49 protein-coding genes, 1 tRNA gene and 1 riboswitch are annotated in these 57136 nt (G+C 59.0%); of the genes, 19 read left to right on the plus strand and 31 right to left on the minus strand.

Features of this window, described 5'->3' with window-relative positions; genetic code table 11:
- Positions 1-184: 184 nt before the first annotated feature.
- Positions 185-1702 (plus strand): HD domain-containing phosphohydrolase, encoded by a 1518-nt coding sequence (locus AB5Y90_RS19430; RefSeq protein WP_201951353.1) that lies wholly within the window; start codon positions 185-187, stop codon positions 1700-1702.
- A gap of 102 nt (positions 1703-1804) precedes the next feature.
- Here the strand turns inward: AB5Y90_RS19430 and AB5Y90_RS19435 are convergent, their stop codons facing one another.
- Together AB5Y90_RS19435 and dnaQ are read right to left on the minus strand one after the other, a co-directional pair.
- Positions 1805-3070, minus strand: a complete 1266-nt coding sequence (locus AB5Y90_RS19435; protein ID WP_307896832.1) for a TIGR03503 family protein — start codon at positions 3068-3070, stop codon at positions 1805-1807.
- Positions 3067-3801, minus strand: coding sequence for a DNA polymerase III subunit epsilon (gene dnaQ, locus AB5Y90_RS19440; protein ID WP_307896476.1), 735 nt, complete (start codon positions 3799-3801; stop codon positions 3067-3069). Before dnaQ ends, AB5Y90_RS19435 begins: the two co-directional genes overlap by 4 nt.
- A gap of 79 nt (positions 3802-3880) precedes the next feature.
- On the opposite strand from dnaQ, the gene rnhA reads away from it, so the two are divergent.
- Positions 3881-4345: a ribonuclease HI gene (gene rnhA / locus AB5Y90_RS19445; RefSeq protein WP_005353268.1), complete on the plus strand. Its 465-nt coding sequence runs from the start codon at positions 3881-3883 to the stop codon at positions 4343-4345.
- On the opposite strand, the gene AB5Y90_RS19450 is transcribed toward rnhA, so the two are convergent.
- Positions 4333-5055: a methyltransferase domain-containing protein gene (locus tag AB5Y90_RS19450; protein ID WP_307896475.1), complete on the minus strand. Its 723-nt coding sequence runs from the start codon at positions 5053-5055 to the stop codon at positions 4333-4335. The genes rnhA and AB5Y90_RS19450 overlap by 13 nt on opposite strands.
- 72 nt (positions 5056-5127) lie before the next feature.
- Here AB5Y90_RS19450 and gloB point away from each other — a divergent pair, with 72 nt between their 5' ends.
- Together gloB and AB5Y90_RS19460 are read left to right on the plus strand one after the other, a co-directional pair.
- Entirely contained in the window at positions 5128-5892 is a 765-nt protein-coding gene (gene gloB / locus AB5Y90_RS19455) for a hydroxyacylglutathione hydrolase (protein WP_307896474.1), read from the plus strand.
- Between the two features lie 70 nt (positions 5893-5962).
- Positions 5963-7516: a LysM peptidoglycan-binding domain-containing protein gene (locus tag AB5Y90_RS19460; RefSeq protein ID WP_058055865.1), complete on the plus strand. Its 1554-nt coding sequence runs from the start codon at positions 5963-5965 to the stop codon at positions 7514-7516.
- Positions 7517-7676: 160 nt separating this feature from the next.
- On the opposite strand, the gene astE is transcribed toward AB5Y90_RS19460, so the two are convergent.
- Together astE and AB5Y90_RS19470 are read right to left on the minus strand one after the other, a co-directional pair.
- A complete protein-coding gene (gene astE / locus AB5Y90_RS19465; RefSeq protein WP_307896473.1) occupies positions 7677-8702 on the minus strand; it encodes a succinylglutamate desuccinylase in 1026 nt (341 codons plus the stop codon).
- Between the two features lie 295 nt (positions 8703-8997).
- The gene (locus AB5Y90_RS19470; RefSeq protein WP_005337823.1) at positions 8998-9207 is read right to left on the minus strand and encodes a DUF1127 domain-containing protein; all 210 of its coding nucleotides are present in this window, start codon (positions 9205-9207) and stop codon (positions 8998-9000) included.
- 523 nt (positions 9208-9730) lie between these two features.
- On the opposite strand from AB5Y90_RS19470, the gene AB5Y90_RS19475 reads away from it, so the two are divergent.
- Complete coding sequence (locus tag AB5Y90_RS19475; protein WP_307896472.1) at positions 9731-10624, plus strand: DNA replication terminus site-binding protein; 894 nt, start codon at positions 9731-9733, stop codon at positions 10622-10624.
- A 156-nt stretch (positions 10625-10780) separates the two neighbouring features.
- Here the strand turns inward: AB5Y90_RS19475 and AB5Y90_RS19480 are convergent, their stop codons facing one another.
- Both AB5Y90_RS19480 and AB5Y90_RS19485 read right to left on the minus strand, forming a co-directional pair.
- Complete coding sequence (locus tag AB5Y90_RS19480; RefSeq protein WP_368167580.1) at positions 10781-14656, minus strand: SNF2-related protein; 3876 nt, start codon at positions 14654-14656, stop codon at positions 10781-10783.
- Between the two features lie 517 nt (positions 14657-15173).
- Positions 15174-15263, minus strand: a tRNA-Ser gene (locus tag AB5Y90_RS19485).
- 529 nt (positions 15264-15792) lie between these two features.
- On the opposite strand from AB5Y90_RS19485, the gene AB5Y90_RS19490 reads away from it, so the two are divergent.
- The gene (locus AB5Y90_RS19490; protein WP_307896459.1) at positions 15793-16734 is read left to right on the plus strand and encodes a L,D-transpeptidase family protein; all 942 of its coding nucleotides are present in this window, start codon (positions 15793-15795) and stop codon (positions 16732-16734) included.
- A gap of 39 nt (positions 16735-16773) precedes the next feature.
- Positions 16774-17760 (plus strand): DUF481 domain-containing protein, encoded by a 987-nt coding sequence (locus AB5Y90_RS19495; RefSeq protein WP_307896458.1) that lies wholly within the window; start codon positions 16774-16776, stop codon positions 17758-17760.
- Between the two features lie 116 nt (positions 17761-17876).
- Here AB5Y90_RS19495 and AB5Y90_RS19500 read toward each other — a convergent pair whose 3' ends face one another.
- From AB5Y90_RS19500 to AB5Y90_RS19515, 4 genes are all read right to left on the minus strand, one after another.
- The gene (locus AB5Y90_RS19500) at positions 17877-19292 is read right to left on the minus strand and encodes a DASS family sodium-coupled anion symporter (RefSeq protein WP_234601710.1); all 1416 of its coding nucleotides are present in this window, start codon (positions 19290-19292) and stop codon (positions 17877-17879) included.
- A gap of 245 nt (positions 19293-19537) precedes the next feature.
- The gene (locus tag AB5Y90_RS19505) at positions 19538-20263 is read right to left on the minus strand and encodes a MaoC family dehydratase (protein ID WP_139708886.1); all 726 of its coding nucleotides are present in this window, start codon (positions 20261-20263) and stop codon (positions 19538-19540) included.
- Positions 20264-20509: 246 nt separating this feature from the next.
- On the minus strand, positions 20510-21481 hold the full coding sequence (gene rlmF, locus AB5Y90_RS19510; RefSeq protein ID WP_307896457.1) for a 23S rRNA (adenine(1618)-N(6))-methyltransferase RlmF: 972 nt from the start codon (positions 21479-21481) through the stop codon (positions 20510-20512).
- Positions 21482-21629: 148 nt separating this feature from the next.
- On the minus strand, positions 21630-22118 hold the full coding sequence (locus AB5Y90_RS19515) for a C40 family peptidase (protein WP_042057977.1): 489 nt from the start codon (positions 22116-22118) through the stop codon (positions 21630-21632).
- 275 nt (positions 22119-22393) lie between these two features.
- Between AB5Y90_RS19515 and AB5Y90_RS19520 the strand changes: the two genes are divergently transcribed.
- Complete coding sequence (locus tag AB5Y90_RS19520) at positions 22394-23116, plus strand: 4'-phosphopantetheinyl transferase superfamily protein (RefSeq protein WP_307896456.1); 723 nt, start codon at positions 22394-22396, stop codon at positions 23114-23116.
- Complete coding sequence (locus AB5Y90_RS19525) at positions 23113-23961, plus strand: tetratricopeptide repeat protein (protein WP_307896455.1); 849 nt, start codon at positions 23113-23115, stop codon at positions 23959-23961. The genes AB5Y90_RS19520 and AB5Y90_RS19525 overlap by 4 nt, the downstream gene beginning before the upstream one ends.
- Before the next feature lie 156 nt (positions 23962-24117).
- Here AB5Y90_RS19525 and AB5Y90_RS19530 read toward each other — a convergent pair whose 3' ends face one another.
- Together AB5Y90_RS19530 and ribB are read right to left on the minus strand one after the other, a co-directional pair.
- Positions 24118-24360: an Lpp/OprI family alanine-zipper lipoprotein gene (locus AB5Y90_RS19530; protein WP_005334342.1), complete on the minus strand. Its 243-nt coding sequence runs from the start codon at positions 24358-24360 to the stop codon at positions 24118-24120.
- Between the two features lie 225 nt (positions 24361-24585).
- Entirely contained in the window at positions 24586-25239 is a 654-nt protein-coding gene (gene ribB / locus AB5Y90_RS19535) for a 3,4-dihydroxy-2-butanone-4-phosphate synthase (RefSeq protein ID WP_307896454.1), read from the minus strand.
- A gap of 104 nt (positions 25240-25343) precedes the next feature.
- Positions 25344-25500: riboswitch (FMN riboswitch) on the minus strand.
- Between the two features lie 257 nt (positions 25501-25757).
- Between ribB and purU the strand changes: the two genes are divergently transcribed.
- Positions 25758-26594 (plus strand): formyltetrahydrofolate deformylase, encoded by an 837-nt coding sequence (gene purU / locus AB5Y90_RS19540; protein ID WP_042655976.1) that lies wholly within the window; start codon positions 25758-25760, stop codon positions 26592-26594.
- 79 nt (positions 26595-26673) lie between these two features.
- Here the strand turns inward: purU and AB5Y90_RS19545 are convergent, their stop codons facing one another.
- A complete protein-coding gene (locus AB5Y90_RS19545) occupies positions 26674-27936 on the minus strand; it encodes a DUF945 family protein (protein ID WP_307896453.1) in 1263 nt (420 codons plus the stop codon).
- Between the two features lie 106 nt (positions 27937-28042).
- Positions 28043-29524, minus strand: coding sequence for a cardiolipin synthase (gene cls, locus AB5Y90_RS19550; protein WP_042057989.1), 1482 nt, complete (start codon positions 29522-29524; stop codon positions 28043-28045).
- A gap of 97 nt (positions 29525-29621) precedes the next feature.
- Here cls and AB5Y90_RS19555 point away from each other — a divergent pair, with 97 nt between their 5' ends.
- The gene (locus tag AB5Y90_RS19555) at positions 29622-30164 is read left to right on the plus strand and encodes a DUF1439 domain-containing protein (RefSeq protein WP_307896452.1); all 543 of its coding nucleotides are present in this window, start codon (positions 29622-29624) and stop codon (positions 30162-30164) included.
- A 5-nt stretch (positions 30165-30169) separates the two neighbouring features.
- Here AB5Y90_RS19555 and AB5Y90_RS19560 read toward each other — a convergent pair whose 3' ends face one another.
- Positions 30170-30610, minus strand: a complete 441-nt coding sequence (locus AB5Y90_RS19560; protein ID WP_182939771.1) for a GNAT family N-acetyltransferase — start codon at positions 30608-30610, stop codon at positions 30170-30172.
- Between the two features lie 340 nt (positions 30611-30950).
- On the opposite strand from AB5Y90_RS19560, the gene AB5Y90_RS19565 reads away from it, so the two are divergent.
- Positions 30951-31688, plus strand: coding sequence for a lytic transglycosylase domain-containing protein (locus tag AB5Y90_RS19565; protein WP_307896830.1), 738 nt, complete (start codon positions 30951-30953; stop codon positions 31686-31688).
- Positions 31689-31779: 91 nt separating this feature from the next.
- Here the strand turns inward: AB5Y90_RS19565 and aqpZ are convergent, their stop codons facing one another.
- Together aqpZ and AB5Y90_RS19575 are read right to left on the minus strand one after the other, a co-directional pair.
- Entirely contained in the window at positions 31780-32469 is a 690-nt protein-coding gene (gene aqpZ / locus AB5Y90_RS19570; RefSeq protein ID WP_042656004.1) for an aquaporin Z, read from the minus strand.
- Between the two features lie 269 nt (positions 32470-32738).
- On the minus strand, positions 32739-32951 hold the full coding sequence (locus AB5Y90_RS19575) for a DUF1653 domain-containing protein (RefSeq protein ID WP_234601702.1): 213 nt from the start codon (positions 32949-32951) through the stop codon (positions 32739-32741).
- 381 nt (positions 32952-33332) lie between these two features.
- Here AB5Y90_RS19575 and AB5Y90_RS19580 point away from each other — a divergent pair, with 381 nt between their 5' ends.
- On the plus strand, positions 33333-34547 hold the full coding sequence (locus AB5Y90_RS19580) for a pyridoxal phosphate-dependent aminotransferase (RefSeq protein WP_182937855.1): 1215 nt from the start codon (positions 33333-33335) through the stop codon (positions 34545-34547).
- 63 nt (positions 34548-34610) lie between these two features.
- On the opposite strand, the gene AB5Y90_RS19585 is transcribed toward AB5Y90_RS19580, so the two are convergent.
- Entirely contained in the window at positions 34611-36086 is a 1476-nt protein-coding gene (locus tag AB5Y90_RS19585) for a YfcC family protein (RefSeq protein ID WP_307896451.1), read from the minus strand.
- Between the two features lie 222 nt (positions 36087-36308).
- On the opposite strand from AB5Y90_RS19585, the gene AB5Y90_RS19590 reads away from it, so the two are divergent.
- Positions 36309-37637: an IS4 family transposase gene (locus tag AB5Y90_RS19590; protein ID WP_307896450.1), complete on the plus strand. Its 1329-nt coding sequence runs from the start codon at positions 36309-36311 to the stop codon at positions 37635-37637.
- 49 nt (positions 37638-37686) lie between these two features.
- Here AB5Y90_RS19590 and fabV read toward each other — a convergent pair whose 3' ends face one another.
- The 5 genes from fabV to ytfQ form a co-directional block, all read right to left on the minus strand.
- Entirely contained in the window at positions 37687-38880 is a 1194-nt protein-coding gene (gene fabV, locus AB5Y90_RS19595; RefSeq protein WP_005344170.1) for an enoyl-ACP reductase FabV, read from the minus strand.
- Between the two features lie 568 nt (positions 38881-39448).
- The gene (gene yjfF / locus AB5Y90_RS19600) at positions 39449-40459 is read right to left on the minus strand and encodes a galactofuranose ABC transporter, permease protein YjfF (RefSeq protein WP_307896449.1); all 1011 of its coding nucleotides are present in this window, start codon (positions 40457-40459) and stop codon (positions 39449-39451) included.
- Positions 40452-41474, minus strand: coding sequence for a galactofuranose ABC transporter, ATP-binding protein YtfT (gene ytfT, locus AB5Y90_RS19605; RefSeq protein WP_307896448.1), 1023 nt, complete (start codon positions 41472-41474; stop codon positions 40452-40454). The genes yjfF and ytfT overlap by 8 nt, the downstream gene beginning before the upstream one ends.
- A gap of 1 nt (position 41475) precedes the next feature.
- Entirely contained in the window at positions 41476-42984 is a 1509-nt protein-coding gene (locus AB5Y90_RS19610) for a sugar ABC transporter ATP-binding protein (RefSeq protein ID WP_307896447.1), read from the minus strand.
- A gap of 89 nt (positions 42985-43073) precedes the next feature.
- Positions 43074-44033, minus strand: coding sequence for a galactofuranose ABC transporter, galactofuranose-binding protein YtfQ (gene ytfQ, locus AB5Y90_RS19615; protein WP_042655967.1), 960 nt, complete (start codon positions 44031-44033; stop codon positions 43074-43076).
- 312 nt (positions 44034-44345) lie between these two features.
- On the opposite strand from ytfQ, the gene AB5Y90_RS19620 reads away from it, so the two are divergent.
- Complete coding sequence (locus AB5Y90_RS19620) at positions 44346-45488, plus strand: IS4 family transposase (protein WP_270664355.1); 1143 nt, start codon at positions 44346-44348, stop codon at positions 45486-45488.
- A gap of 69 nt (positions 45489-45557) precedes the next feature.
- Here AB5Y90_RS19620 and AB5Y90_RS19625 read toward each other — a convergent pair whose 3' ends face one another.
- Positions 45558-45725, minus strand: coding sequence for a hypothetical protein (locus AB5Y90_RS19625; protein WP_307896446.1), 168 nt, complete (start codon positions 45723-45725; stop codon positions 45558-45560).
- An 84-nt stretch (positions 45726-45809) separates the two neighbouring features.
- Between AB5Y90_RS19625 and AB5Y90_RS19630 the strand changes: the two genes are divergently transcribed.
- The gene (locus AB5Y90_RS19630) at positions 45810-46223 is read left to right on the plus strand and encodes a hypothetical protein (RefSeq protein WP_307896445.1); all 414 of its coding nucleotides are present in this window, start codon (positions 45810-45812) and stop codon (positions 46221-46223) included.
- Between the two features lie 52 nt (positions 46224-46275).
- Here AB5Y90_RS19630 and AB5Y90_RS19635 read toward each other — a convergent pair whose 3' ends face one another.
- From AB5Y90_RS19635 to AB5Y90_RS19650, 4 genes are all read right to left on the minus strand, one after another.
- Entirely contained in the window at positions 46276-46863 is a 588-nt protein-coding gene (locus tag AB5Y90_RS19635) for a histidine phosphatase family protein (RefSeq protein WP_307896444.1), read from the minus strand.
- A gap of 153 nt (positions 46864-47016) precedes the next feature.
- Complete coding sequence (locus AB5Y90_RS19640) at positions 47017-47670, minus strand: transcriptional regulator (protein ID WP_005334376.1); 654 nt, start codon at positions 47668-47670, stop codon at positions 47017-47019.
- A gap of 64 nt (positions 47671-47734) precedes the next feature.
- The gene (locus tag AB5Y90_RS19645; protein WP_307896443.1) at positions 47735-49024 is read right to left on the minus strand and encodes a serine dehydratase subunit alpha family protein; all 1290 of its coding nucleotides are present in this window, start codon (positions 49022-49024) and stop codon (positions 47735-47737) included.
- Between the two features lie 22 nt (positions 49025-49046).
- Positions 49047-49430: a Rid family detoxifying hydrolase gene (locus AB5Y90_RS19650; RefSeq protein WP_307896442.1), complete on the minus strand. Its 384-nt coding sequence runs from the start codon at positions 49428-49430 to the stop codon at positions 49047-49049.
- A gap of 251 nt (positions 49431-49681) precedes the next feature.
- Between AB5Y90_RS19650 and AB5Y90_RS19655 the strand changes: the two genes are divergently transcribed.
- From AB5Y90_RS19655 to AB5Y90_RS19665, 3 genes are all read left to right on the plus strand, one after another.
- Entirely contained in the window at positions 49682-50977 is a 1296-nt protein-coding gene (locus AB5Y90_RS19655) for an amino acid permease (protein ID WP_005334398.1), read from the plus strand.
- A 197-nt stretch (positions 50978-51174) separates the two neighbouring features.
- Complete coding sequence (locus AB5Y90_RS19660) at positions 51175-53181, plus strand: methyl-accepting chemotaxis protein (protein ID WP_307896441.1); 2007 nt, start codon at positions 51175-51177, stop codon at positions 53179-53181.
- 268 nt (positions 53182-53449) lie between these two features.
- Positions 53450-53743 (plus strand): hypothetical protein, encoded by a 294-nt coding sequence (locus tag AB5Y90_RS19665; RefSeq protein ID WP_307896440.1) that lies wholly within the window; start codon positions 53450-53452, stop codon positions 53741-53743.
- A gap of 74 nt (positions 53744-53817) precedes the next feature.
- Here AB5Y90_RS19665 and AB5Y90_RS19670 read toward each other — a convergent pair whose 3' ends face one another.
- Both AB5Y90_RS19670 and speA read right to left on the minus strand, forming a co-directional pair.
- Positions 53818-54006: a hypothetical protein gene (locus AB5Y90_RS19670; RefSeq protein ID WP_042655959.1), complete on the minus strand. Its 189-nt coding sequence runs from the start codon at positions 54004-54006 to the stop codon at positions 53818-53820.
- A gap of 281 nt (positions 54007-54287) precedes the next feature.
- A complete protein-coding gene (speA, locus tag AB5Y90_RS19675; RefSeq protein ID WP_202001433.1) occupies positions 54288-56189 on the minus strand; it encodes a biosynthetic arginine decarboxylase in 1902 nt (633 codons plus the stop codon).
- Positions 56190-57136 lie beyond the last annotated feature (947 nt).

The following is a 57136-nucleotide window of genomic DNA, read 5'->3' on the forward strand; positions in this document are numbered from 1 at the left end:
TGATTCAAGGCATTTACGGGAGAAAAAATCGGCTCAAACATGAAGAAATGAAATGACTGCGTCAGCCGAGAAGAATTTCCCCGCTTATTCGCACCCTCCCTAGATCAAATTTTATTTCTCAATAAGTTTCCTATCCTTAGTGAAGCAGTTAATGTAAGCACAGGATGCCAAACAGGATTGTATGATGGATGACCAGATCCTGATTATTGATGATGACGAGCTCTCCCTCCCCGACGCGCAGCAAGCAGGCTGGAGGGTGATGATTGTTGACGATGAACCGGAAGTGCATCGCATTACCAAGATCACTTTAAACAAATTCGAGTTTGACAATCGTCCCATCGAGTTTCTGCATGCCTATTCGGCTGCAGAGGCAAAAAAATTGCTGGCCACCACCCCGGATGTTGCACTGCTGCTGCTGGACGTGGTGATGGAGGTCGATCACGCCGGTCTTGATGTTGTCAAATATGTCCGTGAAGAGCTGCAAAACAAGATGGTACGCATCGTGCTGCGTACCGGCCAACCCGGCCAGGCGCCGGAAGATGACGTGGTGACCAACTACGACATCAACGACTACAAGGATAAAACCGAGCTCACCTCCCAGAAGCTGCGCACCCTGCTGCGTGCCAGCCTGCGCTCTTATCGGGATATCCGCACCCTGGAAAGCAACCGGCAAGGGCTGGAAAAAGTCATCGAAGCCTCCAAGGGGATCTTTGAGAAACGGGCGCTGTGTCAGTTTGTCGAAGGCGCCCAGGAGCAGCTGAGCGCCCTGCTCCATCTGGGGGAAACCCAGATATACGACGTCAAGCAATACGCCTATGAGGTGAAGGATCAAGTATTGGAGCCCCTGCTCCCCGGCCATCCAGCCATGCTCCTCACGGACGCGCCGGAGATCCTGCGCCAGGCCATGAGCAAGCGCAGCAACGTCTATAACGCCACCCAGACGGTGCTCTACTGTCAGAATCCGCGCCACCACCTGCTGTTCCACATCGAGACCACCCGCCAGCTCAGCCAGATCGATACCAGTCTGCTGACGCTGTTTACCGAAAACATCATAGTGGCGCTGGAGAATATCCGGCTCAATGAGGTGATCGCCGACAACCAGCGGGAGATCATCTATCGCATCGGCGAACTGGTCGAAACCCGTTCAAAAGAGTCAGGACTGCACGTCAAACGGGTCGCGCTTTATACCGAACAGTTCTGCCACCTGATGGGCATGAGCGAAGAGCAGAGCGAGCTGGTGAAACGTGCCTCGCCGCTCCATGATATTGGCAAGGTGGGAATTCCCGATGCCATCTTGCACAAGCCGGGCAAGCTGACAGCGGAGGAGTGGGAGATCATGAAAACCCACGCCCAGCTTGGGCAGGATATGCTCTCCGGCAGCGATCTGGCGCTGTTCCAGATTGGTGCCACCATCGCTGGCAATCACCATGAGAAGTGGAATGGCAGTGGCTATCCCCGCGGTCTGAAAGGGACGGATATTCCGCTGGAGGGGCGGATTGTGGCGCTGGCTGATGTGTTCGATGCCCTGGGTTCTGATCGCTGCTACAAGAAGGCGTGGCCGCTGGACAAGGTGCTGGCCCTGATTGAAGAGGAGAAGGGGCAGCATTTCGACCCCCAGCTGGTCGAGCTGATGATGGCCAATCTGGACAAGTTCCTCGAGATCCGCGAGCAGAACAAGGATGTCTATATCGGCGAACACTGATAGCCAGCTTGTTCTGTTTATGAACTCAAAAAAACCGCCCTGCTTATCAGGGCGGTTTTCTATATCCGGCATCACGCCACTTCAGAGCGAGAAGTACGAGGGTTACTGCTCTGGCAGATTGAGATCCAGCTTGGCAGCAGGTTGTCCAGCTTGCTGATTCTCGGCCTGCGCAGCGGCCAGAGCACGCTTCAGGGCACGCCGTTTTTGTATCACCACAAACCCGACCCCACACAAGACCGCCAGCAGCACACCACCACCTGCCAATGCCCAGATCAGCCAGCCCATTTCCTCCTCTGCCGGAGCTTCATGGGTCGCCTCGGCACTGGAGGCCGGTGCGGCGGCCGACACCACCTCTACAGGAGGCGGTGGTGGCGGGAAGACATTGAAGGTTTTCACCGGCAACTCGATTTTCAGCTCACGGCCGAGGCGAGTGGTGCCATAGAGGGTTGCTTTCACCTCATGCTGACCGACCTCCTTGATGTTGGAGAGATCGATATCAAGCTTGGGGTCGCTGGCGGTCTCGCTGAACTCGTAGAGGCCGCCCACATTGCTGGTCACACTCCCCTTGACCACCACGGAAGCAGGATCCAGCTCATCACGGTCGATTAGCAGTGAGAGCTTGGCACCCAGCTCATCCGAAGGCGGCGCCAGGTTATAACTGAACGGATAGGGGTAAAGCAGCACATCCTGATAACGGGCACGGACAAACACCTGATTGCCCGTGCTGAACATGGCGCGGTACTTGCCACCGGGAATATCCTGCAGCGTCACTTCCGCCGTCATGATGCCATCGCCCGGCACTTCGTCGAGCCCCTTGCCATCATCGCGATAGTGGCCAAGTACTTGATCCAGCACGACCTCTTTCTTATCGGCATCGCTGAACGATTGCAGCTTGACGGTCATGCCAAGATCAGAGAGATAGTATTTATCTTTCGGTGGCTGACCATTGATCAGCAACCACGCCTTGAGCTTGACCACCTCCCCCTGATAGAGCTGCATCGGCAGGGCGGCGATATCGAGCCGGATATCGGAGAGAATGCGCACCCGGTTGTCGGGATCCACCTCACCAATCGCCTGCCAGGGGCCCGGCATGGGATTGCGCAGGGTAATGAGATCATGCTCCGGCAGCGCCAGCCAACCCACATCGGCAGGTTTGACCTTGCCCACGTAAAGCTTGCTGCCATCGGGGCGAACCAGGATCACGGATGGGGTGCCCGGCTTGCGCTTGATGATGAAGGTGATCTCCTTCACGCCGTAATCTATGCGAAAGCGGTTATCCAGCAGCGGAATATCGGAAGGGGCAAATACCTCGGTCGCTGTCGCCCCTAGCGAGAGCAACAACAGCAGACCGGCACACCACTTGCTCATTGCCGCCACAGACAACTTCCTCCTTTCTTCTGTACCAGATCCAGTCTCGCCTCGTGCAGGGCCTGAACCTCGGTGCTGGCACGCACCACCTTGAGGGCGGGTCGGTTGCTCTCCAACCGGCGAATACTGGTGTCCTGATTGCTTTCGTTTTCGTTGCTTTCGGTGGCCAGATTGAGTTTGGTCTGGCCGCCGGTCATCAGCAGGTAGACATCCGCCAGGATCTCCGCATCGAGCAAAGCCCCGTGCAGGGTACGATGGGAGTTGTCGATACCGTAACGATCGCACAGCACATCCAGGTTGTTGCGCTTGCCGGGGAAGAGATCCCGCGCCATCGCCAGGGTATCTGTGATGGTGCAGATATCCGCCGTCTTGAAGTTGAGTCCGAGCTTGCTGAACTCGTAGTCCATGAAGCTCACGTCAAACGGCGCGTTGTGGGCAATCAGTTCGGCGCCGCGGATGAAGTCGAGGAATTCGTCGGCGATCTGGCTGAACGACGGTTTGTCACGCAGAAACTCGTCGGTGATACCGTGCACCTGGATCGCTTCCGTGTCAACCAGACGATCAGGCTTGATATAGACGTGATAGTGGTTACCGGTCAGCTTGCGGTTGATCACCTCCACACAGCCGATTTCGATAATGCGGTGCCCCAGATAGACAGGGCCACCCGCCGTATTCATACCTGTGGTTTCAGTATCCAGAATGATCTGGCGATTCAGTTGGGGTGTGTTCATGATCCAATCTATGTCAAACTTCGGCTTTACTTACTCGCTAGTTTACCCCAAGCCTCATGTTAAAACAGATTGATTGCTCATGTTAAAACAGATTGATGTCTATACCGACGGCTCCTGCCTCGGCAATCCGGGCCCGGGTGGTTACGGGGCCGTGATGGTCTACGGCAAGCACCGCAAAGAGATTTCCGCCGGATTCAAGTTGACCACCAATAACCGGATGGAGCTGATGGCCGCCATCATGGGGCTGCGCACCCTCAACGAACCGTGCAAGGTGCGCCTCACCACCGACAGCCAGTATGTCCGCCAGGGGATCACCCAGTGGATCATCGGCTGGAAGAAGAAAGGGTGGATGACCGCCAACCGGCAACCGGTCAAAAACGTCGATCTCTGGAAGGAGCTGGATGCGGAAGTGGGTCGCCACCAGATTGAGTGGCTCTGGGTGAAGGGTCACTCCGGCCACCCGGAGAACGAACGGTGCGACGAGCTGGCCAGAGAGGCCGCCTGCGGCAAGGATCTGGCCGAGGATACCGGCTACCAGCCCTGACGGGCCATTCCCGGTGTGGCGAGGGATTTTGGCAGTTGCCAGCGCCGCCGCACCGGGATCAGTGGAAAGCGCCGTTTACGGGCCGCAATCACGTATACCGATGCAAATGCCCTGCAATAATCCCGCCCGATACTCTCCCGCCACCAACTGTGCCAGCTCTGTTTACCCATAAACGAGTAACCAAAGCGCTCGTCGAACATCACCTCGCATCCTAACAGATGCAACCAGTCCGTCACCCGCCCCGGGGTGAACATCCGTGCCGACCAGGGCACCTTCCGCCGCAAAAAAGGGATGCAATGGCCGATGCCCACCAGACTCATGGGGTTATAACCACTAATGATCAGCCAGCCATCGTCGGTCAGCACTCTTTCGGCTTCGCGCAACACTTGGTGGGGATCGGCGGAGAAATCAAGGCAGTGAGCCAGCAGGCAGGCATCGACGCTGCCGGTCCGCACCGGCAGATCGAGGGGATCGCCATACATGTCGAGCAACCGCCCGCCGGGGGCGACCCCGATCTGGTGACGAATGGAGGAGCGTTTGCAGGAGAGTTCAGCGCTCAGAGCGCCAATTTTCAGCAGATGATACCCAAACAGATTGGGACACCAGTTGTCGAGCCGATCCTGGATCTCGGCCGCCACCCAGTCCCCCATAGGCAACGCGGACCAGCTGGTCGGGATCTCGATTTGTTGTTCGGTACGTGCCACCTGCATAATAGGGCTCAACTCGCGGTTTCGAACGCCATCCTGTTATATAAGATACCCTCCCTAAAGAGAAGCAGACTCATGTATCCAGTGATCACAGTTCCTGCCTTTAATGACAACTACATCTGGTTGATTAGACACGAAAATCACTGTCTGGTTGTCGACCCGGGCGAAGCGGCCCCCGTGCTGGAGCGGCTCGCGGCGCTGGGGCTGGTGCTCGATGCCATCCTCCTGACCCACCATCATCACGACCATGTGGGCGGGGTTGGCGAACTGCTCGAACAGTTCCCCCATGCCCGGCTATATGGCCCCAAACTTGACCCCATGCCAGCCCACCATGGCCAGTGGCTGGAGGATGGCGATCAGATCAACTGGCACGGTCTTGCTCTCGAGGTGATCCATGTGCCCGGCCATACCCGCGGCCATATCGCCTACCATGGCAGCGGCATGCTCTTTTGCGGTGACACCCTCTTCTCGGCCGGTTGTGGTCGCCTCTTTGAAGGGACACCGGAGCAGATGTATCACTCGCTGCAACGGCTCGCCGCACTGCCCGATGACACCCTCATCTATTGTGCCCACGAATACACTCTGTCAAACCTGCGCTTCGCCTACGCAGTCGAGCCGGACAACCCGGCGATCCGTGATCAGATCGGGCTGATCAGCAAACTGCGGCAACAGGGGCTGCCAAGCCTGCCCAGCCGACTGGGGGATGAGCGCAGGTTTAATGTTTTTCTGCGCTGCGAACAGGATTCAGTGAAATTTTCTGCTGAAAAGCATGGGCTAAAATGCGTGGAAAATCCGGTAGATACCTTCACCATCCTGCGTCAGTGGAAGGACGTTTTTTGAACAAACCTTGATCAGGGGGCCATTGCCCCTTATGATGCGAGCTGTTTTTCCTAAAAATGACCGGAACGAGATGAAGGTACGAACGGCCTTATTGGCAGCGCTGTTGCTCAGCGGCTGCCAAAACCTGAGCCATCAGGATGACCGGGCGCTAACGGCAATCGAGCCGATCAAGTCCCCCCAGGTCAAGAAAAAAGCGCATAAAAAACACTCTTCCCATTTCCTGTTTGGCGATGAACAGCTGGACGAAATGGAAGATACGGACAATCTGTGGGTGCGTATCAGCGATGATATGCAACTGGAAACTCCGGACAACCCGCGCATCCGCCAGCAACGTGAGTGGCTGTTGCGCAATGATAAGCATCTGGCGACCATTGCCAGCCGGGCTGAACCCTACCTCTATCTGATGGTAGAGGAGATTGAACGGCGTGAGCTACCAATGGAGCTTATTACTGTCCCGATGATCGAGAGCATGTTTGATCCTCATGCCCGATCCCGCAGCAATGCCGTCGGACTCTGGCAGTTTGTGCCAGCGACAGGCAGAAACTTCGGCCTGCGCCACGACAACTGGTATGACGGACGGCGCGATGTGCTGGCCTCCACCAATGCGGCGCTCGACTATCTGGAGTACCTGAACCGCTTCTTCGACGGTGACTGGCTGCAGACGCTGGCCGCCTACAATGCCGGGGAAGGACGGGTTCGCAACGCCATCCAGCGTAACCAGCGCGCAGGCAAACCGACCGACTACTGGTCGCTCGATCTGCCCCGCGAAACCCGGATGTATGTGCCCAAGATCCTCGCCATGGCTGACATGATCAGCAATGCGGACAAGTACAATATCCAGTTGCCGGTGCTCGCCAACGAGCCGAAGCTGCGAGTGGTGGAGACCGGCAGCCAGATCGATCTGAATGTGGCCGCCCAACTGGCAGGTCTGCGCACCTCACAGCTCAAGGAGGTCAATCCGGCCCTGAGCCGTGGTGTGATGTCGCCCCGTGGCCCTTACCGCCTGCTGGTACCGGTAGAATATGCCGATACCCTGGAGCTGGCACTGGCCGATCTGCCCAAGAGCGAGCGTATTCGTACCCGCTCCTATCAGGTCACCAGTGGCGATACCCTGTCGCGCATCGCCCAGAATCATGGCGTCAGCGTGAGTGAGCTGAAGCTGGCCAACAATCTGCGCAGCAACAACCTGCGTCGCGGTCAGCAACTGGTGATCCCGACCCACGGTCAGGTCAGCAGCAAGGCCAGCTCCGCCAGCAAACCGCAACAGCTGGCAAGCCGTGGCAGCAGCCAGAAGGCCAAAGTCAGTTACAAGGTGCGCTCGGGTGACAACCTGTGGAGCATCAGCCAGGCACACGGCGTCTCCCACGAAGAGCTCGCCAAGTGGAATGGTCTGAATGCCAAGTCGGCGCTCAAGCCAGGCATGAAGCTAGTGGTCTATCCCAAGCAAGGGAAGAAGAGCGACAAATCGATGGTGTATCAGGTTCGCCGTGGCGACTCCATCTCCTCCATCGCGGCTCGCTTCCAGGTGGCCATCAACGATGTGATGCGCTGGAATCAGCTGGATAAAGGGGATTACCTCAAGCCCGGTCAGGAGCTGACCCTGTTTGTGAAGAACAACAGCTAAACCTCACCGCTTGAACCCGATAAAAAACGGGGCCAGTCATCTGACTGGCCCCGTTTTTTATTACTGCGGCTAACCGCTGCTGTGTCTGAGCCACCGACTAAAACAATGGCTTGGCGCCGCCTGCGGATGCATCACCGCTCTGCAGGCAAAACTATCACCGCTATTCCCAGAGCCTTGTCGGCACCACCATCAGCACGGTGCGCTGACCGATCGCCACATTGGCATTGGGGAAGACCAACGCCTCACGCGGCTTCTCGACTGTGTAACGCAGCTCACCATCCTCGGCCAGCACGAACCCTTGGGGGAATTCGGTGAAGTTGTCCACATCGCTGGCGAACAGGAAGCGAAAGTCCGCCGATTTCTTGGTGATCACCCGATCGATGGCAAACAGGGTGAAATCATCCGCCCGCCACGGCTCCAGCGCCACCTCATCCTGAGTGATCAGCTCCTGCAGCGCTTGGCGGGTTTCGATAAAGCGGGTCATATCGTTCTCGCCAAACGGGCGCACCTTGCCCAACTCCACCGTAAAGGCGTGGGCACCATGCTGGCGGGAGCTGTAGTAGCTGAAGGTCGTGGTCGGGCTGGCGGAGAGCAGTATGGTACGCACCCCGCAGGCGCCGAGGAACTGCACCTGCTCGCGGCAGTGAGGCCGCTCGTGGGGGAAGGGGTAGACGGCAAACTTCTCGTGGCGCGAACCGCGAATGGCGGTGTGCAGGTCGTAGTGGTAACGGGGACGAGCCGGATCGGCAAAGAAGCGGCTCACATACTGCTCAAGGCGCATGGCGCGGATCCGCTCCCGATTGCACAGCCCCTCCCCCTTGCTGTGTGCACCGGAGAAGAGCCGGTTCATGTTCTCCTCCACCTCCCGCAGCCCCAGATTCATCGCCGCCGGATTGCCAAACAGGAACAGCACCCGATGGCGGGCGCTCAGCTCGCCTGAGAGCAGACGACTCAGCAGCTGGTTGCAGATCTCGATGGGAGCGGTCTCGTTGCCGTGGATGCCGCAGGAGAGGACGATATCCTTGCGTCCTCCCGGCTGGTCGTCCGTGCCACTGGCAGGCTCCAGACAGAGCACGCCCGTATCCCAGACGCTGACCCGCGCACCATCGGGCAGGGCAAATTCAAAGGGCTCAAGCTGCCACTCATGGCTGCGGGTCAAGGCCAAAAAATCGTGCTGGGGAATCATCGTCTCACCCTCTCGCTCTGGAATACTATGGCCGGATTATACGCAAGGCATCGCGGCTTAAAATCGTTTTTTAAACAAATTCAAACATTAACGATACAAGTGTGATAACACTCGGACGATGACAGCAATGACAGTAGCGATGTGGAATAAAAAGAGGAGAGGAAAAAGGATCAACAAATAACAGGGGGAAAACGGGGGGAGATAAAACAGACAATGACAGACCTGGCGGCTGGTCCCCACAGGGGCAGAACAGCAAACGACTCAGCAGAAAAACAAGGCATCCATGCCCGGCAGATCAACCACGCCAGAAAGGCTTGGTGGTCTCTTGATAACGGTCAGCTTCGTTCAGGCCGATGTCTTTAAGCAGGTACTCGGGCAGCTCGGAGAGCTGGCGACGGCTGCGGCTGCGCTCCAGCCAGGTCAGAACGGTCATTTTAACGCGAGCAACCAGATTCAATTGGCTGGAATGCTGGTAACCGGTTTCGGTATAAGTCATGTTGGCCATGATGTGGCTCCTCTGAATATTTGTTTACGCACTGGGCTTTATTTGATGCGCAAAGCTTAGTCAGGGAGCAGGGCCGACTCAATTGACGAATTTTGATACGTTACATTAGGAAAACTAATAGTAAAAAACTGACTGATACAATTTTAATACTTTGATTTATAAAGAATAATTAAGTCACTATTCGACCATCAACGGCCCGCAGCATATTGTGCTGCATGGCACCACCTTACATATGCAATTTACCGCATTGCCTATGCACTCGCCAATGGATGCGCCATTGGTGGCAACCCCGTCATTACATTCGATTGTTAATTTGTCGATCTATTTGCGATCTTAAATTAACGCAATGAAACATAAAACAAACTTACTTTTCCTCCCGCGCAGCTCCCTCAATGACGACCCAAAAACGCCCCTCTTGGCGCGCAACCGGCATACTGGTATGGTTATTTATACAGTAGTTTATTCCCCTGCCCTGACGCCATCGTTTATGCCGTCAGCGGCGGATGAAACCACAGGATCATCGATGGATACCTTTACCCCGACCGCCGCCCTGCGTCAACAGATGGCCGCCATTGAAGCCGCTCTCAACCAGCTGGCCGATCTGCTTTGCCAGCTCGAGCTGCAGGAGGCCCATGTCTATCCTCTCCCCCCGGTGCCACAGGGGGAAGAACACGACCCGATCGAGCAAATTGAGGTGGACTATCTCAACGGTGAAGCCGCGCTGGCGGACACCCTCGCCGCTTATCGGGACCACAGCGCCCGTCCCGGCTGCTCCACCAAGGCGACTCATCGGCTGCCCGGCTGGTTGCGCTTTCCTGCTGCCGCAGCCCCCTTGCTACAACCGCTGATCGACCAAATCAACCAGCACAAGCTCGATTTCAAGGCGCTGGTGCAGCAGGCGGGGGGACGGGACGAGAAGTTCGAGCTGGTACATACCGCCCTGCCCGGCGTGATCACCTTGCAGGTCTACCGCAAACTGACCCTGTTGGCGGGGGAGCTGCAATCCCTCGGCTTTACTTGGGCCGACAAGCAGACCATCAATCGCCTCAGTCGCGAACAGGTACTGGAGATGCTGGAGCGCAGCCGCCGCTACATACCGGCCCTCTCCAACAACGAGGAGTGGAGCAAGATGGTGGATCAGGAGGTGTATGACATTCGCCGTCTGCCGGCCGATGCCGAGCTGCGGATCCGCCGCCCGGTCAAGACCCACCCGATGATCAACCTGCTCTGGCTGGAGCGCACCCCGCGCAAGCAGCAGATCAAGGCGAGCCTGCCTCTGCTGCTCTGCTCCGATACCCCGCCCGCGGTCACCCATCTGGGCAACTATCCCCCCAAGAGCCGGCAGGCGCGGCGAGATCGCAAGATTGGCGGTGAGCCCATCATCGAGCGGCTGCACCTCTATCTCTATCAGGGGTGACTGGATCAGGGATAGCTGGTTCAGGGATAACCGGGCCGCCTTGCCGCGATAAACGAAGTATCCCGCATCTGCATCCCAAACGAGAAAGGGGAGAACATCTCTGAACGTTCTCCCCTTTTCTGTCTCGATAGACGGTATGTAAGGCGGCGTCGCCAATCAGCTCATCAGCAGGGCCCGCAGGCTCTCCACATCCAGCCCGCGCACCTCGGACTGGCCGCTCAGCAACCCATCGGCCAGCGCCCGCTTCTCGTCGTGCAGGGCGACAATCTTCTCCTCCACCGTCTGCTCGCACACCAGCCGGTACACGGTCACCGGCTGGGTCTGGCCCATCCGGTGCGCCCGATCGCTCGCCTGATCTTCCACCGCCGGGTTCCACCAGGGATCGAGGTGCAGCACGGTATCGGCCTGGGTGAGGTTGAGGCCGGTCCCCCCCGCCTTGAGGCTGATGAGGAACAGCGGCACCTCCTCATGACGAAAACGCAGGATGGAGTCCTGACGGGACTTGGCGGAGCAGCCCCCATCCAGATAGCAGTAGTCCCAGGACTTCTGCTCGATGCGGGCTCGCAGCAGGCTCAGCAGATCGACAAACTGGCTGAACACCAGCACCCGATGACCGCCGTCGATCGCCTCCTCCAGCAATGCCATCGCCTCGTCCAGCTTGCTGCTGGTTTGCGACCACTCGGGCATCACCAGCTCCGGCGAGCAGCAGAGTCGGCGCAGCCGAGTCAGGCCGCTCAGCACATGCATCAGGGCGCGGCCATCGGCGCTCTGCACCTGCTGCACCACTTCCCGCCGAGTCGCCTCGTAGAGCTGGCGCTCTTCGGGGGAGAGGCTGATGTGGTGGATGATCTCGGTCTTGTCCGGCAGCTCGGTCAGCACCTGCTGCTTGAGGCGGCGCAGGATGAAGGGGCTGATCACCGCCCGCAGCAAGGCCATGTGCTGGGGATCCTTGACCGCCTTGCCAAAGCGACGCTTGAACTCACCAAGGCTGCCGAGCAGCCCCGGGTTGATAAAGGTAAAGAGGCTCCACAACTCTCCCAGATGGTTTTCGATGGGGGTGCCGGAGAGGGCGAGGCGAAAATCGCCGTCGAGCTGGAACAGCAGCTTGGCGCGCTGGGTACCGGCGTTTTTGATCTGCTGCGCCTCATCGAGCACCATACTGGACCAGCGGCGGGACTTGAGCGCCTCCGCCAGGCTGCCGAGCATGCCGTAGTTGATGAGGATCACCTGACCGGCCTTGGCCTCGCGAATCATCCCCTCCCGCTCGGCCGGGTTCTCGAACACCACCACATCCAGTTCGGGGGCAAAACGAGTCACCTCCTCCTGCCAGTTGGTGACCACTGACTTGGGTACTACCACCAGCGCAGGGCCAAGGTGCTGGCGCATCCGCAGCACGATAAGCGCCTGCAGCGTCTTGCCCAGACCCATGTCATCGGCCAGACAGGCACCAAAACCGTGATGGGCCAGGGTCGCCATCCAGCGCACCCCCTCTTTCTGATAGTCCCGCAGGGAGGTAAGCAGCTCGTCCGGGCACTCGACCTCCTGCTGCCACTCCTGCTGCAGGGATTGCCACGCCGCATCCCCTTCGGTGGTAATGACCGAGAGCAGACGAGTGAGCGGATAGGCCAGCTTGTTGTTGATCCGCTGCTCTTCATCGAGCATGGCCCCCAGCATGGTGAGCCGCTCCACTAGCTTGTCGCTCAGCATCAGGCTGGTCTTCTCGTCGAGCTGAACGGTGCGCTGCCCCGGGGTCATCTGGCGCAGAATAAGGCGCAGGTCGAGGATCTGGTGCTCATCGAGGGCCAGTGCCCCTTCGACCTGGAACCAGTCCTGCCGCCGCTCGATGCGCAGGCTCAGAGCCGCTTCATCAAGGCTCTTGAGGCGGGCGCTGTCCTGATGCCAGTGAATGACCACACCGGCATCCACCAGCTCGGGCAGGGCATTGACCAGCGCCAGCGCCTGCTCCCCCTGCAGTAGCCACTCGCTGCCGGGCAGGCCGATGGGCAATTGATTGCGCAGCAACTGGGCCTGCAGCTTCTCGGCCCCGAGATCCCGCTGCCAGTAGTGGTACGCCTTGATCCCCTGCCGCACGATCGCCTCCCCCTTGCCAAGGGGCTGGGGCGGCAGATCCTCAAAGCGGGTCACCAGCTTGACCGACAGCTGACCATCCTGCCAATCCAGTTGCACCGAAGGAATGCCCGGCCAGGGAGCCAGTTCGGCGTTGCCGCTAAGCCCCGCAACCTGACTGTGCCAAGGCAACTCGGGAATGGCGTCCAGCGTGCGTTGCAGCTCGGCCAGCCCTTCGGCGGGCAGTAGCGGGATGGATTCGAGCGCTGGCAAGCGGTCGAGCAGCGGCTGCGGGGTGAGGATCAGCTGCCACAGATCCTGCGCCAGCGGCATGATATGGGCCCCGCGGGCGGCCGCATCGGGGCAGAGCTGCGCGCTCATCCCCTGCTCGGTGGCCACCACCTGCAGCAGGGGAGCGCTGATAGCCAGTTGCAGCTTCTGCCCCTTGGCGTTGAACAAGCGGGGGTGATCGGCCAGCGGCGCCCAGACATCCCGCGGCAGTCGTCCCATCACCCGTGGCAGGGTGCGAACCAGTGCCCAGTCATGCTCGTCGAGCATGGCGGCATACTGGGTAGAGAGCAGGGCCGGATCGACCCGGCGACCGGCAGTCCACTCCCCCTTGGTGCTCAGCTTCTGGATCTTGCACTCCAGCTCGGGGCCCTCGGCATGGAGCAGCCACACCAACCGCTCCTGCGGCTTGCGCACGCCACTGGAGCGTCCCAGCCCCTGCAACCAGTTGAGCCAGCTGGCAGAGGCCGCGGTTTTATCCTCGTCCCCGTCATCATCCTGCTCATCACTGCCCTCTTGCGCACTCTCCTCACTGCCGCGCAGTTGGCACAAGGGCGCCCCTTTGGCCACCTCGCCCAACAAGATGCGCAGCAGATCCTGACAAAATGCCATCAGGCGATGATGGGGCTCGGCATCGAGCAGATGGGAGAGATCCCACTTGTGCAACATGGCCACCTGCGGGCTCTGGGCACCGTGACGGGCCAGCGCGCAGAGATCGAGCCAGAGATAGCCCCAGTGGAGCTCCTCCACCGGCAGTTGCAGGGTATCGAACAAGCCGACCGCCTGACCGTGTCGATCGCCCGTCCACTGGCTGAGCAGGTCGGCAAGCAGGGGGAACTGGCCAGTCAGACTGCGCTGCCACTTCTTGCGCTGTTCGCTGGCGATGACGGGATCGGCCTGCTGCAACCAGCCAAGCCAGAGCAGGGCGCTGAATGAACGGGGCCACTGGCCCGCCTCACCCTCATCGGTTGCCTGCCACTGGCCCAGCGCGGTGAGCAGTCGCTCGCCAAGCGGGCCGCTCTGGCTCTGCTGGGCCAGCGCCTGCAGGGCTGGCCAGCCGGGGGCGGCATCCTGGTCCTCGCCGGTTGGCGATGTGCTCTCGCCATCCCCGCAGAGCCAGCGCCACTCCGCCTCGAAATCTTTGGCCTGGGCTTGCACCTCGGGGGCGCAGCGCACCAGCGCATTGGCCAACGGCCAGCGCTCTTCATAGGGGGCATCAAGCAGCAGTTGCAGCGAGAAGTGCTCCAGCAGCAGTTGCTGCCAGGCGGGGCTGGAGCCCGCCAGCAACTGGTGAGCATCCGGGGTGTCGAGCAGGGTCAGCAGATCGCTGGCCGAGAAATAGGTCGGGATCTCCCCCGCCTTGCCGCGGCAGAGCTCGCGCACTACCGCATGGGTGAGATCCTGCCCGGTCAACGAGGGCACCCGGCTCCAGTCCGGCGCAGGGCAAAGACCGGCACGCACCCCCAGGATCAGCGCCAGCGTCCCCTCGGCGGTCAGGCTCCACTGCTGCTCCCCGCGCAATCTGACCAGCCCCGCATCCTGCAGTCGGGTCAGTTTATCGATCAGGGCATGGCCCATCGCCAGTTGATCTTGCAGCAAACGGGTACTGGCGACGCGCTGCAATTGCAGGGTGGCGAGCAGGGCATAACTATCCGAAGAGAGGGTGGACGCAGACATCAAGACTCACGGGCAAGTGCAAAAGCGGAATTTTAACGGTAAAGCGCCAGCGGCTCGACCCTTTACCGTGAAATAACTCAAAAAAAAACGGCCATCCATGATGACCGTCGAAAGTAACGAAGGAAATAGCCGGATCATCCGGTTACCTCCCACAGCGGGAAAATCGGGAGCGCAAGCCCCTAATTCGTGGAGCCAATGCTAGAGGTTGGCGCCCGAAAAAGCTTTGAAGCGGATCACAGTTGAAAAGGATTTCTGAAAACGGTTTCAATTTTTGACAACAAAAAACCATGCTTTAAGCGCCAAATAAGCCATCCCCAGCCACCCTGCTCACCCGGAACAGGCCGCAATAATGGATACCCGCTCCGGGTATCAAGCGAACATGTCACCTCGCGTCAGGTGGCCACCTATCTCCTGCCACGACACAGTAAACAGGTCATGGCATCCATACCGTGGTTACATAAAGAAGAAGGGGCATAAAGAAAAAGCCCAACCTATTCAACAAGTTGGGCTTGGTATGTGGCGGAGAGACAGGGATTCGAACCCTGGGTGGCATTGCTGCCACAATTGATTTCGAGTCAATCCCGTTCGGCCACTCCGGCATCTCTCCGTGGGGAGAGAGTTTTACCCAAGCAGGGCCGAGGATGCAATAAAAATTTGTTATATATCAAATGGCTGAATCAGATATCTGGGAGCAGGCTCACATTGCGGCATCGGCTGCTCACTGTGACAGAATGCTTGGAATAGACAAGCTCGCCCTTCCCATACGCCGAGCGTGCGTTCTCATGCAACGGTGATCATCGCTAACCGCGTTCAGGGGGCCTTGCCTCACATAGAGCCCTTGCGCCAAACACATTCGTCAAATCGTCAAGTCACCCAGCATCCACCCGACACGGGACCTGCTCACATACCGGGCCATTCTCCCTGTCGTGATACTCGCACACCATCATGTTGCGCCGTTTTCCCAGCTTGGCGGTCAAACATAGTGGAGAGGCCGATTTTGGCCGGTTTCCTATGTATCCCCACACCGTTGCGGGTGCGAGGCAAGCTGGTAATCATGGGCTGATTGAGGAACAATCGCGCCATCCTGGCGGCACTGTTGATGATGCGCAGCCCCGATTGAACTGATGGATCTCCCTATGCGATTGCCGAAACTCATGTCCCTCTCCTTAACGCCCGCCCTCTCCCTGCTGCTGGCTGCGACCCTGCTCTGCACCGCGCCCGTGCAGGCCAAGCGCTACCCGCTGCCGCCGGCCGAAAGCCGCCTCATTGGCGAGCTGGAGGATTACATCATCCAGCAGGATGAGCATCTTGAGCTGGTTGGCAAACATACCCAGATTGGTTTTTTGGCGCTGCTTGAGGCAAATCCCGGTGTAGACCCCTATTTACCCAAGCCGGGCACCCGCTTGACACTGCCCACCCAGATGCTGCTGCCCGATGTGCCGCGCGAGGGGATCGTCATCAATCTGCCGGAGCTGCGGCTCTACTACTTCCCCAAAGGCAAGAGCGAGGTGATTGTGCTGCCGATCGGGATTGGTGACATCGGCCGCGAAACGCCGGAGATGACCACCACCGTTATCGAGAAGAATCCGGACCCGACCTGGGTGCCCGGCCCCATGGTGCGCAAATCCTGGCGGGAGCAAAAAGGGATCACCCTGCCCGCCGTGGTGCCTCCCGGCCCGGACAACCCCCTCGGCAAGTTCGCCATGCGCCTTGGTTATGGCAAGCGCGACTACCTGATCCACGGCACCAACAAGGATTTTGGCGTTGGCCTGCGGGTGAGCGCTGGCTGCATCCGGCTGCGACCGGACGATATCGAGGCCCTGTTCAAGATTGTGCCGATCGGCACGCAGGTGCGGGTCATCAACCAACCGGTCAAAGTGGCCATCGAGCCGGATGGTCGCCGCTGGCTGGAAGTACACTCCCCGCTCTCCCGCACCGAAGAAGAGCTTGAAAATGGCGCCCCGCTGGTGCTGTCACCGGCCATAGAGAGCTTTATCAGGGCAGCTGACGTGATGCAGGATGAGGTGACTGCGGCGCTGGAGAGCAAAAATGGCCTGCCCCGCCCCATCAGCAGCTAACTCATCAGCACCTGCACCATACCGGAGTTGCCTTACGTCATGAAATACCTGCCTCTCATACTCATGGTGGTCTGCCCCCCCCTGTGGGCAAAAGACATTCTCTGGATGAACAATGGCGATCGTCTGACCGGCACCATTGAAGAGATCGGCGAGGAGTCGGTGCGCATCGCCCTGCCCTACAGCGGCACTGTGACCGTCAAGCGGGAGGCCATCAAGCGCTGGCGGCTGGAGAAGCAGGATAAACCCAAGGCGACCGCCAAAGGGGGGATCACGCTGTTCAAGGATGAGCAGGATGAGCGCAACGCTTGGCTCTGGAGCGGCAGCGGCGATCTCAATGTCAAACTCAAGCACAATGACAAACAGACCAACAACGTCAACTTCAAGGGCAATACCGAGGTGGCCAATCTGGATTGGCGTTACACACTCTCTGGCGAATACACCTACGAAACCTCCGACAGCATCACCGATAGCCACGACTACAAGCTGAATCCAACCCTTGACTACTTTTTCGACCAGCACTGGTTTCTACGCAACTCGCTCAATGCAGAATATGACATGCTCGCCGACAACTACCTCAAGCTCGACTATGGCTCGGGGCCCGGCTATCGCTTCTGGAATGACAAGCAAAGACGGCTGGAGCTGATTGCCCAGGGGGGCGTTCAGCGCGCCTATTTCCGCAGTGACAGCTGGGCAGGAGGGGCGTGGTTTGATTCGCGCATTATCAGCTATCCGTTCGGTAGCCTGAGCTGGGATTACCGCCAGCCACTGTTGTTCTGGCAACAACGGCTTGAATTATTCAGCAAAGGTTCTTACCTCAAGTATTTGGCGCAATCCTCCCCCTATATCACGCTGCATCAGGATGTGATGGGTAGCATAGGCCTGCGCTACTACTTTAACGATCACCTGCGCCTCTCCTGGTCGAGTGAAATGGAGTGGGAAGATGCGGATTTGCACCAGCCCGATAACGAGCAGTCATTAAGCAAGACCGAACTTCGCCACTTGCTTAGTCTGGGCGCCAGTTTCTGAGTCAACCGCAAACAGAAAAAGGAGCCAATTTGGCTCCTTTTTCTGTTTTGATCATCCCCTGCCATGACCCTTCTCCGATGATGGCGGTGGCAACAGATGAGGTCCCGACAGTACGCTCAAATCAGCCCCCAGGCGGCAATCTGGTAGATCCACACCATCGCCAGCAGGGTACCGACCAACCCCATGATGACGCCGATCCGCACCATCTGGTGGCTCTCCACCAGACCGGTGGCATGGGCCAGCGCATTGGGCGGGGTACTGATAGGCAGCGACATCCCGAGCGAGACCGAGATGGTGACCGCCAGGATCAGAGTGTGGCTGCCGCCCCACTCGGCCAGCTCCGGCATGCTGACCGCCAGTGCCGCCACCAGTGGCAACAACAGATTGGCGGTCGCGGTGTTGGACATGAAGTTGGCCATAACCACCGCCAGCAGACAGGCCCCGACCAGCACAGCCAACGTGGAGTACTCGTGGAACGGAATGTGGGTGATGAGCCGCTCCGCCAGACCGGAGTCCTCCAGCGCCAGCCCCAGCGCGATACCACCCGATACCAGCCAGAGCACGTCGAGGGAGATCTTGTGCAAATCGTCCTTGGTAATGATGCCGGTGGTCAGGAACACCGCCACCGGGATCATGGCGACCACGTAGGAGCTCATGCCGTGCAGATCCCCCAGCAGCCAGAGCACTATGGTGGTGATAAAGGTGAGGTAGACCACCCAGGCGCGAGGGGTTTGCATAAAGCGCCCCTCAATCTTGAGATCCATCCGCTTGAGGGTGCTAGGGAAGAAGCGCCCCAGCAGGAACCAGCCGAGCAGCAACAGCAGTACCACGAAGGGCACCGCAAATCCCATCCACTGGCCGAACGAGATGGCATGCTCGCCGGTCAGATATTTGAGCGCCACCGCGTTGGGCGGGGTGCCGATGGGGGTGCCAATCCCGCCGAGGTTGGCCGCCAGCGGAATGGCCAGTACGAAGCCTATTTTGGCCGGGTCCTTGTCGGGAAACGCCGCCAGCACCGGGGTGAGGATGGCCAGCATCATGGCGGTGGTGGCGGTATTGCTCATGAACATGGAGAAGGTGGCGGTGATCAGCATCAGCCCCAGCATAACGATCCGGGGATCCTGACCGAACGGGCGCAGCAGCACCCGCGCCAGATTGACGTCCAGATGATACTTGGTCGCCGCAATCGCGAGGAAAAAACCACCGAGAAACAGCATGATAACCGGCGAAGCAAAGGTCGCCATCACCTCGGTCGACTTGAGCAGCTCACCAAAGCCCGGCTCTGCCTTGTCGGCGGTCATGAACCAGAGCCCCTTGTCGGAGAGCAACAGCAGCTCCAGCACGATGATCAGCACCGAGGTGGCGAAGATGGGGATGGGCTCCAGGATCCAGCAGAGGGCTGCCAGCACGAAAATGGCCACGACTCGCTGCTCGACCACCGTGATCCCCTCCAGCGGGATCCAGTGGGTCGGGATCAGCAGGATGGCGAGGCTCAGCAGTAGCGGCAGAATAATCTTGTGATTGATGGGCACTATTGTCTCCAGGATCGGGAGTAAGAAGCCAATAGTGGCATAACATGCTATCGCCTCACGCAGCTATCTCGCCAAAATGAGAGCTGGCTAACTGCATGGAGCCCGGTTTTGTGAGTCATATCAAGCTGGAGTCGGCGCGCCATGGCTGACGCCTCACAGTTGGCAACAAACAGGCAAAAAAACGGGCCCGCTGTTCGTTGCACACGACAGCGGGCCCGTTTCCACATTTATGCCGATGAGGCGGCTCAGAAGTAGATGCGGGTCACCGACTCGATGACGCAACCCGGGCGGCGGATCCCTTCGATCTCCACCTTGATCTCTTTGAGCAACTCCAGCCCGCCCTTGATGGGGGTGACCCGGGCCAGCTTGGTGCGGGCGCGGATGTTGCTGTCCACCTTGATGGGGTACGGGAAACGCACCTGATCCAGCCCGAAGTTCACCACCATGCGGGCGGTCGGGAACTCGGGGGCGGCCTCATCGACCGAGCCGGTCAACTGCGGCAGCAGCGCCAGGGTCAGGAAGCCGTGAGCGATGGTGGTCTTGAAGGGCGACTCGGCGGCCGCACGCTCCGGATTGGTGTGGATCCACTGATGATCCCCGGTCACCGCCGCAAATTGATCGATCATCTGCTGACTGACATGGAGCCATTCGCCCACGTGGGTCTCTTCACCGATGCGGGCCTGCAGGGTGGCATAGAGCTCGGCAGCCTCGGCCCCCAGCTCCACAGCGGGTTCCTGAGCCACGACGGGGCGACCGTTGGCCACCTGTGCCACGGTTGCTGCATCCTGTTGCTGTTCGTCCTGAGACTCGGCTTGCAAGTCCAGCACACGTCCCAGCAAAGGATGAAGATGTGCCTTTTGCTGAAACTCACGCCAGTAGTCGCGGATCGCCGGAGAGAGCCAATCCTTGAGCTCAAAGGGGTGCTGCGCCAGAATTTCGCGCTTGCGCTTCAGAAAATCGACAACTTTCATCTACCGATCCCTATTTGATTCAATGCCTGTAAAGAGGTCTAACCAGTCCTATTTTATTAAAGTTTCAGCTGTAAGTGCAAAAAAATCTCGGCGTACACCTGTACCAAGGCGGAAGTCACTACTTACACCATGCAAACCAGCACGATCTGCCAATGAGAAAAACGATTGCCGGATATGCGACCAGCAGGGGGAAATTCACCGTGTTCATCATGACAAAAGGCCCTCGTCGGGCCTTGTGATGGGGGTTCAGCGTGCGCTCGACCAGCCGCTACGCAATCCCTCTTCATCCAGGAAGGACCAGGCGAGGATCCGGCTCACCTTGTTGCCCTGCGCCATGTCGATCACCCGTACCTGACAGGCTCCCACCCGGCTCAACGCCTTTTTCGCCCCCGGCAGGTTCTCTTTTTTCGACACCAGCGAGCTGAACCAGAGGCACTGGCTGGCAAACTCCTTGCTCTGGGCGATCATATTGGCCAGAAACGCTGCCTCGCCCCCTTCGCACCACAGCTCTGCCTTCTGGCCGCCGAAGTTGAGCACGGGCGCCCCTGTCACCTCCTTGCCCAGATTGCGCAGCTTGCGCTCCGTCCCCTTGCTCGCCTCTTCCAGCGACGCATGGAACGGCGGATTGCACAGTGTCAGGGCAAAGCGCTCCTTCGGCCCTATGATGCCACGAAACACATGGTTGGGGTTGCCCTGCAGACGGCACTCAATCTGATTGCCGAGCCCGTTGCTCCTGGCCAGCAGGGTGGCCGCCTTGACCGAGACCGGATCGATATCCGACCCGACAAAACGCCAGCCATATTCGCGGCAGCCGAGCAGCGGATAGATGCAGTTTGCCCCCACTCCGATATCCAGCACCCTCACCCCCTTGCCGGTAGGGAGCTGGCCTGCGCCCTCGGCCAACAGGTCGGCCGCCCAGTGCAGGTAGTCCACCCGTCCCGGGATGGGCGGGCAGAGGTAACCGGCGGGCAAGTCCCAGTGGGCAATCCCGTAGTGATGGGCCAGCAGGGCGCGGTTGAGGGTCTTCACGGCATCAGGATTGGCAAAATCGATGGTGCGGGTGCCGTAGTCATTGATAAAGACGTGGGCAGCCAACTCGGGAGTTCGCAGGCAGAGCGCCTCAAAGTCGTAACCCGCCTGATGGCGATTACGGGAGTGAAGTCCGGATTTGCGGTCGCCGGACTTGGGGCCACCGGCTGATGGGGTGCGGGGTTTCATGCTGAGCCTGCCGAAGAAAACGGGCCCACACTATAGTGATTTGACTCGGGAAAGTCTAAACGAGGGCAATAAAAAACCGGGCTATCGAGCCCGGTTCAAGTGAGGTTGGAAAAACAGTCCGTACTGCGAGCCGTTTGTCCAGCCTGACTCAGATATCGATCCGGCGAGCTTGCCAGAACTTGCTGCGCCAGTATTGGCTGTCCAGCTTGGAGCGCGTCACACCGGCGCGAGTCGAGGCGTGGATGAATTCGCCATTGCCGACATAAATACCAACGTGGTTGAGACGACGATTGATTTTGAAGAAGACCAGATCGCCTTCGACCAGATCCTGCTTGGAAACGCGCGTCCCTTCGTGGACTTGGGAGCGGGTATCACGGGGTAATTCGACACCGACGGCATTGCGGAACACTTCACGGGCAAAGGCGGAACAATCGATACCGCGCTGGCTACTGCCACCCATCCGGTACGGAACGCCACGCCACTCTTTATATACTGTCAGGATTTCATTCACATCGGGTGTCTGGGAAGCTTCCGGTTCGATTACAGGTTCAACCATGGAAACTTCGATCTTGCTCGCGACCTCGGGTTGGGGTGCCGAGGCACAACCCACCATTCCGAGCGCGACCAGCAGTAGCATCAGGTGGCGCAATCCTTTATCCCCGCTAAATAGTAAATCTTGTTAAAATACGGCCCCAAAGGGCAATTTATAAGGCAACAGCACCCGACTATATCCAAGAATTCTATCGAGGCAAGTGAAAATCCCTATCGAGCTCACATTTTTGCAAGTAAATGCACGATTTTTCATAATTAATGTGATCATGCCCAAACAATATACAATCGCAAAAAGGGCCTTGGGTCTCATAGATAACTGACTTTTATCCCAGCTTCAGCACCTTTTTAAAGTGAAAAATCATGATCGAAACCGATCTTTTTTTGTTAAACCCGGCTAGGGTATGCCAGGAACTGCTCGCTCAATTACCTGAAGGGCTGTCAACCGATGAGCAGCATATCTGGCAAACCATGACCCATCCTGAACGGCGCCAGGAATATCTGGTGAGCCGCACCCTGCTGCGCCAGCTATTGGCCGAGCGGCTGCAGCAACCCGCCACCAGCCTGCAATTTTGCAACGGCCCCCACGGCAAGCCCCGACTGCATGATGATGCCTGGCATTTCAATCTGAGCCACAGTGGCAGCTGGCTGGTGTTGGCACTCTGCCCGCAGGGGCCGCTTGGGGTGGATATCGAACTGGGCAAACGGCGGCATCATCCCCTCCCCCTCGCCCGCCGCTTTTATGCACAGAGTGAATATGAGTGGCTCTGCGCACTGCCCGCTCAAGAGCAGGAGAGCGCCTTCTACCGGCTCTGGTCGCGCAAGGAGGCGGTACTGAAGGCCCACGGCGGCGGCATAGCCGCCGGGCTCGAGAAGGTGCGCTTCGTTCCGGAACAAGGGTGGCAACTCGACAACCGGCTCGATGACACCTCTTATCAGGTACAGGATTGGCCCTTTGCCAGCGGCTGGCTCAGTCTTGCGGCAGCGGCAACCCCCGTGACGTTTTACCGGCTGGATGAGCGCTTGAATTGCCAGTCGCTCAACCCCATGTTACTCAACACCCTTTCTGAAGAGTCCAACTCATGATCGTCGACATTACTCCCCAGAATTTTCACGCTGAACTTATCGATGCGTCCATGAAGAAGCCGGTCATCATCTATTTCCATGCTCCGCAGATGCCGGAGTGTCAGGGGATGACACCGCTGATCGAATCACTGGTTGGGCCCGCCAATGAGCAGGTCACCCTGGCCAGAGTGGATATGAACGATCCCCAGTTGCAACCGCTGGCCAGTCAGCTCGGCCTGCGCGCCCTGCCCGCGCTGGTGCTGTTCCATCAGGGTCGCCCTGACGAACAGGCGATCATCGAAGGGCCGCAGGATGAAGCCACCCTGCGCCAGTATTTCGCCGCCTTCGCCCCCAAAGAGGAGGAAGAGCTGCTGGCCAAGGGGCAACAGGCACTGGCTGACGAGCAGCCCAGCATCGCCTATGCCCATCTGACCAAGGCACACCAGCTGGCCCCTGAGCGTCACGACATCAGCCTGTGGCTGATCCAGGCCGCGCTCGACCTCAATCTGCTGGAGGAAGCGCAGGAGCGCCTCGGCACAATCCCGATGGTGGCGCAGGATAGTCACTTCCATACCCTGAGCTCACGGCTCGCGCTGGCCCTGCAAGCGGCAGACAGCCCGGAGCTGCGCGCGCTGGAAGCCCGCCATGCAGAACAACCCGATGATTTTGCTCTGACTCAGGAGCTGGCGGTGCAATACAACCAAGCTGGCCGTCAGGAAGAGGCGTTGGGACTGCTGCTGGAGATCCTCAGGCGGGATTTGGCATTCGGCGATGCCAGAAAGACCTATCTCGATATTCTGGCGACCATGGGCAGCACGCCGGCGGCGCAAAGCTACCGTCGTAAACTCTATAGTCTGCTCTACTGATCAGCGTCGAACTGGCTGGTAATGATGGGGGAGTGCCGGGAGACCGGCATGACCTCATGGGTCAAGCACGAAGAAGGTGCTGTGGGAATAGTGTAGAAACGGTGAATTTCAGGCAAAAAAAAATGGCGCATAACTGCGCCATTTTTTTCGCATGGATTACTTCTTGTAAGAAGTAGCCATGTTGTCGATGCGCTGGTTAGCACGCATAGCTTCTTGCTTGGCTTCGGCAACATCAGCAGCGATTTTGGACTGATCAGCACGAACTGCGCTAACATCTTGAGCCAGTTGGTCAACTTTGTTAGACAGATTCTGAACGGAAGTTTCCAGTTCGCTGGTGTTTGCACAACCGCCCAGCAGAGCGGACAGACCAACAACACCTACCAACAACAATTTTTTCATTTTTAAAGCTCCCTTGAACTCGCCAGACGTTTAGCAAGCGGCGTGATTATGGCACAAAAAAATCATACTTTGCATAGTCCCCACCACAGATAAATGCATTAAAACCCTCATTTTTTTTTGAATGAACAGTTTTCGTTCAGATTCGTCTAAAAAATGAGTGCCGCGTGGTGAGGGCACGGACAAAGGTTAACCAAATTTTTGCCTTATTACAATTTCGTATGAGGCTCAGGCACTCTGTTCTGACAACAATTGACGATATTGCACCAGATCCTCGATGGTCAGCACCGGCATCTGGTGCTTGCGACCGAATGCTACCAGGTCTGGCAGACGTGCCATCGAGCCATCTTCCTTGGTCAATTCGCACAACACCCCAAACGGTTTGAGACCGGCCAACTGCATCAGATCGACCGTCGCTTCGGTATGACCACGACGGGTAAGCACCCCACCGGTTCGCGCCCGCAGCGGGAACACATGACCCGGGCGATGCAGATCGCCCGGTTTGGCGCCATCGGCGATAGCAGCACGGATGGTGGTGATGCGATCAGCCGCCGAAACACCGGTCGTAACACCCTGCGCAGCTTCTATGGTCACGGTGAAGGCGGTCTGGTAGTGGCTGGAGTTGGCTTCCACCATCATCGGCAGTTCGAGCTGGCGAACCCGCTCGTCGGGCAGGCAGAGGCAGACGATGCCGGAGCACTCGCGGATCATCAGCGCCATCTGTTCATTGGTCATGGACTGGGCGGCGAAAATGAGGTCGCCCTCGTTCTCCCGATCTTCATCGTCGGCCACCAGCACGCCGCCTCCGGCACGCAAGGCCGTCAGGGCTGCTTCGACACGGGCAACGGGATCACCGAATTCACTGAGTAGAGACTGATTCATGGTAAAACTCCTAAACAAGACAAGGACCAGAATCAGGGCATGGAAAGGCAGACAGAGAGGAGCATGCAGCGGCCAGCCCACAAGGGCCAACGCGGCAAGGTCTGTCTTATCCTCTTTCATCCGGACTATGACCGTCGGCTCCGGCATCTCACCGGATCTGCTGACCCCGACACGGCAATCAGCCGGGTCGGGCGCTCGCGGGCTCCCCGAGTCAATCGGGATACCGCCGGTGGGGAATTGCACCCCGCCCTGAGAATAAGCGCAGACAGCCTAAAGAAAAACGGTTGCAGATACCAGCCAAAATCCCCCGCTGGCTGAAAAGCGTTTCAACATTGCGCCCGGGATCGCGCTCTGCGGCCCGCTCGCCTGCGCGAGAGGCCGTGACTGGCGAATTTCTTTATGGCGCGGATCGGTTTATGGCATAGTTCCCGAAACAAAAAACAGTGCCCGAAAAAGAGCCTGAACAACGCTGCCTGCGCAGACAGCAGCGCCAACACCACAAACGGAAAATGACAGAGATGGAAAAGAAAATACTGCTCACGGATTGCCCGGATGCCAAAGGGCTCATCGCCAAGATCACCAACATCTGCTACAAGCACCAGCTCAACATCATCAAGAACGATGAGTTTGTGGATCATGAGAATGGCCGCTTCTTTATGCGGACCGAGCTGGAGGGGCGCTTTAATGACGAGACCCTGCTGGCGGATCTGGACGATGCCCTGCCCACCGGTGCCCAGCGTCGTCTGGTCAAGGCGGGCAAGAAGCGCATTGTCATTCTGGTGACCAAGGAGACCCATTGCCTCGGCGATATTCTGATGAAGAACTATGCGGGCGCGCTGGATATGGATATCGTCGCGGTGATCGGCAACTACGACACCCTGGCCGAGCTCACCGGCAAGTTCAATATTCCGTTCCACACCGTCAGCCACGACGAGTTGAGCCGTACCGAGCATGAAGAGCAGGTACGCGCCATTATCGACAGCTATGAGCCTGACTATGTGATCCTGGCCAAGTACATGCGGGTGCTGACCCCGAGCTTCGTCGAGGCCTATCCGCGCAAGATCCTCAACATCCACCACTCCTTCCTGCCCGCCTTCATCGGTGCCCGCCCCTACCGGCAGGCGTTCGATCGCGGGGTCAAGCTGATCGGTGCTACCGCCCACTTCGTGACCGACGATCTGGATGAGGGCCCCATCGTCGAACAGGACGTGATCCACGTCGGTCACGCCTTCAGTGCGGACGACATGGCCAAAGCGGGCCGGGATGTCGAAAAATCGGTGCTGAGCCGCGCGCTGGAGCTGGTGCTGAACGAACGGGTGTTCGTCTACGGCAACAAGACGGTGGTCTTCAAGTAATCCGCCCACGCGGTCCGAATGCAAACGCCAGAAACAACAACGGCTCCCGCGGGAGCCGTTGTTGTTTCTGCATCAAATATCAGAGCGGCAGATCGTTCACCGTCACGGCGCCCTTCTCCAGCTTCAGCTCGGAAGTCAGCGCTTGCTTGTCGGCCTTCAGATAACCCATCAGGGTCAGCTGATCGAGCATGGGGGCCAATTGCGGCACCGCCTTGCCCAGCTTGTCGCTGAAGTTGGCATGCAGCACACCGCTGAGAGCCTGCATCCCCGCGTCGCTGTTGAACAGTTGCTCCAGCGAGGTCGATGCCAGCTTCACATCCCCCTTCATGGTCACCGCCTCACCGTTGAGCCTGGCGCTGAGATCGGCCAGCTCCAGGGTCGCGCCACGTTTGAGCATCTTGTCCAGCGCCTGCTGGATGGCGGCATCTTCAACCCCCTTGCCACCGGCGGCCTGCAACCCCTGATACCCTTCCAGATCCAGACCGTTGAGGTTGAGTGCCAGCTTGCTGTCGGTGACCGCCAGGGTGTCGGTCTCATTCTCCAGATCCAGCTTGGCAATCTTCATCTGATAGCTGCTGGAGAGGGTCTGGGCATTGTCGCCAGTGAGCTGGGTCTCGGTAGTCATCCCCTGCAGGGCAACCTTGACGCTGTCAGGCAGTTGCACCGTGAGGGCCGAGAGGGTCATCTCGCTCTGGGGCGAGAGGAGCACGCCGCTGATCTCGGCAATGTCGGCGCTCCCTTTCATATCGGCCAGCACCAAGTCCATCTTGCTCTGCTCTTCGTGGACCGTCATCCCTTGCCAGGCCATGGTGATGTGGCCATTCCCCTCCAGGTTGCCGTGAAACTCGCCGGAAAGCGGCAGGAAATGGAACTCGTCCAGCCCCTGTTTGACCTTGAACTCATTGGCCCAGAAGCGGCTGCTGTTGCCCTGAGTCCAGAGGCTGGTGACCGACTCCAGACCGAGTTCCCACTGCTCCATGCCCAGTGCGGTAAAGACTGGCGCCATAGTGCCATTATGGGTATCAAGCAGGAGGTGGCTCTTGATATAGAGCGGCAGGATCCGACTCTTGACCACCAGTTGCAGCTCTATGGGCTGACTGCCTTCCAGTTCACTGTCGATGGTAGCCAGCTCCTCCGGCGTCACCACGATCTTCAGGATCCCGTCACGGGTGAAGAGGTTACTGCTGCTCGGCTGCCACTGCATGTCGATGCCGGTCTCTTGCTCCACCTTGGCGATCTGCTCCGCCATGATGTTGTCAAAGCTGTTGCCCGTGTACCAGCACGCAGCCAGACCACCACCTACCAGTGCCGCACCCACGGCGAGGGCCACTATCTTTTTCATATATCCATGTGTCTCCAGGGAGTTGTCACTGCACTCTAGGGGCGTACTCGGGGCGAGGCAAGTGCAATCAGATGGCGCCCCAACATTCTTGCGGTTCGCCACAACCTCACAGCAAGGGACTGAAGAGATAGAAGATGTTCTCCATCGCCTTCTTGTACCAGGGGCGTGCCTGCCATTTGGCCAGGGTCATCGGGGTGGCTTCCGCCATATAGCCCTGTACCAACCGTGTCATCTGGGCCACGAACGAGGGGTTGTCCACCAGCAGGGTCACCTCGAAGTTGAGCCAGAGGCTGCGCCGATCCAGATTGACCGTCCCCACCAGCGCAAAGTCGTCATCCACCAGCACGCTCTTGGTATGGAGCAGACCGGCATCGTAGCGGTAGATCTCCACTCCGGCCGCCAGCAGCTCCTCCATAAACGCATTGCAGGCGTAATTGGCCATGATGGAGTCGTTGCGCGCCGGCAACACCAGCTGCACCTGCACGCCGCGTGCCGCCGCCGAGCTGAGTGCGGCCGCCAGCGGATCGTCGGGCACAAAGTAGGGGGTCGTCAGCACTAGATGGCTGCGCGCCTGATAGATGGCGAGCAGCAGGCTCTGCTGAATACAGTCGCCACCGACGAAGGGGCCGGACGGAATAAGCTGGGCGCGGTAGTTGGTCTGGGGCCAGGCTTCTGGATCGTGTTGCAGGCTGTCGAGCAGCCGCTCGCCGGTCTCCATCTCCCAATCCCAGACGAAGATCGACCACATCAGCGGCACCATGGGCCCCTGCACCCGGATCATGATATCGACCCACTGGCCGACCCCGGCATCCTGCTTGAAGAAACGGGGATCCACCATGTTCATGGAGCCGGTGTAACCCACCCTGTCATCGATCACCACCAGCTTGCGGTGCATCCGCAGATCCTGACGCTGGAACACAATGCGCCATGCACCAACCGGCAGCACCTCCACCAGCTTGACCCCCGCCTTGCGCAGCTTTTTCGGCCAGTGAGAGCGGAAGAACTGTTTGCTGCCCACCGAATCGAGCAACAAGCGACAATCCACGCCGCGTTGCGCCACTTCAATCAGTGCCTCGCACACCTCGTCAGCATCGCCACCCGGGTGCCAGATGTAGAACTCCAGATAGCAGGAGAGGGTCGAGCGGCGGATATCCTGCGCAATCTCGCGCAAGATCCAGTCCGGCTTGTTGAGCAGGGTCATGCGGTTGCCGGAGAGCATCGGCATGGCGAGCCGCCCCTGGATCAGATCGTGCAGCGGTTGCGCCTTGGCGCCCACTTCGCAGCAGTGCTGAGGGAACAGACGGGCCAGCTGACGGATCCAGATGGCGTAAGGACGGTACATGGCCTGGGCGCGCTCGGCGCGGCGGCGCCCCAGCTTTATCTCACCAAACAGCACATAGAAGCCCACCCCGGCAAACGGAATGGCGTAGATCAGCGCCAGCCAGGCCAGCGACACCCCGATGGGACGGCGTTTCATCACCACCCGAAATGACACACCAGTGACGATAACTGTGTGAAAAAGCAGTAGCAGCCAACCCAGAAAACGGGAAAACAGCAGTTGAAGATCATGTTCCAGACCGTTGAGCAACGGGGGCTCCTTCTCATCGACAAACAGTACGGTGGGCAGACCCCAACCGGCCGCAATGGTATGCTGTAAGGCAAATCCATTCTATCAGGTCGCACGCATGATCCTGCAATCTATGCTGCTCAGCCTGGCCATGCTAGGCCAAGGCTCATATGACATCAATGAGCAACAGATAAACCAGTACCTGCAATCTCAGGTGCAAGTCGACAAACAGCTGGAGCTGCCGGGCATCATCAAGGCTCATATGAGGCTTGAGCAGAGCGATGTCCAGATCGGTCGCCAACGCCCCGATACCGCCCGGGTCTATGGCAAGGGCAAGCTCAAAATCGCCCTGCCCGACAATACCGAATATGATGCCCGCCTGCAGATGACCTATGAGGCGAGGCCCCGCTATGACAAGGCCCAGAGCGCACTGTTTCTCGATAACATGAAGCTGGTGGAGTACAAGCTGGAGCCGGAAGCGGCCGAGAAGAAGTTCGGGCTGATGCTCAGCATGCTGCTGCAGAGCATGGAGAAACGGCTCGAGACCAAGCCGGTCTACAAACTCAATGACAAGGATCCGGATCAGGCCTGGCTGAAGGAAAATCTGCTGGGGCTGGAGCTGTCACCGGGCAAGATCCACCTGTTGACCAACCCCCGCTAAATCACTCAATTCAGGAGGGGCTGGCTGGTATCCCGTACCAGCAGCTCCACCTGATAACCCTGCTGCTGCTGCCGCTCGTAGAGGGAGAAGAGCGACCCGCTCAATTGGTTGAGGGGCATATCGGCAAAACCGGCCTTGAGATAGAAGGGCTTCTCGAACGGGAGCGCCTGACAGACCACCGGTTTGTCCGCCAGACCGTGGCAAGCGTGCTGCAACAGCCGTGACCCCAGTCCCAGCGACTGGTAGTGAGGCAACAGGCGAAAGCCGCACAGATGGTAAAACTCCTCCTCGTCCCGCAACCGCACTGCCCCCACCAACCAGTGAGCATCACGCACGACAAAGATCCGCTCGGCCAGGTCCGGCACATAGTGGGAAAACGTCGTTTCGTAATAGTCCCTGATAAGGGAGAGGTCGGCGTCGCAGTACTCTTCGAAGGTGAGTTCCATCGCCAGCTTGCTTGTCACAGACAAATCCTTTGGTAATCAATTATTAGTGTCAGATACGGTGATCTAATCCGACCAGCTGACGCCAGCACGATAGCATGCCTTTCGTCAACAAAAAAGCAGACGTCATGGCGACGTTGCTGACCCGGTGGAAGAGACCATGACCCAGGGCCTGACTGCCAACGCATGGCTTCACGATGACAACCCTTTATTGCGGTGGATACTTTGATCCCGGTCACCGAATCGGGTCATTTGCCCCCTGCTCGCCGCTTGTTCTGCCCTCGTCATGATGCTTTACTCAACATGGTCATCACAGAAAGGAGTATTACGGTTGAAAGCATGGATGCTGGTAGGCCCTATGTTGTTGATCCCCCTGAGTGGATGGAGCCAGACTCCCCCGCCTGCGGAGGTGGTCTTCCTGACTGCAGCCCCCTCCCCCCTGCGTCCGGTCAATGAGGCCGCGCCCGCCCCGCAAACCGGGGCAACTCAAACGGCGGCAACCGCCGCTGGCGGCAACAAGCAGATCCAGGTCTATAAATCGGTGCAGCAAAACGGGGTGGTACGCTACTCCGACATGGCGCCAGAACAGGGCCATTACGAGCTGCTGCTGTTCAACGACTGCTTCGCCTGCGATCCCAAATCCAATGTCAATTGGCAGACCACCGGGCTGTTTCTCTATGACTATGCCAGCACCATCAAGGCCGCCGCCAAAACCTATCAGGTTGAGCCTGCGCTGATCCGGGCGCTGATCCATGCGGAATCCGCCTTCAACCCGCTGGCGGTCTCCCGCAAAGGTGCGATGGGCCTGACCCAGCTGATGCCCGCCACGGCGCGGGAACTGGGAGTCGGCAATGCCCTGCTGGCGGAGCAGAATATCTTCGGCGGGGTGAAATATCTGGCGGGACTGCTCAAGCAGTATGACGGCAACGTGGCACTGGCGACCGCGGCCTACAACGCCGGGGCTGGCGCCGTACAAAAACATGGCGGCATCCCGCCCTATGCGGAAACTCGCGCCTATGTGGAGCGCGTCCAGCTGCTCCACCTGCGCTACAAGGAGATGCTGCAGGCCAAAGGGCTGTGACGCTCGGCCCGGCCCATTCTCTCTTTCCCCCCTCCAGAAACAAAAAACACGCCCGCAGGCGTGTCGATACCACACGTTGTTTCGCCAATGATTACTTCTGCTCAGTCGCCACCAGGCGATAAGCCAGCGCACCCAGAATGGCACCGACAATCGGGGCAACCCAGAACAGCCACAGCTGGCTGACCGCCCAGTCACCGACAAACAGCGCAACGCCGGTACTGCGGGCCGGGTTGACCGAGGTATTGGTCACCGGAATGCTGACGAGGTGGATCAAGGTCAGGCACAAACCGATGGCGATCGGGGCAAAACCGGCAGGCGCGCGGCTATCGGTGGCGCCCATGATGACGAACAGGAAGAAACCGGTCATCACCATTTCGCACACCAGTGCTGCGGTCAGGCTGTAACCACCCGGAGAGTGCTCACCGTAGCCGTTGGAGGCAAAACCGGCAGAGAGATCAAACCCGGCCTGACCGCTGGCAATCACGTAGAGCACCGCAGCGGCGGCAATGCCACCCAGCACTTGCGCCACGATGTAAGGCAGCACACCGGATGCCGGAAAACGACCACCCGCCCACAGACCGACGGTGACGGCCGGATTGAGGTGGCAACCGGAGATATGACCAATGGCAAACGCCATGGTCAGCACGGTCAGACCGAAGGCCAGCGAGACCCCCAACAGACCAATTCCGACGTGAGGGAAGGCTGCAGCCAGCACGGCACTGCCGCACCCGCCCAATACCAGCCAGAAAGTGCCCATAAACTCGGCAGCAACAGGTTTCACATTATTTCTCCCATTTGAGGTAACACCGAACAGACCCGGGAAGGGCCCATGCTTGAACAAGCGCAGCATTATGGGAGTGGGAGTCCAGATTGCGAACCCTGCCGACAAGGCTCACTGAATGTGATATTCATCACAATTTATTGATTAGATAAGAGATTTATCATTAAGGCTGCTGGCGGCACGCCGCATGCCCAAGGGCGTCATGCGACAACTTGTGACACCGTTTCGCTCGACTGCTTATCTGTTGAACGATCAAAACGGAGGCGTGGTCAGTTCCCTACCGGTGTAAAGCGGCTGACAACCTGCCCCTGATGCTCAATCCACTCCATGAACATGGCGACAGGGCGGGCATAGACCTGACCATCCTGCTCGGATTGATAGATCACCAGCTGCTCCTGGGTTTCTGTGTGCAGGGCTAGGGCAAGCACTTGATAGTAACCCCCCTTGAAGTGGCGATAGCGGCCGGGAACGGGTGCATGCATGGGAAAACCTCGCAGGAATAGACACCGATGAGCGGATCACATAACGATGACACCGTTGGTGTCATTCAACTCATCGAAAAGGGGGACGAAGACGATTTTTTACACAAGCCAATCGTGCCATTGGATGCGAATATTTCAACACAGTCGGGTAGCTTTGTTAATCCGCCCCTCATCTTTCACTGGTGAACCTCGGTTCACACAAACGATCGTGCTGAATTTAACGTTTCAGCAACCCTGTTTTAGGGCTAAAAATCAGGGAATTCTACTAAAAAGAAGATTGTTCTAGCATTCAATTCTGTGAAGAATAGGGGAAAAGAAATTTGATACTAAAAATCGCCTTTTTCGCCAACGCGTCCCCATGGGGAAGGAATCACAGTCACCATGTTCACTATCGACAAGTCGCACAAGCTCGACGATGTCTGCTATGACATCCGCGGCCCGGTGCACAAAGAAGCCCGCCGTCTCGAAGACGAAGGCCACCGCATTCTCAAGCTCAACATCGGCAACCCTGCCCCGTTCGGTTTCGATGCGCCGGAAGAGATCATCAAGGATGTGATCCTCAACATGCCGCTGAGCCAGGGCTACTGCGACTCCAAGGGGCTGTTTTCTGCCCGTAAAGCGGTGATGCAGTACTACCAGCAAAAAGGGATGCGCAAGGTCGATATCGACGACATCTACATCGGCAATGGCGCCAGCGAACTGATCGTGATGGCGATGCAGGCGCTGCTCAACAACGGCGACGAGATGCTGGTGCCCTCCCCCGACTACCCGCTGTGGACTGCAGCCGTCACCCTCTCCGGTGGCCATGCGGTGCACTACCGCTGCGACGAAGGGGCTGACTGGTATCCGGATCTCGACGACATCCGCGCCCGCATCACCCCGCGCACTCGCGGCCTGGTGCTGATCAACCCCAACAACCCCACCGGCGCCGTCTACGGCAGCGAGTTCCTGCTGGAGGTGATCGAGATCGCCCGCCAGCACAACCTCATCATTTTCGCCGACGAGATCTACGACAAGATCCTCTACGACGACATCTCCCACACCAGCGTCTGCACCCTGTGTGACGATGTGATGGTGGTGACCTTCAACGGCCTCTCCAAGGCCTACCGTGCCTGCGGCTTCCGTCAGGGCTGGATGGTCATCACAGGCCCCAAAGGCCGTGCCCGTGGTTACATTGAAGGGCTGGAGATGCTGGCCTCCATGCGGCTGTGTGCCAACGTGCCGATGCAGCACGCCATCCAGACCGCCCTTGGCGGCTATCAGAGCATCAACGAGCTGATCCTGCCGGGCGGCCGCCTGCGCCGCCAGCGGGACAAGGCATGGGAGCTCTTGAACGAGATCCCCGGGGTCTCCTGCGTCAAACCAAGGGGGGCGCTCTATATGTTCCCGCGCCTCGACCCCAAGGTGTATGACATTCGCGACGACCAGAAGATGGTGTTCGACCTGCTGCAGCAAGAGAAGCTGCTGCTGGTACAGGGCACCGGCTTCAACTGGCCGGCACCGGATCACTTCCGGCTGGTGTTCCTGCCTCGCGAAGAGGAGCTGGAGGATGCCATCGGTCGCCTCGCCCGCTTCCTCAAAGGCTACAAGCAGTAAACAAAGCCAATGAAAAAGGCTCCTTACGGAGCCTTTTTGTTATCTGTGGTTTTATCCGTGCCATCAGCCATGCAGCAGGGCACCGGCCACCAGCACCGCCATGGTGATGAGGGCTACACCGATGATAAAGGGCAGCACCCAGCGCACGAAGCGATCGTAGGGGATCTTGGCGAGCGCCAGACCGGCCACCAGATGAGCGGCGGTAGGGGCGAACAGGTTGATCCAGCCGGAAGCGGACTGATAGGCAGTGATCACCAGATCCCGTGAGATGCCGGAGAAGTCCGCCAACGGCCCCATCAGCGGCATGGAGACAGTCGCCAGCCCCGAGGTGGAGGGGATGAAGAAGCTCAGGATGATGTGCACCAGATAGGCCATCAGGATGAACACAGACGAGGAGAGTCCGGTCACCAGCCCTTCGGCCCAGTGCAAAATGGTGTCGATGATGACGCCCTGCTCCATCACCACATAGATGCCGCGCGCCACCGCCACTACCAGCGCCACCCCGATCAGATCCCGCGCTCCGTTGAGGAAGGTCGCCACATAGTTGGATTCCGGCATCCGGTTGATCAGCGCAATCAGGATGGAGGCGCTGAAGAACAGGGTGGAGAGCTCGTCAAACCACCAGCCAAAGGTGGGCAGCACATCGATCCCCAAATCCGACCAGGGCACCACCGCATAGATCATCAGCAGGAAGGTGCCGAAGAAGACCAGCATGGTGAGCTTTTGCTTGCCGGTGAAGGCGAGGTTGCCGCTCTTCATCTGGGAGAACTCGTCGTCATAGGTGATGTCGGCCAGCACGGAGCGGGATTTGTCCTGCTGCACCTGCTTGGCATAACGCATCACGAACCAGGAGGCAAAGATCACCAGCAGCAGCCACTGGATGACCCGCAGGCCAATCCCCTCACCGATGGGGATACCGGCAAAACCGGAGGCGATGCCGGTGGCAAACGGGTTGACGGTGGAGGCAAGTACCCCGACCCCGGAGCCGAGCAGAATGATCCCCGCCGCCACCATGCGATCGAAGCCCGCCGCCATCATCACCGGCACGATCAGTGCCCAGAAGGCCACCGTCTCCTCCGCCATGCCGAACGTAGAGCCGCCGAGGGCAAAGAGTGCGATCAGCACCGGGATCAGCAGCCGCTCACGCCCGGCGAAGGCACGCACTATAGCCCCCACCCCGGCATCGAGCGCCCCGCTTTGCATGGTCACCGCCAGAAAGCCGCCGATGATGAGCACGAACAGTGCAACGTCGGCCGCCTTGTGAAAGCCCTGGATCGGCGCCTTGAGCACCTCGAACACCCCTTGCGGATGAGAGGGCAACTCGGTGTAGCTGCCGGGCACCGGCAACAGCCGCTCGTCGCCGCTGTAATCGGCCACGGCCGCTGCCGCCACCGGCTGCTGTGTCTTGGCGGTGACGTAGTCATATTTGCCCGCTGGCAGCACCCAGGTGAGGGCAGCCATCAGGGCGATGATGATGAAAAGCAGGGTATAGACTGTGGGGAGTTGGCGCTTCTTGGGCGCCTCGTTTGGAGTGGTCATAGCTTCCGTTCCTCGGCAATGCCGTCTGTGATCCGATCAGCGCAAGACTAGCGGGTTTGATATGGGAAAAAGGTGATCGCTGATAATAAAATTCCGCTAATTAGCGGAATGTTTGCCAAAAAAACAGGGCCCCGCAGGGTAATGCCGATCAGTTAAGGATCCATTGACCGATCCTCCTGATGTGTAAAAATCCGAAACCTATTGATTGGTTTCGGATTTTTTATGCGTATCGTACAGGCTCTCGACTTCCTCCACGCCAGCAATGCCGCTCAGTTTGAGTCACTCTCTGACCTCATTCCCTCCGAGCTCATCATGACGCTGCTCGGCGAAGAGGGCGTCGCTACCCTGCGCCGTCGCCGCATGCCCATGGAGCGCCTAGTCTGGGCCATCATCGGCATGGCCATCTTCCGCCACGTCCCCATGACCCAGCTGGTCAATCAGCTCGATATCCTGTTGCCCGGTGACCGTCCCTTTGTTGCCCCCAGCGCCTTCCTGCAAGCCCGCCAAAAGCTCGGGGACAAGAGTATCGAACGGCTGTTTCACGAGACCGCCTCGCGCTGGCACCAGCAGGCCAATCACCCCGGCTGGGCCGGGCTGCAACTGCTCGCCGTCGATGGCGTGATGTGGCGTACCCCCGATACCCCGGACAATGCCGCCGCCTTTGCCAAACCCGGCACCCAGCATGGGGAGACTGCCTATCCGCAGGTACGGATGCTCTGCCAGATGGAACTCACCAACCATCTGCTCACGCAAGCCGTCATGGAAAGCTGCGCCGTCAACGAGATGGTGCTGGCCGAGCAGCTTATCGAACGCACGCCAGACCACTCGCTGACCCTGTTCGACAAGGGGTTCTATTCGCTTGGCTTGCTCCATGCCTGGCAAACCACCGGCTGCGAGCGCCACTGGCTGCTGCCACTCAAAAAGGGCACGCAATACGAGGTGGTGCGCAAGCTGGGGCGTCAGGATGTGTTGGTGCATCTCAATACCAGTCCACAGGCGAGGAAGAAGTGGCCGCAACTACCGGACACGGTGGAAGCCCGCTTGCTGACTCGCACTATCAACGGCAAGGAGCGCCAAGTGCTGACCTCGATGGTAGACCCGATGCGTTTCCCGGGCGCCGACATTGTCGAACTCTACAGCCACCGCTGGGAAATCGAGTTGGGCTATCGGGAGATGAAGCACAGCCTGCAACAACACCGATTGACCCTGCGCAGCAAAAAGGCGGCGGGAATACGGCAAGAGCTATGGGGCGTGCTGCTGGCGTACAACCTGCTGCGCAGCCAGATGGTGAAGATGGCGGCGAGCCTGAAGGGATACACGGCCAGCCAGCTGAGTTTTCACATGGCGTCGGTCTATCTTATCCATGAACTGAGCTGCATGCCGTACCTGTCACCGGGAACTATCCCGAAGCGGGTAGCTGACCTGGAGAAACAGGCGGGACAGTTTGTGCTGCCGGAACGAAGGGAGCGAAGTTACCCCCGCTGCGTGAAGCCAAGGCCACAGAGGTATAGTGTGAAAAAAGCCAATAAAAACAATGCCAGTCAGGCTTAACTGACTGGCATTAGGGCCCCGCAGGGCCCTGTTTTCACTTGAGTCAGATTCAGAGCTCGACCACGTCGAATTTCACATCCGGATTCACATCCGCATCGTAATCGACCTCGTCCAGACCGAAACCGAACAGGCGCAGGAACTCCTGCTTGTAGCCGGTGTAGTCAGTCAACTCGGAGAGGTTCTCGCTGGTGATGGACGGCCACAGGTCGCGGCAGGTCTGCTGCACGTCTTCGCGCAGTTCCCAGTCATCCATGCGGATGCGGGCCTGCTCGTCCAGCGCCATGTCGGACGCGTAGAGACGGGTGCGCATCATGCGATCCACCTGCTCCATGCAGCCCTCGTGAATCCCCTTCTCCTTCATGATCTTGAAGGCCATGGAGATATAAAGCGGCATCACCGGAATGGCGGAAGAGGCCTGGGTCACCACGGATTTCAGCACGGCCACGTGAGCGGTGCCGCCCTTGGCAGCCAGGTCGCCACGGATGGCGGCAGCGGCGCGGTCCAGATCTTCCTTGGCGCGGCCCAGAGTACCGTGCCAGTAGATTGGCCAGGTCAGATCGGTACCGATGTAGGAGTAAGCCACCGACTTGGCGCCGTCGGCCAGCACGCCTGCATCACGCAGGGCCGCCATCCACAGCTCCCAGTCCTGACCGCCCATCACTGTGATGGTGTTCTGGATCTCTTCCTCGTTCGCCGGCTCGACGGTGGCGGTGATGATCTGATCCTTGTTGGTGTCGATGGCGGTGGTGGTGTAGACCTCACCGATCGGTTTGAGGGCAGAGCGCACCACTTCGCCGGTGTCCGGCATCTTGCGCACCGGAGAGGCCAGGGAGTAGACCACCAGATCGATTTGACCCAGATCCTGCTTGATAAGCTCGATCACCTTGGCACGGCACTCGTTGGAGAAGGCATCGCCGTTGACGCTCTTGGCGTAGAGGCCCGCCTCTTTGGCGGCCTTGTCGAAGGCGGCGGAGTTGTACCAGCCAGCGGTACCGGTCTTGGACTCGGTGCCCGCTTTTTCAAAGAAGACGCCGAGGGTGGCGGCGCCGCTACCGAAGGCAGCCGCAATCCGGGAGGCCAGGCCATAACCGGTGGAAGCGCCGATCACCAGCACCTTCTTGGGACCATTCTCGATGGTGCCCTTGGCTTTGGTATAAGCAATCTGGCGACGAACATTGGCTTCACAACCGACCGGATGAGTGGTGGTGCAGATAAAGCCGCGAACCTTGGGTTTGATGATCATATGGAGTCTCGGATCCGTTTAATGGATGAAATCGGGGCATAAGATACCTCATCTTGCCGCGATAAGGTGCTCTGATGTGTTGAACGGCGGCAAAAATGGGCATCCTGTAGCCCGCCGCCGAAAATGAAAAAGGCTTACGGGGAAAATGAAAAGCTACCGACCCAGTAGTTTATCAAACTTGATGGCAGCGAATTCACAGGATTGCTTGAAGAACAATCCGGTCAGTCGTTTGTCCTTCTCTGTCGTGGCGATTTAGGCTGTTTCAGCCACGCGTAGAAGCCACTTCGGTGCCCCCCTGGGTCTGACTGCCATCTGCCCCGCATTATCTCTCTTGCGCTTTTCGTTTCCTCTTCGCCTTGCTGTGATCCTGTTTTCTTCTCTTGGCAGTTGGCATTCGTCTGCAATGTCACCATGGTGTCTGACCATTGTCTGTATGCCCGTTGTTTGAGGCGTTGTCGGATAACCCCGGCTCCTTGGTCTGTGGTTCTGAACCAAGCGGCGTGAGGTCGGCGCAATGCGTCCTGCTGGCATGCCACCGGGCCCGCGTATGGCGGGCCCGGTGGGGGTGTCACTCAAGGGGGATGGCGGCAACCTGGCGCTTGAAGGGAGTGGGCTTGTTGGCCTTGCGGTGTTCCGAGACCAGGATCAGCAGGCGCTGCAGGCCGATGAAGCAAAACAGCAGCAGACCTATGATGATCTTGGTCCACCAGGAGCTGAGGGTGCCGTCGAAGTTGATGTAGGTCTGGATCAAGCCCTGGATCAGCACCCCGAACAGGGAGCCAAACACGGTGCCCACCCCGCCGCTCAACAGGGTGCCGCCGATCACCACGGCGGCGATGGCATCGAGTTCCACCCCGACGGCGGCGAGCGGGTAGCCCGCCGAGGTGTAGAGCGCGAACACGATGCCGGCCAGGGTCGCCAAGGTGGTGGAGAGCAGGTAGATGCGGATGGTGGTGTGACGCACCGAGATCCCCATCAGGGCCGCCGAGGTGGCGTTGCCACCGATGGCATAGACGTTGTTGCCAAAGCGGGTGCGGTTGGCGAGCAGGATGCCAAACACCACCACCGCCAGCATGATGAGGGCCAGCAGGCTGAGGCGCCCGCCCCCCGGCACCTTCCACGACAGGCTCGACAGGTAGGTGAAGGTGGGGTGATCGATGGGCAGGGACTGCTCCGAAATGAGGAAGCTGGCCCCCCGCAGGAAAAACATCCCCGCCAGGGTGATGATGAAGGCGGGGATCTTCAGGGTGTCGATGAGCCAGCCCATGAGGGCGCCGAAGCCTGCTCCCAGCACCAGCACCAGGGGGATGGCCAGCATGGGGCTGACCCCCAGATCCCCGATTAGCTTGGCCAGCAGCACGCCGGTGAAGGCGATGACGGCCCCCACCGACAGATCTATGCCCCCCGAGAGGATGACGAAGGTCATGCCCACCGCGACTATGCCAAGGAAGGCGTTGTCCGTCAGTATGTTGCAGATGATGCGGGTGGACATGAAGGCCGGGAAGGAGGCCAGGCAGAGCAGATAGCCCAGCACGAAGACCATGACGGTCACCGTCAGGGGCAGGTTGCGTTTAAACATGGCGACTCCCTCGCTGGAACAGGTGGTTAAGGGCTGGCGACTGCATGACCAGCACCGCCAGCACCACCATGGCCTTGACGATCTGGTTCCATTGGGGCTGGTAGCCGGAGAGCAGGATCCCGGTGTTCACCCCCTGGATGATCAAGATGCCGACCAGGGAGAGGGCGAGGTTGAAGCGCCCGCCCATCAGGGAGGTGCCCCCTATCACCACCGCCAGGATGGCGTCCATCTCCAGCCAGAGCCCGGCGTTGTTGGCGTCGGCACCGCGGATGTCGGCGGCGACTATCATGCCGGCGACGGCGGCCATCATACCGCTCAGCAGGTAGGTGGCGATCACCACCATGGGGGTGTTGAGCCCGGCGTTCTTGGCGGCCCTGATGTTGATCCCCACCGCCTCGATGAAGAGGCCGAGGGCGGTGCGCTTGGTCAGCAGCCAGAGCAGCAGTGCCATCCCCAGGGTGATGATGACGGGGGTGGGCAGATAGAAGAGCGCGCCGCTGCCGATCCAGGCCAGGGCCTCGTTGTTGAAGGTGATGATCTGTCCCTCGGTGATGAGCTGGGCGATGCCCCGGCCCGCCACCATGAGGATCAGGGTCGCGACGATGGGCTGGATCTTGAACACCGCCACCAGCAAGCCGTTCCAGAGGCCGCACAGCAAGCCCACTCCGATGACGGAGGCGAGAATGACCGGCAGGCTGTGACCGCCAGTGGCCAGACTGGCCATGGTGGCCCCGCTGATGGCCATCACGGCGCCGACCGACAAGTCGATACCGCCGGTGGCGATCACCAGGGTCATGCCGAGAGCGAGCAGGGCCACAGGGGCGCAGCGGTTGAGGATGTCGATCAGGCTGCCAAACAGCCGGCCATCCTGAATATGGATGGCGAAGAAGTTATCGGCAACCATGGCGTTGATGAGCAGCACGCAGAGCAGGGCCCCGCATTGGGCCGTGCCCGTGGGCAGCGCTCTGCGGGGGCGTGCTGGCCCGCCAGGAAGGGGAATAGTGGATGACGTCATATCAGGCCTCACATGCAATGGCGTTCATGATGGCAGGCACGCTGAGGGCGTCCGTCGCAAGTTCTGCCACCTGTTTTCTGTCGCGCAGGACGATCACCCGATCGGCATAACCCACCAGCTCTTCGAGCTCCGAGGAGATGACCAGCAGGGCCAGCCCGTTGGCGCAGAGTGATTCGATGAGCCGGATGATCTCGGCGTGTGCTCCCACATCAATGCCCCGGGTTGGCTCGTCCAGGATCAGGAACTGCGGCTTGGTCAGCAGCCAGCGGGCCAGCAACACCTTCTGCTGGTTCCCCCCTGACAGGAACTGGATGGGCTGCTCCGGCCCCGGGGTCTTGATGGCCAGCTGCTCGATAAGGCGAGCGGCGATCTCGTCCTGCTCCTTGCGGGGCAGAGGGCGCAGCCAGCCCCGCTGGGCTTGCAGGGCAAGTACCATGTTCTCGCGCACCGAGGCCGAGGCGATGATGCCGGCGTTCTTGCGGTCCTCCGGGCAAAAGCCAAAGCCATTGGCGGCGGCCTGTCGTGCGGAGCGGATGGTCACCGTTTTGCCCCGCACCCGACACTCGCCGCCATCCCTTGCCACTATACCGAACATCAGCTCGGCGGTTTCGGTGCGACCCGACCCGAGCAGGCCGGCGAGACCCACTATCTCCCCTGGCATGACGTCGAGACTGAACGGGGCTATGACCCCGCGCTTGCCATAGTCCCTGAACGACACCATGGGCTGATTGCTGCGCAGCGTCTTGCCCGCCCGCTTGAGGGCGTTGTCGTCCAGCTCGCGCCCCAGCATCATCTTGACCAGATCCAGTTGCGGTAGCGCGGCGGTATCGCGAGTTCCGACCAGCTCGCCGTTGCGCAGCACTGTGATGCGATCACTAATGGCGTAGACCTGATCGAGAAAATGGGTGATAAAGATCAGGCTCACCCCCTGGTTCCTCAGGTTCCCCATCAGGGAGAAGAGCATCTGCACCTCGCTGGCATCCAGACTCGCGGTCGGTTCATCAAGGATCAGGATCCTGGCGGACAGGGAGATGGCCCGGGCAATGGCCACTATCTGCTGCATGGCGACCGAATGGTGACCCAGGGGCAGGGTGACATCCATCTCGAAGCCGTATCCTGCCATGATGGCCTGGGCCTGCCGGGTCATGGCGGCTCGATCGATGAGGCCGAAGCGGCGGGGTTCGTGGCCGATGAAGAGGTTGTCGGCCACCGACATGTTCGGCAGCAGGTTGACCTCCTGATAGACGGTGCCTATCCCCAGGCGCTGGGCATGGGCGGTATCTGTCGGGGAGATGGGGATGCCATCGAGTTCGATACGGCCCCCGTCGGGCTGATAGACGCCGGTGAGGGTCTTGACCAGGGTGGATTTGCCGGCACCGTTCTCGCCGAGCAGCGCCATGATCTCTCCCCGACGCAGGGAAAAGTCCACCTGATGCAAGGCACGCACCCCGGGAAAGGTCTTGCAGATCCCGCGGGCGTTCAACAGGACATCCTGATTGTTCTGTGACATGAAAATAGGCTCTCCGATATAACGCGCCATATCGCAACGTTGCCGATATGGCGTGTTATTTAACAGGCTGGCTCAGAGGGCGAGCGGCATTAGTAACCCATGTCTTTTTTCAGCTCTAGCTGGGCCTGGGCACTCTCTGGCTCGAACAGAATAGACTCCGTCTTGATAAGTTTGGGGGGCTGGGTGCCGTCCTTTTTATAAGCCAGCAGGGCATCGAAGGCGGGGCCTGCCATATTCGGCGTCAATTCCACCGAGGCATTGGCTTCACCTGCCATCATCGCCTTGAAAATATCCGGCACGCCATCGATGGAGATGATCTTAATATCCGTGCCCGGTTTCAGCCCAGCTTCTTTAATAGCCTGAATGGCACCGATGGCCATGTCGTCGTTGTGGGCGTAGACGGCGCAAATATTCTTGCCGTTATTCTCCGCCTTGATGAAGCTCTCCATCACCTCCTTGCCCTTGCTGCGGGTAAAGTCCCCTGACTGGGTGCGGATGATCTTGATGGTGGGCACGGCCGCGACCGTATCGAGGAAGCCTTTCTTGCGATCCAGCGCCACGCTGGCCCCCACGGTGCCCTGCAATTCCACCACATTGCAGGCCTTGCCATCCTGCTGCTTGATGAGCCACTGGGCCGCCACGGCCCCTTCGTGGACGCTGTCTGCGGCGACCCCCGTCATGAAGAGGGCGTCATCTTTCACCGTGATATTGCGATCCAGCAGGAACACCGGGATCTCTGCCTCTTTTGCCTCCTGCAATACCGGATCCCAGCCGGTCTGTACCACGGGGGCAATAAAGATGGCATCGACGCCCTGGGCAATGAAGGAGCGAATGGCCTTGATCTGGTTCTCCTGTTTCTGCTGGGCATCGGCAATCTTCAGGGTGATGCCGCGTTTTTGTGCTTCGCTCTTGGCGACCGAGGTTTCCGCCGCCCGCCAGCCGGATTCAGAACCTATCTGGGAGAAGCCCACCGTCATCTCGGCAGAATATGCAGAGGCAGAGAGAATAAGGGTGCTGATAATGCCCGCCAGTTTCACTTTTTTATACATGTGACACTCCTTTGTGATGCATGGTGAAATAAACCAAAGCGACTCTGGTTTAATGGTACGGGTCAAGCGTATAGGCTCTTGGGTTTAACGACGGGAGATGGCTCACAGAAAATTTTCAGCAGCATGATGCTTCATACAAACAGCAGACAAGTTCATATATCAGGCAAGGGCTGCGTTGATTTATCTGCATATTTATTTCAGCAAATATTGTGTTCAGAGCCTCAACCATCCCCTCATATGGGCGAGTCGTGGCGCGGCTTTCAGGGGTATGATCGCCGGTATTGACCGCCAAATACCGAGCGATAGCCCTCCATGTTCAATCACGAAATGATCCTTAACCACATTGATGACATATTCGGCCACGACATGCATGCCAAGCGCGCCTTGTCACTGGCCAATGCCACTCTCGGAGTTATCGAGTCAGGGTCGTTGGCCATCCATGCCATCGGCAATGGCCTCTCGCTTGCCAATGGCCTTGAGCGAAAGCATGCTGTCAAACAGGTCGACCGTTTACTGACCAACACCAAGCTCAGCGTCTGGAGCCTGTTTGATGACTGGGTTCCTTATGTGGTAGCCGAGCGCACCGAGATCGTCGTCTCCATGGACTGGACCGAGTTTGATACGGATGACCACAGCACCTTGGTTATCAGCCTGCAAACCAGCCATGGCCGCAGCACTCCGCTTCTGTGGAAGACCCACCAGAAATCGCGACTCAAAGGCCAGCGCAATGCTCATGAGAAAGAGCTGCTGACCAAGCTTAAACAGACCTTGCCAGAAGGGATTTTTGTCACTGTGGTCGCCGACCGAGGCTTTGGCTACATGGAGTTGTTTGAGCGTTTGGAACAAGAGCTGGATTTTGCTTATGTCATTCGTTTTAAAGGAAATATCCTGGTTGGCTACCCAGGTATGGAGCAGGTGCCAGCCAGTGACTGGCTGACCCCCACCGGGCGGACTCGCACACTCAAAGAGGTCGAGCTCACCAATCAACGGCAACGGGTAGAGCGGGTGTATTGCTGTCAAAAGAGCGACATGAAAGAGCCCTGGTTTTTAGCCAGCAATCGGGTCGATTTGAGCGCTGCCAAGGCATTGCAACTCTACGGTCAACGCTGGGGTATCGAGACCAGTTTTCGTGACATCAAGGACTACAAATTTGGCATGGGAATGGGAGAGGTGCGCATCAGTAACACGGCTCGCCGCGACCGTCTGTTTCTGTTCAGTGCGCTGGCGATAGTGCTGTTAACCCTGTTGGGCAAGGCGGGTGACAGTGCAGGTCTGGAGAGAACCATCAAGGTCAACACGAGCAAAACGCGGACCTATTCGTTCTTTCGACAGGGCGTCATTTACTACCAATTACTCCCCAAGATGAAAGAGGCCTACGCTCGCTTACTGATGGAAAAATTCACCTATTACCTGAAGCAGCATCGGTTATATACCCGCACATTTGGAATTATTTGAGTCTCAAAAAATGAGGGGATCAGTAAGGTTCAGAGCCGGTATCCAGATGTATGCCCAATAGGGGGCGATTCACCCTTCATTCAGGTCAGCAAAGAGGGGCTGAGCGGCCCCTATGTCGATGCCTTTGCCCGTCTGGCGCAGCAGCAGGATATCAAGATCCACTTTCAGGCCAAGCCGATGCGCCGCCTGCTCAAGATAGTGACGACCGAGCCAAACAGCTGCGGGCTTGCCGTGCACTTTTCCGCCGAAAATGCCGAAACCCTCCGCTATGTAGCACGTATTGCTCCGATCACCCTGGCAGTTTATGCCCGGCAGGGTACAGTGAAACCACTGAGCAATATCGAGGCGCTACGCAACTATCGCATTGGTGCCATCGATGTGGCCGAGCTGAGAGAGCTCCTCGACAATGCGGCGATCCGCTACGAACTGCTGCCCAAGGCTGGCCAGGGTATCGCCATGCTGCAGGCGGGTCGCTTCGATCTACTGATCAGTGACGTACTCCCCGAGCTGGTGAGCGCCCCCGTCCAAGGGAAACCGGTCCAGCGGGTGATGGTGCTGGCCCGGGTCGAACGCTGGCTGGCCTGTCACCCGCAACTGCCACCCAGCACTGTGAAACGCCTGCGCGCCGCCCTCACGCTGGGGGTATTCGACGATGCCATGGCCGACATCTGGCAACGATATGGCCTGAGCTCGGTATACAACGGGGTCAGACGAGAGTGGATCCTGATCCCCTGATCGCAACCCCATTCAACCCAACGCCTACCACGCTCACCGCCGTCAGCGACTGTCAGCAGGCAATGCGGGTGATATGACCATCCTGCAGCTTATAGAAGGCATCTTGCGGCAACTCCTGTGCCCAGGTCGCCTCATAGTCGAGATCGGCATAGACGCCGCGCAGCATGGCGCCGAGCAGGCCGTGGGAGATGACGATGGCCCGCTCGGCGAGCGCGGGATCCTGCAACCACTGCTGTGCCCGGCGCTGAATGCTCTCGAAGGACTCGGCCCCAGGTGCCTGCAGATACCAGTCCCCCTTGCCAGTATCGAGTTCGGGGTGGGCGAGCCGCAGCGCCGGGATCTGGCTGCTCTCCCACTCCCCCATGCCCAGCTCCATTAACCGATCGTCCCAGACGATGCGATCCGCCGCCAACCCCAGTTGCTCGCACACCAGCAGCGCAGTCTGACGAGCACGGCCGAGCGGGCTGGCATAGACGGTCCAGCGGGTAGGGTCCGCCAGTTCGTCGGCAAGCCGCCGCCCCATGGCGATGGCTTGCGCCTCGCCCTTGTCGGTCAGATCGGAGTTGCAACGCCCCTGCAGACGCTGCTCGGCATTGAATCGGGTCTGGCCGTGGCGCAGCAGATAGATGAGTCGGGACATGGTTTCTCCAGCACGTTCAGATAGATAGAAAAATAAGGGGGACGATGATAGCAGATGAGCCCGGGGGATAACCCAAACAGACGTGTAAACGCAGGCGTAAAAAACGGGTCAGTACCGACCCGTTTGCTGTCAATTTGGCCAGAGTGAACCGGCTCAGCCCTTCTTGATCTCCCGCAGATAGCGGTAGATGGAGTGGACCGAGATGCCGAGCTGGCGCGCGGCGATCTGGGCACTGTCCTTCAGTTCGAAGATCCCCATGTCGTGCAGCTGGTTGACGATGACCCGGGTCTTCTGGGACGGCGGCACCGCCTCGTTGCCACGTACCTCGGCACTGACGGTGTCTATGGTGCTGTTTAGCGCCTCGTCGATGTTGCGGGCGAACACCTCCGGGGTGGCATGACTCTCGTGGGGATGCATGCACTCCGGCATCATGGTGCGCAGCACGGATTGCAACGGGGCATCCATGTCGCTGTTGATGCAAAGCAGTCCGATGGCCCTGTGCTCCCCGTTGCGGATCACGGTGGTGATGGAGCGCAGCGTCTTGCCGGTGGCGCACTTGGTCATGTAGGGGCTGGAGATATCCTGCCCGCTCTTGAGCTTCATCATCGCCAGATTGGTGATGGGAGCGCCGACACTGCGGCCGGTGATATGGCCGTTGGCAATCTTGACGATCGAGGGATTGCGCGCATCCAGACTGTGGAGCAGCACTTCGGTGTGCTGACCATACATGGCGGCGATGCCATCCACTATGTTCTCCATCGACTTGAGGATCTCAAAATCGCTCGGACTCAACTCTTGCAACTTCACAATGGGACCTTCTTGCAAGGGTTGCTGCCGGACAATAGGCGCCGGGCAGCAACCGACAGGGACATCAGGCGGACATGATATCAATAATGGTGCTGTCTGTGGCAGACATGCCCTCCTTCACCATCTGGCCGACGTTGCGGATGGTCTGATCCACGTCACCTGCGACGATCCCCTGCCCCGACACCGAGTGGCTGTTGAGGGCCATCAGGAAGCCGCGCACCGCCGCACCGGAGGAGGTACTCACCTTCATGGCGCAGGAGGCTTTCGCCCCGTCACATACCATACCGGCACTGTCGCTCAGCACGTTCTGGATGGCGAAGCAGGATTGCTCGAAGCTGCCGCCCGCCAGATAGACCATGGCCATGGAGGCGGCCGCGCTGGTCACGGTATTGCCACAGAAGGCCGACAGCGGCGGATAGTGGGACTTGATATAGATGGCGCCCAGATGGCTCATGATGAGGGCGCGAGCCAGCTGCTCTTCGCTGGCCGCAAAGCGCTCGGCAATTACCATCACCGGAATGGTGGCGGCAATGCCCTGGTTGCCGCTGCCGAAGTTGCTCATGGCTGGCAGGGTCGCGCCCCCCATGCGGGCATCGGAGGCGGCCGCCGTCATCATCACGATACGGTTCATCACATCCTCACCTATAAGACCGGCATTGATGTTCTGCTGCATGGTACGCCCGATCTCGAGACCATAGGGGTTGTTCATCCCCTCGGCGGAGAGCTTGCCGTTAAGCTCGGAAGCTTTGAGGATGAACCTGATCTGCTCGAACTCCACCTGGGTGGCGAACTCGTAGATGGCGGCGATGCTGATATCTACCCCGTCGCAGATGGAACCGGTGGCACCGCCCTGGCTCTGATCAGCGGTGAAGGTCACCTCGCCATCGCGGCGCTGCTCGACGATGCGGGTATGACCGCCGCACAGGGTCACTTCGGCGCTGTGTTCTTCACCCTTGCCATCAGTGCCATAAACGGTCACGCGGCAGAAGATAAACTCGGGGGCGGCGGTGCGGCTCACCTGCACCTTGCCGGCATCGATCAGCTGCTGGGCACGATCCACCTGTGCTGGCTGGATCGCAGCCAGCACCTCCAGCCCGGCATCGGCGTTGCCGCCGATGGCACCGGCCGCGGCCGCAATGGCCAGACCGATCTTGCCGGTGCCCGGTACATAGACACCCATCGAATTTTTATAGAGATTGTCCGACACCGCAACCTCGAGGCGACCGGGCTCACAGCCCAGTTGCCGGGTGGCGACAGCCGCGGCATAGGCGGCGGCGATTGGCTCGGTACAACCCAGCGCTGGTTTGACAACCTCTTGAATAATCTGCAGATACTGCTGCCACGCTTGTTTCATCACTTGAACCTTTTTATCAGCATTAACGAGCGATATGGGCGATCGCTTCCACTTCAACCTTGACGCCCATCGGCAGATCCTTCACTGCGAAGCAGCTGCGCGCCGGACAATCTTTCTGGAAATAGGCTTTATAGACCTCGTTGAACGCGGCAAAATCGCTGATCTCGGCGAGGTAGCAGGTGGTTTTGAGCACGGTATCCAGCGAGCCGCCAGCGGCTTCCAGCACGGATTTCAGGTTTTCCAGTGACTGGCGGGTCTGGGCGGCAATCCCCCCTTCCACCACACCACCCTGCTGCTTGCAGACCGGCAACTGACCGGAGGTAAAGATGAGGTCGCCATAGGCAGAGCCGTGGCTGTAGGGACCGATAGCGTCAGGTGCCGCTGCTGCTGTGATGATGCGTTTCATATAGCCACTCCTGTTTGTGCAATTTTTTTTGCAGTCATGAATCTCATTCCGTTCAACATTATTTGCTTTTTATTTTATCCATTCAACAAAAAGATACAAAAATGGCGTTTAAAGGCACCTTTCGGCCTCAATATAAACCGTGATCACCATCCTGATTTGAACAAAAGTACTCTTATGGGCATTGTTTATGATAGTTTTATTCAACTATATTTGCGCCGCTTTCCCACATCCCTACAAAAAAGAAGGTTTTAATGGACGCGCATAGCACTACACTCGCCAGCCCCGTGATGGGCACGCTGGAATGGAAAGAAGCGGTTCGCTTCGACAGCACCGACTGGGGCTGGATCATCATGAGCATCGGCATGGCCATCGGCGCGGGGATCGTCTTCCTGCCGGTACAGGTGGGGCTGATGGGCTTGTGGGTCTTCCTGCTCTCGGCGGTGATCGGCTACCCCGCCATGTACATGTTCCAGCGCCTCTTTATCAACACTCTGGCCACCTCGCCGGAGTGCAAGGATTACCCCAGCGTCATCACCGGCTACCTCGGCAAGAACTGGGGTGTACTGCTCGGCGCGCTCTACTTCGTGATGCTGGTGATCTGGGTCTTCGTCTACTCCACCGCCATCACCAATGACAGCGCCTCCTTCCTGCAGAGCTTCGGCGTCACCGACGGCCTGCTCTCCGAAAACCCGCTCTACGGTCTGGTGCTGATCTGCGGTCTGGTAGCACTGGCCTCGCGCGGCGAGAACCTGCTGTTCAAGATCTCCACCTTTATGGTGCTGACCAAGATCAGCGTGGTGGCGGTGCTCGGCCTGATGATGGTGGACAAGTGGGATGCGGCCAACATCACCGCCATGCCCGCCGCCGGTGACTGGATGAAGGATGCCATCATCATGCTGCCCTTTACCCTCACCTCTATCCTTTTTATCCAGAGCCTGAGCCCCATGGTGATCTCCTACCGCTCGCGGGAAAAGTCGCTGGAAGTGGCCCGCTTCAAGGCGATGCGCGCCATGAATATCGCCTTCGGCATCCTGTTCGTGGTGGTGTTCTTCTACGCGGTCTCCTTTACCCTTGCCATGGGCCACGATCAGGCGGTCAAAGCCTCCGAGGAGAACATCTCTGCACTGGCGATGGTGGCGCAGGGGATGCCCGGCCAGACCCTCAAGCTCCTGAGCCTCACCCTCAACATCTTCGCGGTGATGACCGCCTACTTCGGCGTTTACCTCGGTTTCCGTGAAGCCTGTCAGGGTCTGGCGATGAACCTGCTGCGCCGCGTGATGCCGGAAAACCGCATCAACAAGGGTCTGGTAGGCAAAGGGATCATGGTGTTTACCGTCATGCTCTCCTGGGGTGCCATCGTGCTCAACGCACCGGTGCTGAGCTTCACCTCCATCTGCAGCCCCATCTTCGGCATGGTGGGTTGCCTCATCCCGGCCTATCTGGTCTATCAGGTACCGGCGCTGCACAAGTACAAGGGCACCTCCCTTTACATCATCATCGTCACCGGCCTGCTGCTCTGTGTCTCGCCCTTCCTGGCGTTCAACTGATCGGTTGCAACCGGACATACCTTCATCAATAACGGGTCACCTTCGGGTGGCCCGTTTTCTATTGCGCCAGAGGAGGCGTCGGGGCAAAAAGCCAGAGAGATCACAACTTGCAATGCGGCCTCCCCCAAGGGGGCCTGCGCAGAGTACTATTCAGGCATCACCGCATAGACCCGCCACATCGGGTATCGAGGCCTAATATGAAATGGATTTTCAACCCGGCCATCCGGCTGGGCAATCAGCTCTCCTTCAAATACAAATTCCTACTCTGGTCCTGCCTGATGCTGCTGCCACTGGCCTACAGCATGACCAATCTGCTGGGGCGGCTGCAGGATGACAACGCGCAGGCCAACCGGGAGCTGGCTGGCGTGGTCAATCTCGCCCCCATTCCCGCCATCGAACAGGCCCTGCTCACCCATCGCAATCTGATGACCCGCCACGCCTATGAGGTGGATCCGGTCGGTGACGATCAGCTCAAGGCAGCGGCACAAGCGGTGGATCAGAGCCTGCAGGCCTTTGCCGACACCCGCCAGAACAACCCCTCCTTTGAGGTGATCCAGCAGGGCTGGGCCGCCCTGCAGAGTGAAGCGGGCAAGCTGGAAGTGGAGCAGAGCAACCTGCGCCACGACAAGCTGCTGACCGAGGTGCGCCACCTCTACAAGCACATTACCGCCGCCAGCAGTCTGATCCAGGATCCGGCGCTCGGCACCTACTACATGGTGATCCTCGCCAGCGAGCGGTTGCCGCAGCTGCGCGACCTGCTGGCCCAGGTGCGGGATCGCGCCGCCACCATCGCCGACTTCGGCCTGTTTCAGGCAGAAGGCTACAGCGGCCTGCGTTTTCGTCTTGACCTGATCAGCGCCACTCTGCAGGAGCTGGAGGCCGACCTGACCCTGCTCTACCAGATTGAACCGGCCTACCGCGCCGGGCTGGGTCAGCAGACCGATGCCCTGATGCAGCTGGTGCGGCAGGGGGTCGAGACCATGGAAAACAAGATGATGAAGGATCAGCTGGTGCAGCTCTCCACCAAGGAGGTGCAAGCACTGGGGGATAAGATGGACGAGGCCATCACCGCGCTGGCAGGCCAGGTACGCCAGCGGCTGGAGGCCGATCTGCGTCAGCGGCTGGCCGCCAACCAACGCCACTTCTGGTGGGTCACCGCGCCGCTGACCGCTAGCTTGCTGCTCTACCTCTACCTGATGATCGGCGCCTATCTCTCCCTGCGCGAAACCGTGGCGCGGGTGCGTGATATTGCCGCCCGGGTCAACGCCCAGGATCTCAGCCAGCATATCGAGATCGTCGGTCAGGACGAGCTGGCCGCCATCAGCCGGGATTACAACGTGACGCTGGAGACCCTGCGCACCCTGATGCTGCGGGTGCGGGAAAATGGCGTCACCGTGGTGGAGAGCGCCACCGAGATCGAAGCGCGCACCTGCCGCTCGCAGGAGGTGATTGCCGATCAGCAAGGAGAGACCCATCAGGTCGCCACCGCCATCAAGGAGCTGGCCGCCACCTCACAGGACATGGCGGGCAACGCCCTGCAAGCTGCCCGCATGACGCAGGAGGCACAGAACGTGGTCGGTCAGGGCGAGGATGTGGTGGAGCGCACCATCAAGGCCATCGACCATATCAACCGCGAGGTGTTGCGCACCGCCGAGACCATCGGCCAACTGGAACAGCAGTGCAGCCAGATTGGCGGCGTCATCAGCGTGATCCGTGGCATCGCCGAACAGACCAATCTGCTGGCCCTCAACGCCGCCATCGAAGCGGCTCGGGCCGGTGAACAGGGACGCGGCTTTGCGGTGGTCGCCGACGAGGTGCGGTCTCTTGCCAACCGCACCCAGGGCGCCACCGTCGAGATCCAGCAGATGATTGAACAGCTGCAATCCGGCGCCCGCGCCTCGGTCACCGCCATGTCGGCGGCCAGCCATGAAGCGCAGGAGGGGGTCGGTCTGGCGCAGGAGGCGCAACAGGCCTTTGGCGCCATCACCGAGAAGGTGGATCGGATGGTCGATACCAACGCCATCATCGCCAGCGCCATCGAGCAGCAGGGCGCCGTGGTCAACGAGATCGAACGCAACGTGGTGCGCATCTCCGATGGCAGTGACGAGGCGCTGCAAGTGGCCAACGCCGCCCGCGACGCCGCCCGCCAGATCCACCAGCTCACCGAACAGCTGCGCGCCATGGTGCAGAGCTTCGTGCTGTGACAGAACGCTGACAAGCCGGGCTCAATATGAGCCCGGCATTACCCCGACCTCACGCCTGCCCACAACTCCTCAGTTGCACGGGTCATCCAGAAAATCCCTGCGCCCCACTTGCCGGGCAGACGCCAACAAAGTAGTCTCGAACGAAAACAAAATGCGGCATTCTTGACGCGCACTGTGTGCGATGTCGAGGGAAACCAAGCCGCCTGCGAGCCACAGATTAAAACCAGCGTCACCTCATCCATCACCCGCTTCAAGCGAGGATTTACCCATGGCCAGATACCAGTTTTTTACCGTTCCGGCGTCCAATCGGCAGCAATACACCTTTATCGATATGGCATCCCCGACTTTTCTGAATGAAAAGGCGGCGTTGCTGACCCAAGGATTCGAGGTGGAAGAAGACTTTATTGACGCAACCAGCCCGCGAGAGGCCGTCGAGAAGTACCAATCCAATTTTCTCTATGTGGCGGATGAGATAGGCAAGTCTGATACCAGCTACGCCGCGGCCGTCGCCATGCTGGAGATTGGCAAGGGGCTACTGGGTAATAAAACCCGCCGAGATTAGGTGCAACGGTGAAGAGTGGTGGCCATCGTGGCAACGTGCCCGATGGCCATATGGCGAGGGGTTAATCTTGTGACTCAGAAGCGGGCCAACTGCTGGAGCATCTCAATCAGCTCCTCTTCGCTGCTCGGCTCATAGGCCAGCTGAAGGCTCGGCGCAGCGCCCCCCATCAGCATGTAGACGTTGGTGCTGCAGTGGTCATAGTGATACCACTTACCGTCGATACAGACGTCGGTATAGCATCTCGGGTCCCTTTTCAGTTCCATATGCACATCCTTTTGTTACATCCCATCAACATCACTCCTGACCGTAAAATAACCACCGAGGTTCAAGCTTGATGCAGATCAAGGGAAGCGGCTGCAAGGGACAGATATCTGCCAGATCTGTGGCCTGCGGTGCCCTGAGCCACCATCGGTTATCCGAATGAAGATGGGCCGAGTGCCCCGTCATATCGCCAGATGGCCCCCCGACAACAAAAACGGCGCCCGCAGGCGCCATTTTTTCATTCCCGTCATGTTGTTTCCGACGGGGCAAACAAGCCAGAGGCTTATTCGTCTTCCAGATAGGCGTAGCCTTGCAGGCCCAGCTCCAGCTCGTCGAGCAGGGCTTTGCGAGTGGCATCGTCCAGTGCCGGGTGGGAAACGATCCGCTGGTAGTTCTCGCGGATAACGGACGGGTCGATGTTGACGTAACGCAGCAGCTGATCGACTGTGTCGCCGCGCACCACGTTGCGAATGTCCATCTTGCCCTCCTCGTCCAGCCACACTTCCGCGCAGTGGGTGTCACCGAACAGGTTGTGCAGATCCCCCAGGATCTCCTGATAGGCGCCGACCAGGAAGAAGCCGACGTGGCACTCTTCGTTCTCGCCGTAGACCGGCATCGGCAGGGTGCTCTCAACCCCCAGACCATCGACGTAGTGCTCGACCTGACCGTCGGAGTCACAGGTGATATCCATCAGGATGCCGCGACGGGTGAGCGGACGCTCGAGGCCTGCCAACGGCATCACCGGGAACACCTGACCGATACCCCAGGCATCCGGCAGGGACTGGAACAGGGAGAAGTTGGCAAAGCACTTGTCCGCCAGCTTTTCACTCAGTTCGTCAGCCAGTGCGCGGTGGTTGCGGTTGACCGGATTGAGCAGCTCTTTGAGCGCCAGACAGGTGTTCTGGTGCAGCATCTCGGCCCAGGCACGTTGCTCAAGGTTCAAGAGACCCATGGTGTACTGGGTATTCACGTCACCCAGATCTGCCACCGAGTCATGGAAGATCTCCAGCAGGGAGGGATCTTCGCTGCGCAGATCCAGCCAGCCTTTCCACATGTTCTGCAAAATGGTCGGTGCATCTTCGTCCGGCGCGCTGATGTCGTTCATCTCCACCCCTTCGGCACCAATGATGTTGGTGACCAGCACGGCGTGGTGGGCGGTCAGGGCACGGCCGGACTCGCTGATGATGGTCGGGTGCGGCAGGTCGAACTCGCGGCAGACATCGCCGATGCCCCATACCACGTTGTTGGCGTACTCGGAGAGGCTGTAGTTGGCGGAGCAGTGGCTCTGGGAACGGGTTCCCTCGTAGTCCACCCCCAGGCCACCACCGACGTCCACGACTTCGATGTTGGCACCGAGGCGACGCAGTTCAGCGTAGAAACGGCCGCACTCGCGGATACCACCCTGAATGTCGCGGATATTGGCGATCTGGGAGCCCAGATGGAAGTGCAGCAGTTGCAGGCAATCCAGCTTGCCCAACCCGCGCAGACGTTCGATCAGCGCCAGGATCTGGGAGGCGGAGAGACCAAATTTGGACATGGAGCCGCCGCTCGATTCCCACATGCCGGAGCCGGTGGAAGCGAGCTTGGCACGCACCCCGATGTTGGGCTTGATGTTGAGACGAGCTGACTCGTCCAGCACCATTTCCAGCTCGGAGGGCTTCTCCACCACGATGTAGACCTTGTGGCCCATCAGGTTGCCCAGGAGGGCGTGGCGGATATATTCGCGGTCTTTGTAACCGTTGCAGACGATCACCGAGCCTTGCTCATGGTGATGGGACAGCACGGCCAGCAGTTCCGGTTTGGAACCAGCTTCCAGGCCAAGCCGGGGCTTGTCGCTGTAGGACTGGCTGATGGTCTCGATGACACGACGCTGCTGGTTTACCTTGATCGGGTAAACGCAGAGGTAGTCCCCTTCATAGCCTGACTTTTCGATGGCCTGACCGAAGGCATTGAACAGCGCATCGACCCGACTCTTGAGGATGTCAGGGAAGCGCAGCAGCACGGGGGTGGTCAGCCCGGACTGGCGCAACTGTTCGATGGCGTCAGAAAGCACGATCTGTGCGTCAGGGCGTGACTTGTCGGGGGCGACGGTCACATGGCCGGCGTCATTGATATTGAAAAAACCCGCACCCCAGTAGGGAACGTTGTAGACCTTCAAGGAGTCCTTGCTGGACCAGTTAGTCATGGGCTATGCCTCGCAAATGAGCGACCCAAAGTCGCCTTCGTTACCCTCAATCACATCCAGACCATCTAGTGCAGAGTATGGCGAGCGCTGCCATCACGAGACGCAGCCACCCAAACCAACCCTTTGCACATCGCGGCAAGCCAGAGGCTGCCTGGTGGATCTTGGGGAAGTAACGAGTCTTGATGTGGGGCTGGTGGCTTTACATCAAGCTCAACGGTATGCGGTGCGACTTTACGTTGCGCCGCGGTACTTTGATGACAGACGACATCAGCCACGCCGTCCGTTCATCATTCGGCAGCGATCCCGACAGAAGGAGAGGGTTCCAAGGAAGAGAAGCGAAGGCGCCAGCACGCATGCGTGTTGATAGACGACAACAACCACAGCCCACCTCACCGTCAGTGACCGCCCATGACAAGGGAAGATGATGAGCCGGTGGCCCACTCGGTCAAATGAAGGATGAGAGTCTGTTGTTCTCCCTGATACCGGAGCCTAACCGGTATTAAAGAAACCATTCCCCAGCAGTGTCTGTCGTTTCTGCGTGCCTCGCCCTATAGGCGTATGATCGGTCGGGTTTCTGGCGGCTCTGCCTGCTTCAGGGTTGCCCTTGGATCGGCGCGGAGTGTACACACTTACCGCGGGCAGTGACAATAAAAAATAGTGTTCAAAATCCCCTTTTAATAAGTCGATCAAATCTTGCTGGCGGGCAGGCGGGCTATGGGATGGCGCAGGTTATGCGACAGCCCGGTTTCCCCTTGAAAAGTGTGTGAAAACGCCATGATTGGGCTGACGCCTTGCTGTGCGGTCGCTGAGGGGAATTTGGCCGCCACCGCCAGCGCCTAAATATCGCAATAAATGCCACATTTATGCGATCTCCCTCCCGGACGTTGCCCCGCGCGCCGCACATTCGCCGCTCTTCCCTTGCGTCAAAAAATGGGAAAAACCTGCGC

The organism is Aeromonas sp. R4-1 (genome assembly GCF_040908325.1).
GTDB classification, from domain to species: domain Bacteria; phylum Pseudomonadota; class Gammaproteobacteria; order Enterobacterales; family Aeromonadaceae; genus Aeromonas; species Aeromonas veronii.

What these genes read in the sequence shown, in the direction of transcription:
- AB5Y90_RS19430 (WP_201951353.1), top strand. Translation starts at nt 185, where the DNA reads ATGGATGACCAGATCCTGATTATTGATGATGACGAGCTCTCCCTCCCC.
- AB5Y90_RS19435 (WP_307896832.1), bottom strand. Translation starts at nt 3,070, where the DNA reads ATGAGCAAGTGGTGTGCCGGTCTGCTGTTGTTGCTCTCGCTAGGGGCG.
- dnaQ (WP_307896476.1), bottom strand. Translation starts at nt 3,801, where the DNA reads ATGAACACACCCCAACTGAATCGCCAGATCATTCTGGATACTGAAACC.
- rnhA (WP_005353268.1), top strand. Translation starts at nt 3,881, where the DNA reads ATGTTAAAACAGATTGATGTCTATACCGACGGCTCCTGCCTCGGCAAT.
- AB5Y90_RS19450 (WP_307896475.1), bottom strand. Translation starts at nt 5,055, where the DNA reads ATGCAGGTGGCACGTACCGAACAACAAATCGAGATCCCGACCAGCTGG.
- gloB (WP_307896474.1), top strand. Translation starts at nt 5,128, where the DNA reads ATGTATCCAGTGATCACAGTTCCTGCCTTTAATGACAACTACATCTGG.
- AB5Y90_RS19460 (WP_058055865.1), top strand. Translation starts at nt 5,963, where the DNA reads ATGAAGGTACGAACGGCCTTATTGGCAGCGCTGTTGCTCAGCGGCTGC.
- astE (WP_307896473.1), bottom strand. Translation starts at nt 8,702, where the DNA reads ATGATTCCCCAGCACGATTTTTTGGCCTTGACCCGCAGCCATGAGTGG.
- AB5Y90_RS19470 (WP_005337823.1), bottom strand. Translation starts at nt 9,207, where the DNA reads ATGGCCAACATGACTTATACCGAAACCGGTTACCAGCATTCCAGCCAA.
- AB5Y90_RS19475 (WP_307896472.1), top strand. Translation starts at nt 9,731, where the DNA reads ATGGATACCTTTACCCCGACCGCCGCCCTGCGTCAACAGATGGCCGCC.
- AB5Y90_RS19480 (WP_368167580.1), bottom strand. Translation starts at nt 14,656, where the DNA reads ATGTCTGCGTCCACCCTCTCTTCGGATAGTTATGCCCTGCTCGCCACC.
- AB5Y90_RS19490 (WP_307896459.1), top strand. Translation starts at nt 15,793, where the DNA reads ATGCGATTGCCGAAACTCATGTCCCTCTCCTTAACGCCCGCCCTCTCC.
- AB5Y90_RS19495 (WP_307896458.1), top strand. Translation starts at nt 16,774, where the DNA reads ATGAAATACCTGCCTCTCATACTCATGGTGGTCTGCCCCCCCCTGTGG.
- AB5Y90_RS19505 (WP_139708886.1), bottom strand. Translation starts at nt 20,263, where the DNA reads ATGAAAGTTGTCGATTTTCTGAAGCGCAAGCGCGAAATTCTGGCGCAG.
- rlmF (WP_307896457.1), bottom strand. Translation starts at nt 21,481, where the DNA reads ATGAAACCCCGCACCCCATCAGCCGGTGGCCCCAAGTCCGGCGACCGC.
- AB5Y90_RS19515 (WP_042057977.1), bottom strand. Translation starts at nt 22,118, where the DNA reads ATGCTACTGCTGGTCGCGCTCGGAATGGTGGGTTGTGCCTCGGCACCC.
- AB5Y90_RS19520 (WP_307896456.1), top strand. Translation starts at nt 22,394, where the DNA reads ATGATCGAAACCGATCTTTTTTTGTTAAACCCGGCTAGGGTATGCCAG.
- AB5Y90_RS19525 (WP_307896455.1), top strand. Translation starts at nt 23,113, where the DNA reads ATGATCGTCGACATTACTCCCCAGAATTTTCACGCTGAACTTATCGAT.
- AB5Y90_RS19530 (WP_005334342.1), bottom strand. Translation starts at nt 24,360, where the DNA reads ATGAAAAAATTGTTGTTGGTAGGTGTTGTTGGTCTGTCCGCTCTGCTG.
- ribB (WP_307896454.1), bottom strand. Translation starts at nt 25,239, where the DNA reads ATGAATCAGTCTCTACTCAGTGAATTCGGTGATCCCGTTGCCCGTGTC.
- purU (WP_042655976.1), top strand. Translation starts at nt 25,758, where the DNA reads ATGGAAAAGAAAATACTGCTCACGGATTGCCCGGATGCCAAAGGGCTC.
- AB5Y90_RS19545 (WP_307896453.1), bottom strand. Translation starts at nt 27,936, where the DNA reads ATGAAAAAGATAGTGGCCCTCGCCGTGGGTGCGGCACTGGTAGGTGGT.
- AB5Y90_RS19555 (WP_307896452.1), top strand. Translation starts at nt 29,622, where the DNA reads ATGATCCTGCAATCTATGCTGCTCAGCCTGGCCATGCTAGGCCAAGGC.
- AB5Y90_RS19560 (WP_182939771.1), bottom strand. Translation starts at nt 30,610, where the DNA reads ATGGAACTCACCTTCGAAGAGTACTGCGACGCCGACCTCTCCCTTATC.
- AB5Y90_RS19565 (WP_307896830.1), top strand. Translation starts at nt 30,951, where the DNA reads ATGCTGGTAGGCCCTATGTTGTTGATCCCCCTGAGTGGATGGAGCCAG.
- AB5Y90_RS19575 (WP_234601702.1), bottom strand. Translation starts at nt 32,951, where the DNA reads ATGCATGCACCCGTTCCCGGCCGCTATCGCCACTTCAAGGGGGGTTAC.
- AB5Y90_RS19580 (WP_182937855.1), top strand. Translation starts at nt 33,333, where the DNA reads ATGTTCACTATCGACAAGTCGCACAAGCTCGACGATGTCTGCTATGAC.
- AB5Y90_RS19585 (WP_307896451.1), bottom strand. Translation starts at nt 36,086, where the DNA reads ATGACCACTCCAAACGAGGCGCCCAAGAAGCGCCAACTCCCCACAGTC.
- AB5Y90_RS19590 (WP_307896450.1), top strand. Translation starts at nt 36,309, where the DNA reads ATGCGTATCGTACAGGCTCTCGACTTCCTCCACGCCAGCAATGCCGCT.
- fabV (WP_005344170.1), bottom strand. Translation starts at nt 38,880, where the DNA reads ATGATCATCAAACCCAAGGTTCGCGGCTTTATCTGCACCACCACTCAT.
- yjfF (WP_307896449.1), bottom strand. Translation starts at nt 40,459, where the DNA reads ATGTTTAAACGCAACCTGCCCCTGACGGTGACCGTCATGGTCTTCGTG.
- ytfT (WP_307896448.1), bottom strand. Translation starts at nt 41,474, where the DNA reads ATGACGTCATCCACTATTCCCCTTCCTGGCGGGCCAGCACGCCCCCGC.
- AB5Y90_RS19610 (WP_307896447.1), bottom strand. Translation starts at nt 42,984, where the DNA reads ATGTCACAGAACAATCAGGATGTCCTGTTGAACGCCCGCGGGATCTGC.
- ytfQ (WP_042655967.1), bottom strand. Translation starts at nt 44,033, where the DNA reads ATGTATAAAAAAGTGAAACTGGCGGGCATTATCAGCACCCTTATTCTC.
- AB5Y90_RS19620 (WP_270664355.1), top strand. Translation starts at nt 44,346, where the DNA reads ATGTTCAATCACGAAATGATCCTTAACCACATTGATGACATATTCGGC.
- AB5Y90_RS19635 (WP_307896444.1), bottom strand. Translation starts at nt 46,863, where the DNA reads ATGTCCCGACTCATCTATCTGCTGCGCCACGGCCAGACCCGATTCAAT.
- AB5Y90_RS19645 (WP_307896443.1), bottom strand. Translation starts at nt 49,024, where the DNA reads ATGAAACAAGCGTGGCAGCAGTATCTGCAGATTATTCAAGAGGTTGTC.
- AB5Y90_RS19650 (WP_307896442.1), bottom strand. Translation starts at nt 49,430, where the DNA reads ATGAAACGCATCATCACAGCAGCAGCGGCACCTGACGCTATCGGTCCC.
- AB5Y90_RS19655 (WP_005334398.1), top strand. Translation starts at nt 49,682, where the DNA reads ATGGACGCGCATAGCACTACACTCGCCAGCCCCGTGATGGGCACGCTG.
- AB5Y90_RS19660 (WP_307896441.1), top strand. Translation starts at nt 51,175, where the DNA reads ATGAAATGGATTTTCAACCCGGCCATCCGGCTGGGCAATCAGCTCTCC.
- AB5Y90_RS19665 (WP_307896440.1), top strand. Translation starts at nt 53,450, where the DNA reads ATGGCCAGATACCAGTTTTTTACCGTTCCGGCGTCCAATCGGCAGCAA.
- AB5Y90_RS19670 (WP_042655959.1), bottom strand. Translation starts at nt 54,006, where the DNA reads ATGGAACTGAAAAGGGACCCGAGATGCTATACCGACGTCTGTATCGAC.
- speA (WP_202001433.1), bottom strand. Translation starts at nt 56,189, where the DNA reads ATGACTAACTGGTCCAGCAAGGACTCCTTGAAGGTCTACAACGTTCCC.